This window comes from Bacillus sp. FSL L8-0167, from assembly GCF_038630295.1.
Taxonomy (GTDB): domain Bacteria; phylum Bacillota; class Bacilli; order Bacillales; family Bacillaceae; genus Bacillus; species Bacillus safensis.
On sequence record NZ_CP152027.1, the window covers coordinates 1 to 57671 of the forward strand.

A 57671-nucleotide genomic window follows, 5' to 3' on the forward strand; every position below is an offset into this window, starting at 1 on the left:
ATGGAAAATATTTTGGATCTGTGGAATAAAGCACTTCAAAAAATAGAGACAAAATTGAGCAAACCCAGTTTTGAGACATGGATGAAATCGACAAAAGCCCATTCTCTTCAGGGAGATACGCTTACAATTACGGCACCTAATGAATTTGCTAGAGATTGGCTTGAGTCAAGATATCTTCACTTAATTGCTGATACCATCTATGAACTAACAGGTGAAGAGCTCAGCATTAAATTTATTATTCCTCAAAATCAGGACGAAGAGGAAGCCATGCCAAAGTCTCCTATCAAAAAAATGTCTAAAGAAGAGCCCGTTGACATTCCACAAAATATGCTGAATCCAAAATATACATTTGATACTTTTGTTATTGGTTCAGGCAACCGTTTTGCTCATGCCGCTTCACTTGCAGTCGCGGAAGCACCAGCAAAAGCATATAACCCGCTTTTTATTTATGGGGGCGTTGGTTTAGGAAAGACTCACTTGATGCATGCGATTGGTCATTACGTGATCGACCATAATCCATCGGCCAAAGTGGTCTATCTATCATCTGAAAAATTTACTAATGAATTTATCAACTCAATTCGAGATAACAAAGCTGTCGACTTCCGTAACCGCTATCGGAATGTAGATGTGCTTTTGATAGATGATATTCAATTTCTAGCAGGAAAAGAACAAACACAAGAAGAGTTTTTCCATACATTCAACACACTTCACGAAGAAAGTAAGCAAATCGTCATTTCTAGTGACCGGCCTCCGAAGGAAATTCCGACACTTGAAGACAGATTACGCTCTCGATTTGAATGGGGCTTAATTACAGACATTACTCCGCCAGATCTAGAAACGCGCATCGCAATTCTGCGCAAAAAAGCAAAGGCAGAAGGTTTGGACATTCCAAATGAAGTCATGCTGTACATTGCCAATCAAATCGACAGCAACATTCGTGAGCTGGAGGGTGCTTTGATTCGTGTTGTTGCTTATTCATCTTTAATTAATAAAGACATTAATGCAGATCTAGCAGCTGAGGCGCTAAAGGACATCATTCCTTCATCAAAGCCTAAGGTCATTACAATTAAAGATATTCAAAGAATTGTAGGGCAGCAATTTAATATTCGATTAGAGGATTTCAAAGCAAAGAAACGTACGAAGTCAGTTGCTTATCCAAGACAAATTGCCATGTACCTCTCTAGAGAAATGACCGATTCCTCTCTGCCTAAAATCGGAGAAGAATTTGGCGGTCGTGATCATACGACTGTCATTCATGCTCATGAGAAGATTTCGAAATTAATTGTTGAAGATGAACAGCTTCAGCAGCATGTCAAAGAGATCAAAGAACAATTAAAATAACCAAGCTGATATAATGAGTACGGGAAAATGTGAATAACTAGAGCATAGTCATACACAGTCTGTCCACATGTGGATAGGCTGTCTTTCCTTTCTTTTTCATGACTTATCCACATATTCACAAGCCCTACTATTACTTCTACGATTTTTATTAATAAAATATATATACATGTCATTAAGAAAATTTAGGAGGACCACTATGAAATTCACGATTCAAAAAGATCGTCTTGTCCAAAGTGTCCAAGATGTATTAAAGGCTGTATCCTCTAGAACAACGATTCCTATTTTGACAGGGATTAAAATTGTTGCGTCTGATGAAGGGGTTTCTCTAACAGGAAGCGATTCTGATATCTCAATTGAATCTTTCATTCCTCAAAGAGATGGAGATTTAGAGGTTATCACCATTGATCGTCCGGGAAGTATTGTGCTTCAAGCCCGCTTCTTTAGTGAAATTGTAAAGAAACTGCCTATGTCTACTGTCGAAATTGAAGTAGAACAAAATCACCTGACGATCATCCGCTCTGGTTCAGCGGAATTTAACCTAAACGGCTTAGATGCTGAAGAATATCCGCATCTTCCACAAATTGAAGAGCATCATGCATTTCAAATTCCGACAGATCTGCTTAAAAACTTAATTCGTCAAACTGTTTTTGCAGTGTCCACCTCAGAAACACGACCTATCTTGACAGGTGTAAACTGGAAGGTGGAAAAAGGTGAATTAATATGCACGGCGACGGATAGCCACCGTCTTGCTTTAAGAAAAGCGAAGCTAGATATTAACGAGGAAAGTTCGTATAATGTCGTGATTCCAGGGAAGAGTTTAACAGAGCTAAGTAAAATTCTTGATGATGGACAAGATCTTGTGAGCATCGTCATTACAGAAACCCAAGTTCTTTTTAAAGCACAAAATGTGCTGTTCTTCTCAAGGTTGCTGGATGGAAATTATCCAGATACAGCTCGTCTGATCCCGCAAGAAAGTAAAACGGATGTCGTGGTCAACACGAAAGAGTTCCTTCAAGCCATTGATCGTGCATCACTTTTGGCAAGAGAAGGACGTAATAATGTCGTGAAACTGTCAGCTGATCCTGAACAAAGCCTTGAAATCTCTTCTAATTCACCTGAGATCGGTAAAGTGGTGGAGACGGTTCAAGCAGATGACATTAAAGGGGAAGATCTTAAAATCTCCTTCAGTCCAAAATATATGCTGGATGCGTTAAAAGTATTAGAGGGAACAGATATTCATGTAAGCTTCACTGGTGCAATGAGACCGTTCCTGCTGCGTACGCCGAATGATGATTCTATCTTGCAATTGATTCTTCCGGTAAGAACGTATTAATTCAAACTAAAATGGCTGCTGTGTGAGTGCACAGCAGCTTTTCTTCTCGTTTTCCATGCTTTCTTTCATCCCAGTTGGCTTTCCCCCTTTCCTTCTTGTCTTGTTTTTTAGTACAATTAGATATTAGTGATATTGAAAGAGGTCGATACAATGCCTAATCTTATAACCATTGAAACAGAAATGATTACATTAGGGCAGTTTTTGAAATTAGCCGAAGTCATCCAATCTGGCGGAATGGCGAAATGGTTTTTAAGTGAACATGAGGTGTTCATTAATCAAGAGCCAGATAATAGACGGGGACGCAAACTATACCCAGGAGATGTTGTCGAGATTGAAGGTTACGGCACATTTCAAGTTGTGAATTAGAAACGGGTGACAATACATGTACATTCAAAGTCTGGCGTTAACTTCATACCGAAACTATGAACACACCGAGCTTCAATTCGACAATAAGGTGAATGTCATGATCGGTGAGAATGCCCAAGGTAAAACGAACTTGATGGAAGCGATCTATGTATTGTCGATGGCAAAGTCTCATCGTACGTCAAATGATAAAGAACTTATCCGATGGGACCAAGACTATGCTAAAATAGAAGGTAGAGTCATTAAAAAAAATGGTCCACTCCCAATGCAGCTCGTGATCTCAAAAAAAGGGAAAAAGGGCAAGGTCAATCACATTGAACAACAGAAGCTCAGTCATTATGTTGGTGCATTAAACACCATCATGTTTGCGCCAGAGGACTTAAGTCTTGTGAAGGGCAGCCCGCAAATCCGCAGAAGATTCCTCGACATGGAGATTGGACAAGTTTCTGCTGTCTACTTACATGATTTATCGCTCTATCAAAAAATCCTTTCTCAGCGGAATCATTACTTGAAACAATTGCAGACAAGAAAGCAATCGGATCAAGCGATGCTGGAGATTTTAACAGAGCAGTTGATTGATGCGGCAGCGAAAGTGGTCAAAAGACGACTGACTTTTACGAAACAGCTCGAAAAATGGGCGCAGCCGCTGCATTTTGGGATTTCTAGAGAGCTAGAAACACTCACGCTCCAATACCAGACGGCAATAGAGGTATCAGAAGCGTCAGACTTGTCGAAAATAAAGAATAGCTATGAAGAATCGTTTCAGAAACTAAGAGAGAGAGAAATAGACCGAGGGGTGACACTGTGGGGACCTCACAGAGATGACCTGCTTTTCTTTGTGAATGGCCGGGATGTTCAGACATATGGCTCTCAAGGGCAGCAAAGAACAACAGCTCTTTCACTAAAGCTGGCAGAAATTGATCTGATACATGAAGAAATCGGAGAATATCCTATTCTTCTACTTGATGATGTGTTATCTGAACTTGATGATTACAGACAGTCTCATTTGCTCCATACCATTCAGGGGCGAGTACAGACCTTCGTCACCACAACAAGTGTTGAAGGCATCGATCACGCCACCCTGAAAGAAGCGGAAATTTTCAGAGTAGCCAGTGGAAAAGTAATTGACTGATAAATGAGGTGTGAGTCTTGTATATTCATTTAGGTGATGATTGTGTTGTTTCTACACGAGAGATTGTCGCAATTGTTGATTACAAAATGAGGTCGTCTTCTGTTGTAGAAGAATTTCTACAAAAACAGGAGAAACATATCATTTCGTTATCACAAGGGACACCCAAATCCATTGTCGTCACAACTGAGTCTGTTTATTACTCTCCTCTTTCCTCAAGCACGCTCAAAAAACGTGCTTCGTTTGTGATTGAAATTGAAGTCTAAAAGCTCAATTCATATAAATATATCGTTTAAGAAAAGTGTAGGTGAATGTACGTGGCAATGGAACAGCAACATAATAGTTATGATGAAAATCAGATACAGGTGCTTGAAGGACTAGAAGCTGTTAGAAAACGTCCAGGAATGTACATTGGGTCAACCAATGCAAAAGGACTTCACCATCTTGTATGGGAAATTGTCGACAACAGTATTGATGAGGCATTAGCTGGTTATTGTACAGACATTACAGTGCAAATTGAAAAGGATAACAGCATTACAGTAAAAGATAATGGCCGCGGGATTCCTGTTGGAATTCATGAGAAAATGGGGCGTCCTGCCGTAGAGGTCATTATGACTGTTCTTCACGCTGGCGGTAAATTTGACGGCAGCGGTTATAAAGTATCTGGCGGTCTGCATGGTGTAGGGGCATCTGTTGTAAATGCATTATCTACTACCTTAGACGTGACCGTATACCGTGACGGAAAAATTCATTATCAGCAGTTCAAACGCGGTGTTCCAGTGGGAGATTTAGAGGTTATTGGTGAAACAGATGTAACCGGGACAACAACCCACTTTGTGCCAGATCCAGAAATTTTCACGGAAACCATTGAATTTGATTACGATACACTTGCTAACCGTGTTCGTGAGTTAGCTTTCTTAACAAAAGGTGTAAATATCATCATAGAAGACTTGCGTGAAGGCAAAGAGCGGAGAAATGAATACTGCTACGAAGGCGGTATTAAGAGCTATGTAGAACATTTAAACCGCTCAAAAGAAGTCGTTCATGAAGAACCTGTGTACATCGAAGGTGAGAAAGACGGAATCACAGTTGAAGTAGCATTACAATATAACGATTCCTATACAAGCAATATCTATTCCTTCGCCAACAATATCAACACGTATGAAGGCGGAACACACGAAGCTGGTTTTAAAACCGGTCTAACGCGTGTCATCAATGACTATGCTCGTAAAAATGGCGTATTCAAAGATGGGGATGCGAATTTAAGTGGTGAAGATGTGCGAGAAGGCTTAACAGCCATTATCTCCATCAAACATCCAGACCCTCAATTCGAAGGGCAAACGAAGACAAAGCTTGGGAACTCAGAAGCGAGAACCATCACAGACTCCCTTTTCTCAGAAGCACTTGAGAAATTCTTGCTTGAAAATCCTGATTCTGCGAAAAAAATTGTGGAAAAAGGACTGATGGCAGCTCGTGCAAGAATGGCTGCCAAAAAGGCTCGTGAGCTGACAAGACGTAAAAGTGCGCTGGAAGTCTCCAGCTTACCTGGGAAACTGGCGGACTGTTCTTCTAAAGATCCTTCCATCTCTGAGCTCTATATTGTAGAGGGAGATTCTGCGGGCGGATCTGCTAAGCAAGGCCGTGATCGTCACTTCCAAGCGATCTTACCGTTAAGAGGGAAGATCCTAAACGTAGAAAAAGCTCGTTTAGATAAAATTTTATCGAACAACGAGGTTCGTGCAATGATTACAGCGTTAGGAACTGGAATTGGAGAAGACTTCACTTTAGAGAAAGCACGCTATCACAAAGTTGTGATCATGACAGATGCCGATGTAGATGGAGCGCATATCCGAACGCTTCTCTTAACATTCTTTTATCGTTACATGCGTCAAATCATTGAAAACGGTTATGTGTATATTGCGCAGCCGCCTTTATATAAAGTGCAGCAAGGAAAACGTGTGGAGTACGTGTATAACGATAAACAGCTGGATGAGCTGTTAAAATCACTACCTCAAACACCAAAGCCTGGACTTCAGCGTTATAAAGGTCTTGGAGAGATGAATGCTACTCAGCTTTGGGAAACAACAATGGACCCTGATGCGAGAACACTTCTTCAAGTCACACTTGAGGATGCGATCGATGCTGATGAGACATTTGAAATGCTGATGGGAGATAAAGTAGAGCCGAGACGGAACTTTATCGAAGAAAATGCACAATACGTGAAAAACCTTGATATTTAGATGAATCCCTCCTGAGAACAACCTTATTTCTTGTTTGGAATAAGGTTGTTTTTCAAGAAACAGGGGTGTGAAACGAATGTCCTGGTTTTCCGTGTTTTCGTTGATTTTCTAGTAAATTAATGTGTATAAAGCCGAGATTATTGATATAATGAAGAATAGTCTTGTGAAGATAAATACATATTTTACTCCCACATAATTTATTTCATGTGATACGTAAAGGGAGGTTCTTATAGTGAGTGAACAACATACACCAAATGTACGCGAAGTGAATATTAGTCAAGAAATGCGTACGTCCTTTTTAGATTATGCAATGAGTGTTATTGTTTCGCGTGCATTACCAGATGTGCGAGATGGATTGAAGCCCGTGCATCGAAGAATTTTGTATGCGATGAATGACCTAGGTATGACAAGTGATAAACCATTTAAGAAATCTGCACGTATCGTTGGAGAAGTTATCGGTAAGTACCACCCTCACGGTGACAGCGCTGTATACGAAGCGATGGTTCGTATGGCGCAAGACTTCAACTATCGAAATATGCTGGTTGAAGGACACGGAAACTTTGGTTCTGTCGATGGAGACAGTGCAGCAGCAATGCGTTATACTGAGGCGCGTCTATCTAAAATTTCAATGGAAATCCTTCGTGATATCACCAAGGATACGATTGATTATCAAGATAACTACGATGGCAGTGAAAGAGAACCAATCGTCATGCCTGCTCGTTTCCCGAACTTATTAGTCAACGGGGCAACAGGTATCGCTGTAGGGATGGCAACCAACATTCCGCCTCACCAGCTAGGTGAAGTGATTGATGGTGTACTGGCAATTAGTCAAAGTCCAGAAATGACAACACAGGAACTAATGGAGATCATTCCAGGACCAGACTTCCCAACTGCGGGACAAATCATTGGCCGAAGCGGAATCCGTAAGGCATATGAAACAGGCCGGGGCTCTATTACATTACGTGCTAAGTCTATCATCGAAGAAACATCCAGCGGTAAGCAGCGGATTGTCATCAATGAAATTCCATATCAGGTCAACAAAGCCCGTTTGATCGAAAAAATCGCTGATCTTGTGCGCGATAAAAAGATCGATGGCATTACAGATCTGCGTGACGAGTCTGATCGTAATGGAATGCGGATTGTGATTGAACTGCGAAGAGATGCGAACGCCCACGTTCTATTAAACAATCTTTATAAACAAACGACACTCCAAACATCATTTGGAATCAACTTATTGGCACTTGTCGATGGACAGCCTAAAGTCTTGTCCCTCAAACAATGTCTTGAATATTATCTAGAGCATCAAAAAGTGATTATTCGCAGAAGAACAGCATATGAACTTCGTAAAGCTGAAGCAAGAGCTCATATTCTAGAAGGTTTAAGAATCGCTCTTGACCACTTAGATGAAGTCATTGCATTAATTAGAAGCTCTCAAACTGCTGAAATCGCGAGAAATGGCTTAATGGAGAACTATAGCTTGTCCGAAAAACAAGCACAGGCCATTCTTGATATGCGTCTTCAGCGCTTAACTGGTTTGGAAAGAGAAAAGATAGAAGAAGAATACAAAGGGCTTGTTGATTTGATTGCTGAGTTGAAAGCCATTTTAGCAGACAATGAAAAAGTTCTTGAAATCATTAGAGAAGAATTAACAGAAATCAAAGAACGTTTCAATGATACGCGCCGTACTGAAATTGTGACAGCAGGTATTGAAACAATTGAAGACGAAGATTTGATTCCTGTTGAGAACATCGTGATTACGCTGACTCATAATGGTTATATCAAGCGTCTGCCTGCATCAACATACCGCAGTCAAAAAAGAGGCGGTAAAGGTGTTCAGGGAATGGGAACCAATGAGGATGATTTCGTAGAACAGCTGATTTCAACATCTACCCATGATACGATCCTCTTCTTCTCTAATAAAGGGAAGGTCTATCGTGCGAAGGGATATGAGATTCCTGAATTCGGACGGACAGCGAAAGGGATTCCGATTATTAACCTGCTTGAAGTAGAAAAGGGAGAGTGGATTAATGCCATTATTCCAGTAAGCGAATTTGATGAAGATTCGTATCTCTTCTTTACAACAAGACATGGTGTATCAAAACGAACTTCATTGTCTCAGTTTGCCAACATTCGAAACAATGGACTTATCGCATTAAGTCTTCGTGACGAAGATGAACTGATGGCTGTCCGTTTAACCAATGGAGAAAAACAAATCATCATTGGAACGAAAAAAGGTATGCTGATTCGTTTCGACGAGACAGATGTTCGTGAAATGGGGCGTACGGCAGCTGGCGTGAAAGGAATTACGCTTTCTGAAGATGACATCGTCGTTGGGATGGAAATCCTTGAGCCAGATGCAAACGTATTGATTGTCACCGAAAAAGGATATGGTAAGTTAACACCTGAAAAAGAATACCGTGTTCAAAGTCGGGGCGGTAAAGGTCTTAAAACATGTAAAATCACTGACAACAATGGTCCGCTTGTCGCAGTGAAGGCGACGAATGCTGAAGCTGAAGAGGACTTGATGATTATTACAGGAAGCGGTGTGATCATTCGTATGGCCGTTTCAGACATTTCAACAACAGGTCGAGTCACTCAAGGTGTCCGCCTGATCCGTCTAGGTGATGATGAACATGTCGCTACAGTGGCATTAGTTGAACAATCACAAGAAGATGATGAAGAGAATTCTGAAGAAAACGTAGAAACTATAGAGTCAGATCAAGAGCAATCTGAGTAAAAATAAAGCCGGTTTTTCACCGGCTTTATTTTTTTCTAAAAAAACATGAGTTTTTTTGAAATTTATAATGCTTTTTTCATAGATATGTGTTAATCTTTCAAAGGAGCAAAAAGAGGCTCTATTTTTTATCTCTGTTACAGTGGAAACTTCTTAAAAAAATAAAATGTTTTTCAAGAAAAATGTTGACTGTTGATAGAGATATATGATATATTTAAGTGGTCGCTTTAAGAGAGTGACAAACAAGTTCTTTGAAAACTAAACAAGACAAAACGTACCTGTTAATTCGAGTTTTTATAAAAAAATCCTATGAAACTTCATAGGTAGTCAGTCAAACTGGCGAAAAGCAAAACTTCGGTTTTGTATTTTTTCGGAGAGTTTGATCCTGGCTCAGGACGAACGCTGGCGGCGTGCCTAATACATGCAAGTCGAGCGGACAGAAGGGAGCTTGCTCCCGGATGTTAGCGGCGGACGGGTGAGTAACACGTGGGTAACCTGCCTGTAAGACTGGGATAACTCCGGGAAACCGGAGCTAATACCGGATAGTTCCTTGAACCGCATGGTTCAAGGATGAAAGACGGTTTCGGCTGTCACTTACAGATGGACCCGCGGCGCATTAGCTAGTTGGTGGGGTAATGGCTCACCAAGGCGACGATGCGTAGCCGACCTGAGAGGGTGATCGGCCACACTGGGACTGAGACACGGCCCAGACTCCTACGGGAGGCAGCAGTAGGGAATCTTCCGCAATGGACGAAAGTCTGACGGAGCAACGCCGCGTGAGTGATGAAGGTTTTCGGATCGTAAAGCTCTGTTGTTAGGGAAGAACAAGTGCGAGAGTAACTGCTCGCACCTTGACGGTACCTAACCAGAAAGCCACGGCTAACTACGTGCCAGCAGCCGCGGTAATACGTAGGTGGCAAGCGTTGTCCGGAATTATTGGGCGTAAAGGGCTCGCAGGCGGTTTCTTAAGTCTGATGTGAAAGCCCCCGGCTCAACCGGGGAGGGTCATTGGAAACTGGGAAACTTGAGTGCAGAAGAGGAGAGTGGAATTCCACGTGTAGCGGTGAAATGCGTAGAGATGTGGAGGAACACCAGTGGCGAAGGCGACTCTCTGGTCTGTAACTGACGCTGAGGAGCGAAAGCGTGGGGAGCGAACAGGATTAGATACCCTGGTAGTCCACGCCGTAAACGATGAGTGCTAAGTGTTAGGGGGTTTCCGCCCCTTAGTGCTGCAGCTAACGCATTAAGCACTCCGCCTGGGGAGTACGGTCGCAAGACTGAAACTCAAAGGAATTGACGGGGGCCCGCACAAGCGGTGGAGCATGTGGTTTAATTCGAAGCAACGCGAAGAACCTTACCAGGTCTTGACATCCTCTGACAACCCTAGAGATAGGGCTTTCCCTTCGGGGACAGAGTGACAGGTGGTGCATGGTTGTCGTCAGCTCGTGTCGTGAGATGTTGGGTTAAGTCCCGCAACGAGCGCAACCCTTGATCTTAGTTGCCAGCATTCAGTTGGGCACTCTAAGGTGACTGCCGGTGACAAACCGGAGGAAGGTGGGGATGACGTCAAATCATCATGCCCCTTATGACCTGGGCTACACACGTGCTACAATGGACAGAACAAAGGGCTGCAAGACCGCAAGGTTTAGCCAATCCCATAAATCTGTTCTCAGTTCGGATCGCAGTCTGCAACTCGACTGCGTGAAGCTGGAATCGCTAGTAATCGCGGATCAGCATGCCGCGGTGAATACGTTCCCGGGCCTTGTACACACCGCCCGTCACACCACGAGAGTTTGCAACACCCGAAGTCGGTGAGGTAACCTTTATGGAGCCAGCCGCCGAAGGTGGGGCAGATGATTGGGGTGAAGTCGTAACAAGGTAGCCGTATCGGAAGGTGCGGCTGGATCACCTCCTTTCTAAGGATATATGGAGCAGCGTACGTTTTCGTCTTGTTTAGTTTTGAAGGAACTTGCAAAAGATCCTACAACATCATATCTTCGATATGAAAGATGGGCCTGTAGCTCAGCTGGTTAGAGCGCACGCCTGATAAGCGTGAGGTCGGTGGTTCGAGTCCACTCAGGCCCACCATCTTCTATTAAATCGGGGCCTTAGCTCAGCTGGGAGAGCGCCTGCCTTGCACGCAGGAGGTCAGCGGTTCGATCCCGCTAGGCTCCACCAACGTGTTCTTTGAAAACTAGATAACAATAAGTAATACATTCACATTGAATGCAATGCAAAGTTCATCACACATAGTGATTCTTTCTAAAGTAAGAAATGGTTAAGTTAGAAAGGGCGCACGGTGGATGCCTTGGCACTAGGAGCCGATGAAGGACGGGACGAACACCGATATGCTTCGGGGAGCTGTAAGCAAGCTTTGATCCGGAGATTTCCGAATGGGGAAACCCACTGCTCGTAATGGAGTAGTATCCATACTTGAATACATAGAGTATGAGAAGGCATACCCGGGGAACTGAAACATCTAAGTACCCGGAGGAAGAGAAAGCAAATGCGATTCCCTGAGTAGCGGCGAGCGAAACGGGAACAGCCCAAACCAAGAGGCTTGCCTCTTGGGGTTGTAGGACACTCTATACGGAGTTACAAAGGAATGATATAAGCGAAGAGGTCTGGAAAGGCCCGCCAAAGAAGGTAACAGCCCTGTAACTGAAATGTCGTTCTCTCCAGAGTGGATCCTGAGTACGGCGGAACACGTGAAATTCCGTCGGAATCCGGGAGGACCATCTCCCAAGGCTAAATACTCCCTAGTGACCGATAGTGAACCAGTACCGTGAGGGAAAGGTGAAAAGCACCCCGGAAGGGGAGTGAAATAGATCCTGAAACCGTGTGCCTACAAGTAGTCAGAGCCCGTTAACGGGTGATGGCGTGCCTTTTGTAGAATGAACCGGCGAGTTACGATCCCGTGCAAGGTTAAGCAGAAGATGCGGAGCCGCAGCGAAAGCGAGTCTGAATAGGGCGCATGAGTACGTGGTCGTAGACCCGAAACCAGGTGATCTACCCATGTCCAGGGTGAAGTTCAGGTAACACTGAATGGAGGCCCGAACCCACGCACGTTGAAAAGTGCGGGGATGAGGTGTGGGTAGGGGTGAAATGCCAATCGAACCTGGAGATAGCTGGTTCTCTCCGAAATAGCTTTAGGGCTAGCCTCAAGGTAAGAGTCTCGGAGGTAGAGCACTGATTGGACTAGGGGCCCCTACCGGGTTACCGAATTCAGTCAAACTCCGAATGCCGATGACTTATCCTTGGGAGTCAGACTGCGAGTGATAAGATCCGTAGTCGAAAGGGAAACAGCCCAGACCGCCAGCTAAGGTCCCAAAGTATACGTTAAGTGGAAAAGGATGTGGAGTTGCTTAGACAACCAGGATGTTGGCTTAGAAGCAGCCACCATTTAAAGAGTGCGTAATAGCTCACTGGTCGAGTGACTCTGCGCCGAAAATGTACCGGGGCTAAACGTATCACCGAAGCTGCGGACTGTTCTTACGAACAGTGGTAGGAGAGCGTTCTAAGGGCTGTGAAGCCAGACCGGAAGGACTGGTGGAGCGCTTAGAAGTGAGAATGCCGGTATGAGTAGCGAAAGACGGGTGAGAATCCCGTCCACCGAATGCCTAAGGTTTCCTGAGGAAGGCTCGTCCGCTCAGGGTTAGTCGGGACCTAAGCCGAGGCCGAAAGGCGTAGGCGATGGACAACAGGTTGATATTCCTGTACCACCTCCTCACCATTTGAGCAATGGGGGGACGCAGGAGGATAGGGTAAGCGCGGTATTGGATATCCGCGTCCAAGCAGTTAGGCTGGGAAATAGGCAAATCCGTTTCCCGTAAAGGCTGAGCTGTGATGGCGAGCGAAATTTAGTAGCGAAGTTCCTGATTCCACACTGCCAAGAAAAGCCTCTAGCGAGGTGAGAGGTGCCCGTACCGCAAACCGACACAGGTAGGCGAGGAGAGAATCCTAAGGTGATCGAGAGAACTCTCGTTAAGGAACTCGGCAAAATGACCCCGTAACTTCGGGAGAAGGGGTGCTTCTTAGGGTGTTAAAGCCCCGAGAAGCCGCAGTGAATAGGCCCAGGCGACTGTTTAGCAAAAACACAGGTCTCTGCGAAGCCGTAAGGCGAAGTATAGGGGCTGACGCCTGCCCGGTGCTGGAAGGTTAAGAGGAGCGCTTAGCGTAAGCGAAGGTGCGAATTGAAGCCCCAGTAAACGGCGGCCGTAACTATAACGGTCCTAAGGTAGCGAAATTCCTTGTCGGGTAAGTTCCGACCCGCACGAAAGGCGCAACGATCTGGGCACTGTCTCAACGAGAGACTCGGTGAAATTATAGTACCTGTGAAGATGCAGGTTACCCGCGACAGGACGGAAAGACCCCGTGGAGCTTTACTGCAGCCTGATATTGAATGTTGGTACAGCTTGTACAGGATAGGTAGGAGCCTTGGAAACCGGAGCGCTAGCTTCGGTGGAGGCATCGGTGGGATACTACCCTGGCTGTATTGACCTTCTAACCCGCTGCCCTTATCGGGCAGGGAGACAGTGTCAGGTGGGCAGTTTGACTGGGGCGGTCGCCTCCTAAAATGTAACGGAGGCGCCCAAAGGTTCCCTCAGAATGGTTGGAAATCATTCGCAGAGTGTAAAGGCACAAGGGAGCTTGACTGCGAGACCTACAAGTCGAGCAGGGACGAAAGTCGGGCTTAGTGATCCGGTGGTTCCGCATGGAAGGGCCATCGCTCAACGGATAAAAGCTACCCCGGGGATAACAGGCTTATCTCCCCCAAGAGTCCACATCGACGGGGAGGTTTGGCACCTCGATGTCGGCTCATCGCATCCTGGGGCTGTAGTCGGTCCCAAGGGTTGGGCTGTTCGCCCATTAAAGCGGTACGCGAGCTGGGTTCAGAACGTCGTGAGACAGTTCGGTCCCTATCCGTCGCGGGCGCAGGAAATTTGAGAGGAGCTGTCCTTAGTACGAGAGGACCGGGATGGACGCACCGCTGGTGTACCAGTTGTTCTGCCAAGGGCATCGCTGGGTAGCTATGTGCGGACGGGATAAGTGCTGAAAGCATCTAAGCATGAAGCCCCCCTCAAGATGAGATTTCCCATTCCGCAAGGAAGTAAGATCCCTGAAAGATGATCAGGTTGATAGGTCTGAGGTGGAAGCGTGGTGACACGTGGAGCTGACAGATACTAATAGATCGAGGACTTAACCTATATTCTAATGTGAAGCATGAACATTGTTATCTAGTTTTGAGAGAACATTCTCTCCATCAGGTTTGGTGGCGATAGCGAAGAGGTCACACCCGTTCCCATACCGAACACGGAAGTTAAGCTCTTCAGCGCCGATGGTAGTTGGGGGTTTCCCCCTGTGAGAGTAGGACGCCGCCAAGCTTCTATTAGGATCAGTTCCAGTCGGAACTGGTCTTTTTTGTGTTTTCTTCTAACAGCATCATGATGTATGCTGGGAACTTCTCTTCTGCAATCTCCATGTAGCGTTCAATCATGACGTAATCATCGCTAATGTATTGAGACAGCAGCTCGTACCACCATTCTGTTTCGTAGCGGGCAATCATACTAAGGTTATACATCAATAAGTAATGGCTGATGATTTCAGGAATCCCTAGAAAAGCATCTCGTGTTGAGGGTATAAACCATTGATCCATTTCTAAATCATAATGAAGATGAGTAGCAAGTGCTGGGTTTTCTTCAAGAAATATATCAAACGTCAGTTTTTTAGCCTCTCTCTGTTTGAGTTTCCAGCTTGTATGAAACTCAAAGTATTCAATAAAGCGTTCAGCAGACATGTTATAAAGTAATGGAATATGATCTTGAATCATCATTCCATTAGCCTTTTCTACTTTAACTAAAGTCGAGGGCTGCTTTTGAAACTCAAGAATATGACTCATTTCAGGTATTTTAGACAGGAGATGGATCATCGTAAATCGTTCATCTTCAAGACCATTTAATTGAAATAGATGCTTTAACACATGCATACATAGCCCATTTCTTTGGATTTTCACCTCATCTTCACTAAAACGGTAATGCTGTTTCTTTCTCTTTCTCGATGTTACGCCATGAGCTAAAACAGAGGTTTGAGAAGGATAATGGGGATCCACTGTCAGCAAACATGCTTTAAGCAGCTGTGCCATTCCATAAAACAATAAAATGGGTTTAAGTTCTAGAGGCGCGATCGCTGCCTGTTCATAGAACGTATGGCCATGTTTTAGAAAGTAAATAAATCGTTCACAGTTTTTATAGGCTTGCTGGTTTGCATCTTGAATGTTGCGTTTCTCATATTGTTGAAATAGAAACTTTTGGGAGGTTTCGAGCGAGTAAAAACGTTTTAAATCCTTCCATCCTGAACTTTTCATCTTCTTCCTCAACTCTCTTTATATTTTCTAAAAATTGCAACTGTTTGTTGCTTCCTTGACATGCTGTTTGCTAGTTGATAATCTACATATAATATTTTGCCGAAAAGAGGGGGATTTACTAATGTGGGAAAGTAAATTTTCAAAAGAAGGTTTGACGTTTGACGATGTTTTGCTTGTTCCAGCAAAGTCTGAAGTACTTCCGCGTGATGTCGATTTATCAGTGGAGCTAACAAGCACATTAAAGCTAAACATTCCAATTATCAGTGCGGGAATGGACACAGTGACGGAATCACAAATGGCGATTGCAATGGCACGTCAAGGTGGTCTTGGTATTATTCATAAGAACATGTCCATTGAACAGCAAGCAGAACAGGTGGATAAAGTAAAACGTTCAGAGCGCGGCGTTATTACAAATCCATTCTTCTTAACACCAGAGCATCAAGTATTTGATGCAGAGCATTTGATGGGTAAATACCGTATTTCAGGTGTGCCGATTGTCAACAACGAACAAGACCAAAAGCTTGTTGGTATTATTACGAACCGTGACCTTCGTTTTATTTCGGATTATTCAATGAAGATTAGCGACGTGATGACAAAAGAGGAACTTGTGACAGCTTCTGTTGGTACAACATTAGAAGAAGCTGAAAAAATCCTACAGCAGTACAAGATTGAAAAATTACCTCTTTTAGATGACGAAGGAACGTTAAAAGGTCTTATCACAATCAAAGATATTGAAAAAGTGATTGAATTCCCTAACTCCTCTAAAGATGCACATGGCCGTTTAATTGTTGGTGCCGCTGTTGGTGTCACTGGCGATACAATGACACGTGTGAAAAAATTAGTCGAAGCCAATGTAGATGTCATTGTCATTGATACAGCACACGGTCATTCTCAAGGTGTTCTAAACACTGTATCGAAAATCCGTGAAACGTATCCTTCTCTTAACATCATTGCTGGTAATGTTGCAACAGCTGAAGCAACAAAAGCATTGTTTGAAGCAGGAGCAGATATTGTGAAAGTCGGTATCGGACCAGGATCTATTTGTACAACACGTGTTGTTGCAGGTGTCGGTGTACCACAAATCACAGCGATCTATGACTGTGCAACAGAAGCAAGAAAACATGGTAAAGCTATTATTGCAGATGGTGGAATTAAATATTCAGGTGATATCGTGAAAGCATTAGCATCTGGCGGACATGCTGTTATGCTGGGAAGCCTTCTAGCTGGTACATCTGAAAGCCCAGGAGAAACAGAAATTTTCCAAGGTAGACGTTTCAAAGTTTATCGTGGTATGGGTTCTGTCGCTGCAATGGAAAAAGGAAGTAAAGATCGTTACTTCCAAGAAGATAATAAAAAATTCGTTCCTGAAGGTATCGAAGGCCGTACACCATACAAAGGGCCAGTCGTTGATACAGTGTATCAACTAGTTGGCGGTATTCGTTCTGGTATGGGCTATTGTGGAACGCAAGATTTACGCACTCTTAGAGAAGAAGCACAATTCATTCGTATGACGGGTGCAGGACTTCGTGAGAGTCATCCACATGATGTACAAATTACAAAAGAATCACCAAACTACACAATTTCTTGATAAATTGTGACAATCAAATTACATTTGACAGGGTCTATGACTCTGTCTATTTTTTTTGTCTTTATTGTGATAAAATTTATACTGTTGTGTTGAGATAAGCCCTTGTGGATTACATATATATGAAAAACGTCGAAAAAAGATGAATACGGAGGTATGACGATTGAACAGCAAGATGATGAAACAGCTTATGGTCTCTATCCTTGCATTGGCATTGATTGTTACAGCATTTACACCAATGTCCAAAGCAAAAGCTGCTGAAGATCCATTCAGTGTGAATGCGAAAGCAGCGATCCTTATTGAAGCTTCTACAGGTAAAATTCTTTATAGTAAAAACGCAGATCAAAGACTGCCTATTGCAAGTATGGCAAAAATGATGACAGAGTATCTATTACTAGAGGCAATTGCTGAAGGAAAAGTGAAATGGGATCAAAAGTATACGCCAGATGATTATGTATACGAAATTTCTCAGGACCGCAGCTTATCCAACGTTCCTTTGAGAAAAGATGGTTCGTATACAGTAAAAGAACTTTATCAAGCAACGGCTATTTATTCGGCAAATGCAGCAGCGATTGGTTTAGCAGAAGTGATCGCTGGATCAGAATCGAAGTTTGTTGAAAAAATGAACGCAAAAGCAAAAGAACTTGGTTTAACAAACTACAAATTTGTGAATGCAACTGGTCTGGAAAATAAAGACTTACATGGCCAACAGCCAAAAGGTACAGGTCCTGATGAAGAAAGTGAAGTATCTGCAAAAGATATGGCTTTGCTTGCACAGCATCTCATCAAAGACCATCCAGAAATTCTTGAAACAGCAAGTATTGCGAAAACAAAGTTCAGAGAAGGCACTGACGATGAAATGGACATGCCTAACTGGAACTTCATGCTTAAAGGACTTGTGAAGGAATATAAAGGTGTTGACGGTCTGAAAACGGGATCTACAGATTCAGCCGGTTCTAGCTTCACAGGTACAGCAAAACAAGGTGACATGCGTGTCATCGCAGTTATTTTGAATGCAAAAGGTAATCTTCATACAGCACGTTTCGACGTGGCAAAAAAACTGTTCGACTATGCGTTTAAAAACTTCAAGATGAAAGAAATGTACAAAAAAGGTCAACAAATTAAAGGACATGAAAACATCGAAGTGGATAAAGGCAAAGATAAAGAAGTACCTGTTGTGACGAAAGAAGCATTTTCTGTGCCAGTAAAAAATGGTGACGAAAAGAGCTATAAAGCAAAAGTAAATATCGAGAAAAAGAAACTAGAAGCTCCTATTAAAAAAGGAACGAAGGTTGGCATGCTGACGACTTCTTATTCTGGTGATGAGAAGGACTACGGCTATTTAAATAAAGACCAATCAGGTGTTGAGCTTGTGACGAAAACAAGCGATGAAAAAGCAAACTGGTTCATCCTTGCAATGCGTGGTGTAGGTGGATTCTTCGCTGGCATTTGGGGTGGAATCGTTGACACAGTAAAAGGCTGGTTCTAATAAAAAAACTGCTCTCTATACATGAGAGCAGTTTTTTTATCGTTAAAAGAAGAGCGATTGCTTCTGATTTTGAGGAGTGGACAAGGCTTGCTGAAAAATACCACATAACTTTTCCACGCCCTCGGCCAGTGCTTTTTCATTCACATAAGAAAAGCTGAGGCGGATATAATTCTGTTTCGGCTCTCCAGGATAGCAGACAGAGCCAGGCAAAAAGGTAATTTGCTGCTTACGTGCTTCATGCAACAGTGCTCGTGTATCGACCCAGGAAGGAAAGCTGAGCCATAAATTGAGACCGCCCTGTGGAATTTGCCACGTTACATCTTTCGGTGCATGCTTCGTTAACACATCCATCATCAAATCGCGTCTCACTTTCAAGGCGGTTCTTAGCTTCTTCGTATGATCAATCATTTTCTTCGATGTCAGAAACGGTAATATGGCCTTTTGTGTGAGGAGAGGGCTGCCTAAGTCATTATTGGCCTTTGCAGCTAATAAACGGTTAAATATCGAGCCTGACGCTGTGATAATCCCTATTCTGCATCCTGGAGCCAGTGTTTTACTTAATCCTCGTAAATAAATGACATGTCCATCATGGTCCAAGCTTTTAATAGGTGCTGGCGGCTTCTTTTCAAAATAAAGCTCACGGTAAGGGTCATCTTCTACAATGAGACAATCAATGCTTTGAGCCAGTAGGAGAAGCTGTTTTCTACGCTTCATCGACATACTGGCCCCTGTTGGACTGTGGAAAGTAGGAATCGTATAGATGAGCTTCGGTTTATATTTATCACAAATGCTTTGAAGCTGCTTCATGTTCATTCCTTCATGATCGACAGGGACGGTAATGATTCTTGCTCCTCTGCCCATAAAGACATCAATGGCCCCGGGATAGGTCGGTGCTTCCATGACAACTACATCATCCGGCCCAATAAACGTACGTGCCACCAAATCAAGCCCTTGCTGAGAACCACTTGTTACAAGGATATTTTCAGGTGTAGAGGGCACATCCAACTTTTCTAAAAAGGACTGAATGACTTGTCGCAGCTGAAGATCACCTTGTATTTCTCCATACTTCGACATGATTTGAGGATGTCTGGCTAGTACATGCTGCATTTCTTTTTCTAAATACCGGTTTGGCAAAAGCCCTGGATCGATCATAGAGGAAGAAAGGTTAATGGCTTCTTCGACATAGTGATACTGAGCGAATTGAGACCGTGGTAAATAATCTGGAATCGACAACTGCCAATCGAAAGAGGTAGATGATGGAACCGGGGTCTCTGTCTGCTCTTGCTGCTCATTCACAAAAGTTCCTTTACCTTGCACCGTCGTTAAGTATCCGTCGTCTTTTAATCGGGTGTATGCCTTAGCTGCCGTGACAAGACTCACATTGAGCTGTTTAGCTAAATCACGGACAGTTGGCAGCTTTTCTCCTTGCTGAAGCAAACCCGATTGAATGTGATCGATGATTGAAAAGTAAATTTGATTTGAAAGAGATGTATCAGAATGTCGATGGATATCAATATGCATGAAACCCCTCCATTGAATGCAAAATTGTTATACATAATTTTTAATTGTTATAGTTGCATTATAGCATGTAAATCTCACTTGATAGAGAAAATGACATGTATTTAGCTGAAAACCCTTTATATACAAGGATTTATTCTTTTTTATCGGCTGATTGAATTGTTATACTATTCTCTTTATTGTTATACTTCCTCGCTTGTATGATAAAGATGTTGAATGAATCGAATAGACAAATGGGAGGAAACTATTGTGAGCAATAAGGGAACTGAACGAGTGAAACGTGGAATGGCAGAAATGCAAAAGGGCGGCGTCATTATGGATGTCGTCAATGCGGAGCAGGCAAAAATTGCAGAAGAAGCAGGTGCAGTGGCAGTCATGGCACTAGAACGAGTACCAGCTGATATCCGTGCTGCAGGCGGTGTTGCCCGTATGGCAGACCCAAGAATCGTAGAGGAAGTACAAAATGCAGTAACGATTCCAGTCATGGCAAAAGCACGTATCGGCCACATCGTCGAGGCTCGTGTTCTTGAAGCACTTGGTGTTGATTATATCGATGAGAGTGAAGTGCTGACGCCCGCAGATGAGGAATTCCATTTAAATAAAAATGAATACACAGTACCTTTTGTCTGTGGATGCCGCGATTTAGGTGAGGCAACCCGCCGTATCGCAGAAGGCGCTTCTATGCTTCGCACAAAAGGAGAACCTGGGACAGGCAACATCGTAGAAGCTGTTCGTCATATGAGAAAGGTCAATGCTCAGATTCGTAAAGTATCGGCTATGAGTGAAGATGAACTGATGACAGAAGCCAAGAATCTTGGCGCGCCTTATGAATTATTGCTGCAAATCAAAAGAGACGGCAAGCTGCCAGTTGTGAACTTTGCAGCAGGAGGCGTTGCGACACCAGCAGATGCTGCGTTAATGATGCAGCTTGGCGCAGACGGTGTATTTGTCGGATCTGGTATTTTCAAATCAGACAATCCAGCTAAATTTGCAAAAGCAATTGTTGAAGCAACGACTCATTACACTGATTACCGTCTCATTGCAGAACTTTCAAAAGAGCTTGGAACAGCTATGAAAGGAATTGAAATTTCAAATCTACTGCCAGAAGAACGTATGCAAGAGCGTGGCTGGTAATTAAGGGAGCGCAAACGAACATGCTGACAATTGGTGTACTAGGGCTTCAAGGAGCGGTGAGAGAGCATATTCAATCGATTGAAGCCTGCGGCGCAGAAGGAAAGATCATCAAACGTGTAGAAGAGCTAAAATCCGTTGACGGTTTGATTATCCCTGGTGGAGAAAGTACGACGATGAGAAGACTCATGGATACGTACCAATTCATTGACCCGATCAAAGCGTTCGCTGCTCAAGGGAAACCGATTTTCGGGACATGTGCCGGTTTGATTATGCTGGCAAAGCATATCGAAGATCGAGAAGATGCTCATCTTGGACTGTTAAATGTATCTGTTGCACGGAATTCTTTTGGCAGACAGGTAGACAGCTTTGAAGCAGATTTAGAAGTAAAAGGACTGGATGCGCCGTTTACAGGGGTATTCATCCGTGCGCCTCATATCATCAGCGCAAATGATGACGTAGAAATCATGGCTGAATATGATGGCAAGATTGTGATGGCGAAAGAAAACAATATCTTAGGCTGCTCCTTTCATCCAGAGCTGACAGACGATCACCGGTTAACACAGCTGTTTGTAGACATGGTGAAGTCCTACAAAACGAAGCTTGCTGTATAAAACGGTTGAAAAGAGATAAAACTTATAGTACATTAAAATCACAATCAAAGATCGAAAAAGCGTTGACGGGAAATAGTAAGAAGCCCCTCTTTCTCAGAGAGCCGATGGTTGGTGAGAATCGGTGAAAGATGCATTCTGAATCCATCCTTGAGCGAAATGCTGAAACTAGAGAAGTAAGCATTTACGGTGATACCGTTACAGAGGAAAGAGGAAAGCATGCCTTTGCATGTTTTCAATCAGGGTGGCAACGCGAGAGCTCTCGTCCCTTTCATGGGATGAGGGCTCTTTTTATTTTTCGATAAAAAAAGGAGTGTTACACATGCTGGATATTAAACAACTGCGCACGGACTTTGATCAAATCAAAGAAAAATTAGCACACCGAGGCGAAGATTTAGCGGATTTTGATAAGTTTGGTGAGCTAGATCAAAAAAGAAGAGAATTAATCGGGAAAACAGAAGAATTAAAGAGCCGAAGAAATGAAGTATCACAGCAAGTGGCCGTTCTAAAAAGAGAAAAGAAAGACGCCGATCACATTATTCAAGAAATGCGTGAGGTAGGAGATGAGATCAAGAAGCTGGATGATGAGCTAAGAACAGTAGAAGAAAGCCTGCAGCACATCCTGTTCTCAATTCCAAATATCCCCCATGACTCTGTACCAGTTGGTGAAACAGAAGACGACAACGTGGAAGTGAGAAAATGGGGCGAACAGCCAGCCTTCTCATTTGAACCAAAACCACATTGGGACGTAGCTGATGAGCTAAAAATCCTTGATTTTGAACGTGCAGGAAAAGTGACAGGAAGCCGTTTCGTTTTTTATAAAGGGCTTGGCGCACGCTTAGAACGCGCATTGTATAACTTTATGCTTGATTTACATGTGGATGAGTTTGGTTTTACTGAAGTGCTTCCACCTTATATGGTCAACAGAGCAAGCATGACAGGAACTGGGCAGCTTCCAAAGTTCGAAGAGGATGCCTTTAAAATACGTGAAGAAGATTACTTCCTCATTCCAACAGCTGAAGTGCCAATTACGAACATGCATCGTGACGAAATTCTCGAAGGTGAACAGCTGCCAATCAACTATGCAGCATTCAGTGCTTGCTTTAGATCAGAAGCAGGATCTGCCGGAAGAGATACACGCGGACTCATCCGTCAGCATCAATTTAACAAGGTAGAGCTTGTTAAATTTGTCAGACCAGAAGATTCTTATGAAGAATTAGAGAAACTAACAAATCAAGCAGAAAAAGTTCTTCAGCTATTGAACCTTCCATACCGTGTCATGAGCATGTGTACGGGAGATTTAGGATTCACAGCTGCGAAGAAATACGATATCGAAGTGTGGATTCCGAGCCAGAATACGTACCGTGAAATTTCTTCTTGCAGTAACTTCGAAGCATTCCAAGCAAGACGTGCAAACATTCGTTTCCGTCCAGAACCTAAAGCGAAGCCAGAACATGTCCACACATTAAATGGATCTGGATTAGCGGTAGGAAGAACCGTAGCGGCTATTTTAGAAAACTATCAACAAGAGGACGGCACAGTAATCATTCCTGAAGTACTGCGTCCTTATATGGGAAATAAAGAAGTGATGAAATAAGATGCCGTCAAGGCATCTTTTTCTTTTTACCAAAAGTCCTACAGTTTTCCTGAATTTAGCCGATAAAAAAATTAAAAGCTTCTAGGAAAGAAGGAATAACCGTGAATAGGCTTGACTATTATGTTGAAATGGCTCATTTACTTAGAAAGGTACTAGATGAAAGTATTCTTTTCGGCATCACAGATACAGAGAAGATACTTTGTTATTACCCGTCTAACACAATAGATTTTGGTATGAAAGTTGGAGACCCATTGAACCCAGAAGACCAAAATGTGGCGACGACATTAAGAGGACAAGAATATGACGGTCATTTACCAGAGCATTTATATGGTTATGAAATTGCTGTAAAAGGTTACCCGATTTTTGATGAAGATAGAAAAGTAATCGGCTCTTTTTTAGTGGCATTTTCACATCATCGCGAAAAGAAATTAAGCGGTTATATGGAGCAAATCAATAAAGTAGCGAAAGAACTCCAAGGTGGAATTGAGCAAATTGCTGCACATTCACAAGAACTGGCTGCCACAAGTTTAGAAATAAGCGAACAGGCAGGAAGAGCGGAAGAGAAATCTGCGAATATTGAAGAAGTCGTCAAAACCATTGGCGGAATTGCTAGACAAACAAATCTGCTTGGTTTAAATGCTGCAATTGAAGCCGCAAGAGCAGGTGAGAACGGAAAAGGGTTTGCTGTCGTTGCTGATGAAGTCCGCAAATTATCAGATGGCTCGAAGGAAGCGGCTGAAACCATTAATACATTTTTAAAAGAAATCCAAGACAGCATTGGCACTTTGTCTGAAAACATCTCACAAATCAGCAGCTCAACAAATGAACAAGCCAAACAAGTGACAGACTTTACGAAGATTATCGAGTCATTAAATGAGTTTAAAGTAGAGATGAATCAGTTTATTGAAGAAATTAGACAGGATACGAAATAGATCAAGAGCAGCCGTCAATGGCTGCTTTTTTATAGGCAAACATCATGCAAAAATCACATATTGAAATTTTTTTACGAAAAGGTGTTGACTTCAAATAAAATGATATGGTATATTAATTCTTGTCGATACGGAGGAATACCCAAGTCCGGCTGAAGGGATCGGTCTTGAAAACCGACAGGGGTGTCAAAGCCCGCGGGGGTTCGAATCCCTCTTCCTCCGCCATATTGATTTTTTACCTTAGTTGAATTGAACGCAAGCATAAAAATTGGAAATTGTCAAACCGCTGCATTTCGCGAATGCAGCGGTTTTTTTTATTTTGTTTTATTGCGATTTTTTTGAATAACAGAAGCTATTTCATGAAGAATGGGATCAAGTGAGCTTTCATCATGAAGTAAGTCGTAATCTTCAATATTAATTTTAATCACTGGGCATAAATCAAATTGTTCGATCCATTCCGTGTATCGAGTGTACATTTCTTCCCAATAAGCCCGGTCAGTTTGAGTTTCCATCTCTCTGCCGCGTTCTTCAATACGATGTAAAATATGATCTAAATCTCCGTGTAGATAGATGAGGACATCAGGGTGAGGGAAGTAAGGTGTCATCACCATCGCCTCAAATAGGCTTGTATACGTTTCATAATCGACCTCAGACATCGTACCTTTGTCCGCATGCATTTTTGCAAAAATGCCAGTGTCCTCATAAATGGAACGATCTTGTACATATCCTCCGCCAGATTCAAAAATCCGCTTTTGCTCCTTAAAACGCTCAGCTAGGAAATAGACCTGTAAGTGGAAGCTCCATCTTTGGAAATCTGAATAAAAAGGCTCTAAATATGGGTTATCATCTACTTTTTCAAGAGAGGTTTGAAACCCTAGCTTGTCCGCTATTGTTTTGGTCATATTTGATTTGCCGACACCAACAGTCCCGGCAATTGTGATGACTGCGTCCTTTGGTATTTTGATATTGTTCATAGCACTTGCTCCTTTATGTTCTGTACAATTTGCTGGTAATCTTGCTGTGAGGAAACGAAGTCTGTATGATCTCCTTCAATTGTAATGATGGGAAGCCCTGGCTCAGTCTGTTTTAAATGTTCAATGGCCAGCTCGTAATCTTCAATGAGTGTTTTTAAATAAGCTGGGTCAATGTCTTCTTCAAAAGAGCGTCCTCTCATCTGTATTCTTTCAAGTAAGGTGGGAAGGCTGGCTTTTATATAGATCATGGCATTTGGTTTAGGAAGATCATCTGTTAGGAGGTGATAGATCTTTCTGTATTTATCCATGTGCTTTTTTGATAATGTTCTTTCTGCAAATATCATATTTTTATAGACGTGATAATCAGTGACAACCGGCTGCTGTTTATTCACATAGTTTTCTTCAATTGATTCTAACTGTTTGAACCGATTGCATAAAAAGAACATCTCAAGCTGAAAGCTCCATTGTTCCATATCTTCATAAAATTTATCTAAGAATGGATTTTCTTCTACAATCTCTTTTACTAAAGGAAATTGAAATTCCTTCGCAAGCATTGTAGCCAAAGTTGTTTTTCCGGCTCCAATTGGGCCTTCCACTGCAATAAAAGGGGCAGGATACATAGGCGTTCTCCTCTATCTATAAAGTTAAAGTTGTCAAACCAATGTATATTGTACCATACCCCTTCTAATTGATAGAGTGAATGGATTACGATGTCGTTCTTTTTTCAATATTAAATTGATCTGATAATAAGAGCCAATTTTGTGGGAAAGATAGACCTAATTTCCAATAAGCAATGCCGTTCAATTTTAGCTCTTTGATGAGATTGAATTTTGCTTGAATCGATCTAGCGTCTTCGAACCAGACCTCATGCTCTTTGTTGTTGGCATCTGTATAACGAAAATGGGGTGCTTGTGCTGTTTCGTCGTATAAGATAGAGACATTGTGCTCTCTAGCAAGTGCAATTGCTTGTTGAGGACTGACGGCTTTGGCGATGGGGCCGCCCTGGACGAAAGGAAGTGTCCAATCATAGCCGTATAAATTCTGCCCCATTACAATTTTATTGGCCGGTATGACAGTTAGTGCATATTCAATGACTTGGCGGACAGGTCCAATTGGAGAGACAGCTTGTGGAGGGCCGCCGCTGTACCCCCATTCATAGGTCATCAGCACAACATGATCGACGATCTTACCGATCGCTTCATAGTCATGGGCTTCATACCATTTGCCCTTTTGCTGACTACTTGTTTTTGGTGCAAGTGCAACAGATATTGTCCATCTTTCTTGATGGAAACGGGCTGTTGCTTCTCTTAAAAATTGAATATAAGCATCTTTATCAACAGGGCGTAAATATTCAAAATCAAAATGGATTTCTTTGAATTGATACTTTTTGGCAACACGAACAATTTCATCTAAAAATGCCGTTTTGACAGATTGGTTAGTTAAAAGAATACGCCCAAGTTCATCACTGAATTTTTCATTCTCTAGATTTGTCACCACCATGGTTAATACAGTTCTGTTCTGAGCGGCAATCTGGGGTAGTTGGTCTAACGGTGGTTCTCGCAGTGTCCCATCTCTTTGTGCTTGAAAACTAAAGATGTCTAAATGGGTTAAGTATGGGGAGGCCTCTCTAGCTGCCTGCTTTAAGTTTTCACTGACTTGATTTCCCCGTGGTTCAATATAAGCATTGGAATTAATGTTCCTTTTCGGTCTTTGTGGAATATAGAGCAAGAAACGAACAGGCAGTATTGCTTCAGGCCGAATTCTGTTCACGCGTGCCAATTCTTCCACTGAGATTTGAAACCGTCTACCAATTTGATATAGTGTGTCATTTTGTTTGACCTCATAAAATTGACCTCTAATTGGAATGACAATTGTTTGTCCAATGACGAGTTGATTTGGTGTTTCGATTTCGTTAGTACGGATGATTTCATTGACTGTCGTTTTAAAACGCATAGCAATGTCGTTTAAAGTATCTCCTCTTTTGACAACATAAATTTGAATAGTCAACGCCCCCCTTTGTTATTGCTAACAATTTATGAGGGTTATGGCTAAATCATGTTTGATTTTCATTCGTGATTTCCTTAGCGGTAGTGATTTTGGCTAGAAGAACGTTCTCCATCATCGTTAAAGCGTAGTCGTTATCTCTGTCGTCGTTTGAAGCGATACAATCTTTAGGTACAATTAGATTGTATTCTCGCATGTATGCGTCATTTGCAGTGAACAAAACGCAAATGTTTCCGGCAATTCCAGTTAGAATAATGTCCTCAACACCTAATTCATTTAAGAGTGTCTCTAGTGCAGTACCGTAGAAGGCAGAATGCTTAGGTTTAATCAAGAAGTAATTATCTTTAGATGGTGTCATTCTCTCTAAAATAGGAGCGCTTCTTTCGTTTTTGCATGTTTCCAGAACAGCTTGGATATCAGCCTTCCAAAGTCCGTAGTGATCGTTGATATAAATGATTGGCCAATTTTCCTTGAAAGCATGTTGTTTAAGAGCTAAAATTTTATTGGTCATTTGCTCTGTTTTTTCTGCAAGCACATGTCCCATTTCAAAATCAAAATCATTAATCATGTCGATAATAAGCAGCGCCTTTTGGTGCTTTGACAAAATAAGACCCCCTTTAAAAGATTGTGATAATATGTTAACCTCAATTTCCTTTTAAAAAACATGAAAAGAGAGCCGTGCTATGACGAAAGATGAACAGTTTATGCAAGAAGCCATTTCTGAAGCCTTAAAAGCAGAACAAATAGGGGAAGTGCCGATTGGTGCGATCATTGTTGTTGATGATCAAATTGTGAGCCGGGCTCATAATTTAAGGGAAAGTGAGCAGCGTTCGATTGCACATGCAGAATTACTTGCTATTGATGAAGCATGTAAAGCGACAGGGAGCTGGCGTTTAGAAGATGCTGTGCTTTACGTTACGCTTGAGCCATGCCCAATGTGTGCGGGTGCTATTGTTCTCTCTAGAGTGAAAAAGGTCGTTTTTGGTGCATACGATCCAAAAGGTGGATGCGCAGGTACTTTAATGAATTTACTGGATGATGAACGGTTCAATCATCAGTCTGAGGTCATCGGTGGTGTACTTGAAAATGAGTGTGGTGAGCTGTTAAGTCAGTTCTTCCGAAATCTCCGTCAGCGAAAGAAACAAGCCAAAAGTAAATGAATGGATACCGTTTGCAATTTGAGCTATAAGAAGGTATACTTATGTCTGCGTCACTAACAATTTAATATTCATTTTGCCGTGCTAAGCGGGGAGGTAGCGGTGCCCTGTACTCGCAATCCGCTCTAGCGAGGCCGAATCCCTTCTCGAGGTTCGTTTACTTCAAGGTCTGCCTTAAATAAGTGGTGTTGACGTCTGGGTCCTGCGCAATGGGAATTCATGAACCATGTCAGGTCCGGAAGGAAGCAGCATTAAGTGAAACCTCTCATGTGCCGCAGGGTTGCCTGGGCCGAGCTAACTGTTTAAGTAACGCTTGGGGTAGCGAATCGACAGAAGGTGCACGGTAAATCAATATTAAATGTAACTCATCTAGTTTAACTAGGTGAGTTTTTTGTTGCTGTTCAAAGAATAGCTGAATTGCTTTGGTTATACAAATAGATAAAAAGTCTTTTTGGTTCCATTTGTTTGTTTCACTAATCGCAATAAGAACCGGTGTTCTGTTTGGGGTTTCGGGTCTTTTTACAAAGCTAGAAAATACGTTTTTAATGCATGGAAAGTAGAAAATCTATAGTTGAAATCATCTTTTTGGCATATTAGAAAATAAAGGTGTGCTTTTGAATTGATCGGTGCATCATGTATAATGAAAAAGATGATAAATGGAGGAGGGCGTATTTGTGAGTTATCAAGCTTTATATCGAGTGTTCAGACCTCAAGTTTTTGAGGATGTTGTTGGACAAGAACACATCACAAAAACGTTGCAAAATGCCCTTTTGCAGAAAAAGTTTTCTCATGCTTACTTATTTTCAGGTCCTAGAGGAACAGGTAAAACAAGTGCTGCCAAAATCTTTGCTAAGGCAGTGAACTGTGAAAAGTCACCTGTTAGTGAGCCGTGTAATGCATGTGATGCCTGTAAAGGGATTACAAACGGTTCAATTTCAGATGTGATTGAAATAGATGCTGCCTCGAATAACGGGGTAGATGAAATCCGTGATATACGTGATAAAGTGAAATTTGCTCCTTCGGCGGTTACGTATAAGGTTTATATTATAGATGAAGTACATATGCTCTCTATCGGTGCATTTAATGCCCTCCTTAAAACGCTGGAAGAACCGCCTGCTCATTGTATCTTTATTTTGGCTACCACAGAGCCCCATAAGATTCCTCTTACCATCATATCTCGTTGTCAGCGATTTGATTTCAAACGAATCACGACTAAAGATATTGTTGGAAGAATGGAGAAAATTGTAGATGCAGAAGGCCTTAACGTACAGGAGGGTTCGCTCGAGATTATTGCTAGTGCAGCTGATGGCGGTATGCGTGATGCACTAAGTCTCTTGGATCAAGCGATTTCATTTAGTGGTGAACAATTGACAATTGATGATGCGCTGCTCATTACAGGTGCTGTATCTCAGCATTTCATTAGTCAGCTTGCTGAAGCAATTTTTGATCAAAATATTGCGACAGCGTTAGATACATTAAATGAGTTGCTCCAGCAGGGGAAAGATGCTGCTAAATTAATAGAGGATATGATTTTTTACTTTAGAGATATGCTGCTTTATAAAACGGCACCAGATCTCGAGGGGGTCCTTGAAAAGGTAAAGGTCGACGAAAGTTTCGTGGCGCTGTCAGATCGTGTGACACCTCAATTTCTGTATGAAACCATTGAAGTCCTGAATAAAAGCCACCAAGAAATGAAATGGACAAATCATCCAAGGATTTTCTTTGAGGTAGCTGTTGTAAAGCTGTGTCAGTCAACAGCAGGATTGACACAAGGTCATGCTGACGCTGATTTAACGGCGCTAACAGATAAAATAAACAGGCTGGAACAGGAACTATCAAGGCTAAGAGCCGAAGGTGTACCAATGTCTCCATCTCATAGTCCTCAAGAAAAAAAGGAAGCGCCTCGACCACAAACAAGTAACAAAAATGGCTATCGTGCTCCTGTCGGCCGAATTCATGAGATTCTAAAAGAAGCGAAACGGCCTGAGTTAGAAAAAATTAAAGGCAAATGGGGAGAGCTCCTTGCCCAGTTGAAACAGCAGAATAAGGTGTCTCACGCTGCGTTATTAACGGACAGTGAGCCAGTTGCGGCTGCTTCGCATGCCTTTGTTTTAAAATTCAAATTTGAAATACATTGTAAAATGGTTGCTGAAGATAAAAGTGGTGTTCGGACCAATCTTGAACAACTGCTAGAGTCTATGTTAGGAAAAAGAGTGGAATTAGTTGGCGTTCCTGACGCTCAATGGGGTAAAATAAGAGAAGAATTTTTAAGAGATCATCAGCCGGATGAACAAGCAGATGGTCAGGAAACTTCTTCTGAAGAGGATCCATTGATTGCGGAAGCAAAGAAATTAGTAGGAACCGATTTAATTGAAATTAAAGATTAATAAAAATGAAAGAGAGTGGTGTTCATATGCGCGGTGGAATGGGAAATATGCAAAAAATGATGAAACAAATGCAAAAAATGCAAAAGGATATGGCGAAGGCTCAAGAAGAGCTTGCAGAAAAAGTCCTTGAAGGTACAGCTGGTGGCGGTATGGTCACTGTAAAAGTAAATGGACAAAAAGAAGTCGTTGATGTAGCAATTAATGAAGAAGTTGTTGATCCAGAAGATATCGATATGCTTCAAGATCTTGTACTTGCTGCGACAAACGATGCATTGAAAAAAGTCGATGAGCTAACGAATGAAACGATGGGTCAATTCACAAAAGGAATGAACATGCCAGGTTTATTCTAGGAGGAATAACTGAAGATGCAATATCCTGAACCAATATCAAAGCTGATTGACAGCTTTATGAAATTGCCAGGAATCGGACCGAAAACTGCGGTCCGTCTGGCTTTTTTTGTTCTTAGTATGCAAGAAGATGTCGTACTAGATTTTGCGAAGGCGCTTGTAAATGCAAAGCGTAATTTAACTTATTGTTCGGTATGCGGTCATATCACAGACCAAGATCCTTGCTATATTTGTGAAGATACAAGAAGAGATCAATCTGTTATCTGTGTAGTGCAGGATCCAAAAGATGTAATCGCAATGGAAAAAATGAAAGAATACAACGGCTTATATCATGTGCTTCATGGTGCCATTTCGCCAATGGATGGAATTGGCCCAGAGGATATTAAAATTCCTGACCTATTAAAAAGATTGCAAGACGATCAAGTGACAGAGGTGATCCTTGCAACCAATCCAAACATTGAAGGAGAAGCAACAGCCATGTATATCTCCAGATTGTTAAAACCATCAGGAATTAAACTCTCTCGCATTGCTCACGGACTTCCAGTAGGCGGGGATTTAGAGTATGCGGATGAAGTTACACTGTCTAAGGCTCTAGAAGGCAGACGTGAGATGTAGGAAGGAGAAGTACGGTACATGGGTTTTCTTCGCAGAAAATCAATTCGAAAAGAATTCGATGAGAAATTAATTCAACAGCTTTTTAAGCAAAAGGAAGAATGGAACAGACAAAAAAAGCTTGTCGCAAATAGCGTTGAGCCTTCACCGGACATTCTATTCGAATTAAAGCTTGCTCAAGCGAAGTACTTTTTCTATCTGAGAGAAGCGAAAAAGAGGAATTTACGTTTAAACAACTGGAAATAGCAGGTCTATTATACATAGTCCTCTCATATGCTTGTACTATTCATATGAAGAGGAGATGAGAGGATTATGGAACCTGTTATTGTGATCGGGTCAATTTTGCTAGCTGTGCTATTGTTGTTTATGTCAGGTGTGCAGGCGAATCCATTCAAATGGTTAGGGCTTATCGGAGTGAAGTTTGTAGTAGGCGCTCTTTTTTTATTTTGCCTCAACCTATTTGGCGAGAGTCTAGGATTACATGTCTCTATTAACCCTGTAACGAGTGGAATTAGTGGTTTATTGGGTATTCCGGGCGTAGCAGCTTTAATCGTCATTGAAAAGTTTATTATTTAATGAAAAATATTGTTGACTTTGATTGGATAGGGTGGTAAATTAATATACGTCGCTGATGACGAAGAAACGAAAAAACATAATAACAAAAAAGTTGTTGACACTAACAACTTGGATGTGATAAGATGTTCTAGTCGCTTCTGAAGCGGTAAACAAGTTCTTTGAAAACTAAACAAGACAAAACGTACCTGTTAATTCGAGTTTTTATAAAAAAATCCTATGAAACTTCATAGGTAGTCAGTCAAACTGGCGAAAAGCAAAACTTCGGTTTTGTATTTTTTCGGAGAGTTTGATCCTGGCTCAGGACGAACGCTGGCGGCGTGCCTAATACATGCAAGTCGAGCGGACAGAAGGGAGCTTGCTCCCGGATGTTAGCGGCGGACGGGTGAGTAACACGTGGGTAACCTGCCTGTAAGACTGGGATAACTCCGGGAAACCGGAGCTAATACCGGATAGTTCCTTGAACCGCATGGTTCAAGGATGAAAGACGGTTTCGGCTGTCACTTACAGATGGACCCGCGGCGCATTAGCTAGTTGGTGGGGTAATGGCTCACCAAGGCGACGATGCGTAGCCGACCTGAGAGGGTGATCGGCCACACTGGGACTGAGACACGGCCCAGACTCCTACGGGAGGCAGCAGTAGGGAATCTTCCGCAATGGACGAAAGTCTGACGGAGCAACGCCGCGTGAGTGATGAAGGTTTTCGGATCGTAAAGCTCTGTTGTTAGGGAAGAACAAGTGCGAGAGTAACTGCTCGCACCTTGACGGTACCTAACCAGAAAGCCACGGCTAACTACGTGCCAGCAGCCGCGGTAATACGTAGGTGGCAAGCGTTGTCCGGAATTATTGGGCGTAAAGGGCTCGCAGGCGGTTTCTTAAGTCTGATGTGAAAGCCCCCGGCTCAACCGGGGAGGGTCATTGGAAACTGGGAAACTTGAGTGCAGAAGAGGAGAGTGGAATTCCACGTGTAGCGGTGAAATGCGTAGAGATGTGGAGGAACACCAGTGGCGAAGGCGACTCTCTGGTCTGTAACTGACGCTGAGGAGCGAAAGCGTGGGGAGCGAACAGGATTAGATACCCTGGTAGTCCACGCCGTAAACGATGAGTGCTAAGTGTTAGGGGGTTTCCGCCCCTTAGTGCTGCAGCTAACGCATTAAGCACTCCGCCTGGGGAGTACGGTCGCAAGACTGAAACTCAAAGGAATTGACGGGGGCCCGCACAAGCGGTGGAGCATGTGGTTTAATTCGAAGCAACGCGAAGAACCTTACCAGGTCTTGACATCCTCTGACAACCCTAGAGATAGGGCTTTCCCTTCGGGGACAGAGTGACAGGTGGTGCATGGTTGTCGTCAGCTCGTGTCGTGAGATGTTGGGTTAAGTCCCGCAACGAGCGCAACCCTTGATCTTAGTTGCCAGCATTCAGTTGGGCACTCTAAGGTGACTGCCGGTGACAAACCGGAGGAAGGTGGGGATGACGTCAAATCATCATGCCCCTTATGACCTGGGCTACACACGTGCTACAATGGACAGAACAAAGGGCTGCAAGACCGCAAGGTTTAGCCAATCCCATAAATCTGTTCTCAGTTCGGATCGCAGTCTGCAACTCGACTGCGTGAAGCTGGAATCGCTAGTAATCGCGGATCAGCATGCCGCGGTGAATACGTTCCCGGGCCTTGTACACACCGCCCGTCACACCACGAGAGTTTGCAACACCCGAAGTCGGTGAGGTAACCTTTATGGAGCCAGCCGCCGAAGGTGGGGCAGATGATTGGGGTGAAGTCGTAACAAGGTAGCCGTATCGGAAGGTGCGGCTGGATCACCTCCTTTCTAAGGATATATGGAGCAGCGTACGTTTTCGTCTTGTTTAGTTTTGAAGGAACTTGCAAAAGATCCTACAACATCATATCTTCGATATGAAAGATGGGCCTGTAGCTCAGCTGGTTAGAGCGCACGCCTGATAAGCGTGAGGTCGGTGGTTCGAGTCCACTCAGGCCCACCATCTTCTATTAAATCGGGGCCTTAGCTCAGCTGGGAGAGCGCCTGCCTTGCACGCAGGAGGTCAGCGGTTCGATCCCGCTAGGCTCCACCAACGTGTTCTTTGAAAACTAGATAACAATAAGTAATACATTCACATTGAATGCAATGCAAAGTTCATCACACATAGTGATTCTTTCTAAAGTAAGAAATGGTTAAGTTAGAAAGGGCGCACGGTGGATGCCTTGGCACTAGGAGCCGATGAAGGACGGGACGAACACCGATATGCTTCGGGGAGCTGTAAGCAAGCTTTGATCCGGAGATTTCCGAATGGGGAAACCCACTGCTCGTAATGGAGTAGTATCCATACTTGAATACATAGAGTATGAGAAGGCATACCCGGGGAACTGAAACATCTAAGTACCCGGAGGAAGAGAAAGCAAATGCGATTCCCTGAGTAGCGGCGAGCGAAACGGGAACAGCCCAAACCAAGAGGCTTGCCTCTTGGGGTTGTAGGACACTCTATACGGAGTTACAAAGGAATGATATAAGCGAAGAGGTCTGGAAAGGCCCGCCAAAGAAGGTAACAGCCCTGTAACTGAAATGTCGTTCTCTCCAGAGTGGATCCTGAGTACGGCGGAACACGTGAAATTCCGTCGGAATCCGGGAGGACCATCTCCCAAGGCTAAATACTCCCTAGTGACCGATAGTGAACCAGTACCGTGAGGGAAAGGTGAAAAGCACCCCGGAAGGGGAGTGAAATAGATCCTGAAACCGTGTGCCTACAAGTAGTCAGAGCCCGTTAACGGGTGATGGCGTGCCTTTTGTAGAATGAACCGGCGAGTTACGATCCCGTGCAAGGTTAAGCAGAAGATGCGGAGCCGCAGCGAAAGCGAGTCTGAATAGGGCGCATGAGTACGTGGTCGTAGACCCGAAACCAGGTGATCTACCCATGTCCAGGGTGAAGTTCAGGTAACACTGAATGGAGGCCCGAACCCACGCACGTTGAAAAGTGCGGGGATGAGGTGTGGGTAGGGGTGAAATGCCAATCGAACCTGGAGATAGCTGGTTCTCTCCGAAATAGCTTTAGGGCTAGCCTCAAGGTAAGAGTCTCGGAGGTAGAGCACTGATTGGACTAGGGGCCCCTACCGGGTTACCGAATTCAGTCAAACTCCGAATGCCGATGACTTATCCTTGGGAGTCAGACTGCGAGTGATAAGATCCGTAGTCGAAAGGGAAACAGCCCAGACCGCCAGCTAAGGTCCCAAAGTATACGTTAAGTGGAAAAGGATGTGGAGTTGCTTAGACAACCAGGATGTTGGCTTAGAAGCAGCCACCATTTAAAGAGTGCGTAATAGCTCACTGGTCGAGTGACTCTGCGCCGAAAATGTACCGGGGCTAAACGTATCACCGAAGCTGCGGACTGTTCTTACGAACAGTGGTAGGAGAGCGTTCTAAGGGCTGTGAAGCCAGACCGGAAGGACTGGTGGAGCGCTTAGAAGTGAGAATGCCGGTATGAGTAGCGAAAGACGGGTGAGAATCCCGTCCACCGAATGCCTAAGGTTTCCTGAGGAAGGCTCGTCCGCTCAGGGTTAGTCGGGACCTAAGCCGAGGCCGAAAGGCGTAGGCGATGGACAACAGGTTGATATTCCTGTACCACCTCCTCACCATTTGAGCAATGGGGGGACGCAGGAGGATAGGGTAAGCGCGGTATTGGATATCCGCGTCCAAGCAGTTAGGCTGGGAAATAGGCAAATCCGTTTCCCGTAAAGGCTGAGCTGTGATGGCGAGCGAAATTTAGTAGCGAAGTTCCTGATTCCACACTGCCAAGAAAAGCCTCTAGCGAGGTGAGAGGTGCCCGTACCGCAAACCGACACAGGTAGGCGAGGAGAGAATCCTAAGGTGATCGAGAGAACTCTCGTTAAGGAACTCGGCAAAATGACCCCGTAACTTCGGGAGAAGGGGTGCTTCTTAGGGTGTTAAAGCCCCGAGAAGCCGCAGTGAATAGGCCCAGGCGACTGTTTAGCAAAAACACAGGTCTCTGCGAAGCCGTAAGGCGAAGTATAGGGGCTGACGCCTGCCCGGTGCTGGAAGGTTAAGAGGAGCGCTTAGCGTAAGCGAAGGTGCGAATTGAAGCCCCAGTAAACGGCGGCCGTAACTATAACGGTCCTAAGGTAGCGAAATTCCTTGTCGGGTAAGTTCCGACCCGCACGAAAGGCGCAACGATCTGGGCACTGTCTCAACGAGAGACTCGGTGAAATTATAGTACCTGTGAAGATGCAGGTTACCCGCGACAGGACGGAAAGACCCCGTGGAGCTTTACTGCAGCCTGATATTGAATGTTGGTACAGCTTGTACAGGATAGGTAGGAGCCTTGGAAACCGGAGCGCTAGCTTCGGTGGAGGCATCGGTGGGATACTACCCTGGCTGTATTGACCTTCTAACCCGCTGCCCTTATCGGGCAGGGAGACAGTGTCAGGTGGGCAGTTTGACTGGGGCGGTCGCCTCCTAAAATGTAACGGAGGCGCCCAAAGGTTCCCTCAGAATGGTTGGAAATCATTCGCAGAGTGTAAAGGCACAAGGGAGCTTGACTGCGAGACCTACAAGTCGAGCAGGGACGAAAGTCGGGCTTAGTGATCCGGTGGTTCCGCATGGAAGGGCCATCGCTCAACGGATAAAAGCTACCCCGGGGATAACAGGCTTATCTCCCCCAAGAGTCCACATCGACGGGGAGGTTTGGCACCTCGATGTCGGCTCATCGCATCCTGGGGCTGTAGTCGGTCCCAAGGGTTGGGCTGTTCGCCCATTAAAGCGGTACGCGAGCTGGGTTCAGAACGTCGTGAGACAGTTCGGTCCCTATCCGTCGCGGGCGCAGGAAATTTGAGAGGAGCTGTCCTTAGTACGAGAGGACCGGGATGGACGCACCGCTGGTGTACCAGTTGTTCTGCCAAGGGCATCGCTGGGTAGCTATGTGCGGACGGGATAAGTGCTGAAAGCATCTAAGCATGAAGCCCCCCTCAAGATGAGATTTCCCATTCCGCAAGGAAGTAAGATCCCTGAAAGATGATCAGGTTGATAGGTCTGAGGTGGAAGCGTGGTGACACGTGGAGCTGACAGATACTAATAGATCGAGGACTTAACCTATATTCTAATGTGAAGCATGAACATTGTTATCTAGTTTTGAGAGAACATTCTCTCCATCAGGTTTGGTGGCGATAGCGAAGAGGTCACACCCGTTCCCATACCGAACACGGAAGTTAAGCTCTTCAGCGCCGATGGTAGTTGGGGGTTTCCCCCTGTGAGAGTAGGACGCCGCCAAGCTTCTATTAGGATCAGTTCCAGTCGGAACTGGTCTTTTTTGTTTTTTAAGAAAAGGAACAAACACTCGATCTGACATGGATACATATACTAAACTACCATCTAAAACATTCTTAATTTTGTATACAATTGAAAGCGCTAGGGCATACTGAAGCTATAAGTGGAGGTGTCACAATGAGCAAAAAAGAGCGAGAAGCGATTTGTTTGATTTGTGAAGAGAAAAAAACAAAGGGAATTTATTTATATCATCAGTTTTTGTGCCGAGAATGTGAGAGAAAGTTAATTTCTACATCGACCTCGGATCCTAGCTATGCCGATTATGTTAGAAAGCTAAAAAATCTTCATACACCGCCTTTGTATTCATAGACCATTAGATGGTCTTTTTTTATGATCTATGGAGGATTGGGCCTGTTTTTTGGAACTTAGTTTGGACATCATCCGTAATTAATAATAAGATAAACAGAGAGCCTGATTATTCATAGGAGTCGATGAACATGAAATCAATCTTTTATACATTTATATGGGCCATCCTCTCTACTTTTTTTTCGCTTGTGATTTTAACCGTCAGTATTGGGGTTTTCCATCATCATGTTGGACTATCGATACTGTATGCGATGATGGGGTGGGGCGTAATGTTTGCAGGGAGCAGATGGGTTGCTTTCAAGTTGTTTTTAAAGAAACACGGACTGTCTCGTAGTGATTATGTATATATCAAACAGCATTTAAAAGAAGCAGGACAAAAGCTCGTACGTTTAAAGAAGGCTTTATTTGCTGTGAAGAACGTACAGACGATCAAACATAATTATGAAATTCTCCGACTTGCACGACGAATCTATATGATTACAAAAAAAGAGCCGACCCGATTTTATGATGCACAGCGTTTTTATTTCGAAACCTTGGATTCTGTCGTTGAACTAACTGAAAAATATGCATTATTGTATAACCAGCCTGAACGCAGTCATGAGCTGGAAATGACACTGAGCCAAACTCGGGTGACGCTGACAGAACTGCAAAAGCAATTGACGAATGATTTGCAGCAAGTATTAGGAAGAGACATAGAAGCCCTTCATATTGAGCTTGAAGTGGCAGATAAAATGATAAAGAAATAATGAAAGGAGTCAAACGTAATGAAACCAGAAGATCACATCCCAACATCATCTGCTGCCACTACAGATCTTCAGTTTCAAGTGTTTGATACCTTATCTGATGAGGAGAAACAAGAAGCCTTGCAGCGTGCCGAGCAAATCCCTGACAATCCGCAAAAGCTGCTTTTCTATGGTACACGTGTTCAGGAACGATTATTGGAACAATCACAACAAATGATGAAATATGTTGAGAAAAAAGATATCGATCAAATAGGAGACGTGCTTGAGGCCTTTTTGCACCAGCTCCATGTAGTAGAACCGGAGGACTTACTGCCAAAGAAGCAGGGCTTTTTTTCGAAGTTATTTCGGCGGGAGAAGCGTTCTACTCAGGAAATCATATCGCGTTTTCAACATGCAAAATCACAGATCGAGAGATTATCAGCAAGGCTTCGTAACGCAAAAGGCGGATTAATTTCCGATCACATGTTATTAGAGCGTTTATTTGAAGAAAATCAAACCTTTTTCCAAGAGATGACGCTGCAGGTTGCAGCAGTTGAAGCGAAAATAACAACTATAGAGAAGCAGATCATATCAGAAACGGAGCAGACTGGTAATCGGACTATAGAGGAGCAATTGATGAGTCAGGAAGTCAATGCAGAAGAATATATGGAGAGGTTGAAAGAACGGAAATATGATTTGCTGCTAAGCCGGCAAATTGCGTTGCAATGTAATGCCCAAATTCGAATGATCCAGCATACGAATCATACATTGGCCAATCACATTCAATCAACTGTTTCTGCATCTATTCCTCTATGGATCAACCAAATGTCGATTGCGTTAACGCATATTCAGCAGCGTGCCAATTCAGCTCTTGAGAATCGAATCAAAAAAACATATGAACAGGTATCAAAGCAGCAGGGGGAGCTTCTTGAAGAGGCAGCTTTTGCACCTATAGATACGTTGAAAAAGGTTCAACGCCAATTAGCTGAAACCTTACAGGAAACGTTACAGGTGAAAGAGCATGGAAGTCAAGAGCGAGCCCAATTGAAAAACAGAATGTATGAGGCAGAACAGCAGCTGACGAATCACCAGCCAATTAAGGAATGAGAATCCATCTTTCGGTTCCCTTGTATGAACGTTATAATAGACATAAGATATCGTTAAAGTGAAAAGGGTCGATTTGTTTGAAAACACCTTTATATACAGCATTAGCACAACATGCGGAAAAGAAACCTTATTCTTTCCACGTTCCAGGACATCACAATGGAGATGTCTTTTTTGATGAGGCACGGACTTATTATGACTCAATTCTTCAGCTGGATGTAACAGAGCTTGAAGGGTTAGATGATCTCCATCATCCAACTGGTGTGATTCAAGAGGCTGAACATTTATTGGCAAAGCTATATGGATCAGATCAAAGCTTTTTCCTTGTGAATGGGACAACTGTCGGAAATTTAGCGATGGTGATGGCAGCCTGTCGTGCGGGAGATGAGATTTTCGTCCAGCGAAATTGTCATAAGTCTGTTTACCATGCGATTGAGCTTGCAGGAGCCACGCCTATTATGGTAGAAGCTGAGGTAGATACACACCTGCATGTACCAACACATGTGACGGATGAAACAGTCAAAAAAGCCATATCCAAACACCCTAATTGCCGGGCGATCGTTTTGACTTATCCGAACTACTACGGACATGCAGCTGATTTATCAAAGCTGATTGACATGTGCCACGAAGCAGGCATGATCGTTTTGGTTGATGAGGCACATGGTGCACATTTTGTATTAGGCGGCGCTTTTCCCCCATCTGCTCTTTCCTATGGAGCTGACGTGGTGGTACAATCAGCACATAAAACCCTTCCGGCCATGACGATGGGATCCTACCTTCATCTTCAGGGGGGGCGAATGGATGCAAAACGTTTGAAAACATTCCTCACGATGCTTCAAAGCAGTTCTCCATCCTATCCAATTATGGCCTCATTAGATGTGGCAAGAGCTTATGTCGAGGAGATCAAGAAAAAAGGGATCTCGGATGGAATGATGAAAGGACTGGCAGAGCTGAAAAATGAGTTCAACCGTATACCCCAGCTTGAAGTGGTAGAGTCTGAATTGCTTTCTAACGATCCATTAAAATGTGTGATTCGATCAACAAAAGGGCTGACTGGTTATGAACTAAAACGAGTACTTGAATCAGTGGAGGTTCACCCAGAGCTTGCCGACGAACATCAGGTTTTACTTATCTTTGGTTTAGAACAGAAGAAGGATATTCCTTTTAAACAGATAGAGCAGGCCCTTAATCAAAGCGATTCATTGCTCAAAGGAAAAGATCATTTCCAAAGAGAGGCGCCGGCTAATGACAACGATGAGCATAGACAGGATATAGAAGCCGTCCCATTTGAACATGCAGCAGGACGGGTTAGTGCAGAATCGGTTATTCCATATCCACCGGGTATACCTTTGATCGTTAAAGGAGAGCGTATTGAAATCGATCAGATTGCGGCTTTAAGCCGTTTGCTTGGACATCAGGTTCATGTTCAAGCCAGTCAGGTGATTCATCAGAGAAAATTATATGTTTATATAGAAGAGGAGACACTATGAGCGGTATGTTTATTACGTTTGAAGGGCCAGAGGGTGCTGGAAAAACGACAGTGATTCGAAAAGTGTATGAAGAAATGGAACGCCAAGGATATGCAGTGATGGCGACACGTGAGCCTGGCGGCATTGACATTGCAGAGCAGATACGTGAAGTCATTTTAAATGAAAAAAACACCAAAATGGATGCGAAAACAGAAGCTTTGCTGTATGCAGCCGCAAGAAGGCAGCATTTGGCTGAGAAGGTAGAACCGGCATTACAGCGCGGGCAGACGGTTTTATGTGATCGTTTTGTTGATAGCTCCCTTGCTTATCAAGGCTATGCGAGAGGGCTTGGGATTGAAGAAGTAAAGTCAATTAACGACTTTGCTATCAATGGCACGATGCCGCAAATGACCATTTATTTTTCTATTACACCTGAGGAAGGGCTAAAGCGAATTGATGCCAACCAGGGAAGAGAAAAGAATCGATTAGACATGGAGACGCTGAATTTCCACCAGCTTGTCAGAGAAGGCTATGAACTGCTTATTGCACAATCGCCAGAACGATTCCGTGTAGTGGATGCGTCTCAGCCGATGCAGGCTGTCTATGAAGAAGTCCTTCAATTGATTCAGGACACATTAAAGCAAAATCAAATATGACCTAATTCCCAATCGTTGTTATAATATAGAGGAAGACATCGGCATGTCATCTGTGCCTAAAATAAAGGAGGCCAATCAAATGAAATTAATTGTTGCCGTTGTACAGGACCAAGATAGCAGCAAGTTGTTGAAAATATTGACTGAACATCATTTCGGCGTGACAAAATTAGCTTCAACTGGTGGGTTTTTAAAGTCTGGGAATACGACTTTTATTATTGGTTGTGATGATGTCCGGGTGGATAAAGCATTACAGCTTATAAAAGAAAATTGCCGTAAACGTGATCAAATGATCGCGCCTGTCTCCCCAATGGGCGGAAATGCAGATTCATACGTACCATACCCTGTTGAGGTTGAAGTTGGCGGAGCTACTGTTTTTATTCTGCCAGTTGAACAATTTCATCAATTTTAAGGATGGGTTGCTGTGAAAATTAATCAAGATATGCGGCTGCGTTTAGAAAAGCGTGAACTTCAAGCGATGAAAGGAAGCCAGACATCTGCCTCCTTTAAAGCTTCGATGGAGACGCAAAGCGGCAAACTGCGCTTAGAACAGCTGACGGTCATGCTGAGTGATATCGAAGTGTTCGGAAAAAAGCTCGCAAAGTCACGAAACCTAAAGGATTTGGCTAGGTTTAAAGGACTGGTGAAGCGCTTTGTGAAAGAGACAGTCGATAATGGATTAAATATAGAAACTTCAAGGAGCTTTGACATTTATGGAAATACACGTACACTTGCTTTAGTCAAAGCCTTAGATGAAAAGCTGATTGAATTAACCGAGGAAATGATGGATCAAGAAAAACCATCTATTGATTTGCTTGAACGTATTGGAGAAATAAAAGGTTTATTGATTAACCTTTACACATAGAGAGTGATAACATGGCAATTAGCTGGGATGACATGAATGATTTGCAGCCGCGCGTCATGCGGCTGATTTTTAATAGTATTGATAAAGACCGACTTGCGCACGCCTACTTATTTGAAGGAAAAAAAGGAACCGGAAAACTGGATGCAGCGATGCTTTTGGCTAAAAGCTTTTTTTGCTTGGAATCAGGAGTGAAACCATGTGAATCCTGTCAAAACTGCAAAAGGATTGCATCAGGAAACCATCCCGATTTACATCTTGTGCAGCCTGATGGCCAATCAATTAAGAAGGCGCAAGTGCAGGCACTGCAAGAGGAATTTACAAAAGCCGGTGTAGAATCTCACCGGAAAATGTATATTATTCTTCATGCGGACAAAATGACGGTCAATGCCGCGAACAGTTTATTGAAGTTCCTAGAGGAGCCTAATCGGGAAACGATGGCGGTTTTAATCACTGAGCAATCGCATAAAATGCTGGATACGATTATTTCAAGATGTCAGATGCTCAGCTTTCAGCCGCTGCAGCCACAATCCTTGGAGCAGCAGCTTTTACAAGAAGGCGTATCTCAGCATCTCGCAAGGCTTTTGTCGAATTTAACCAATAATTTAGCAGAAGCACTCGAATTAAGTCGAAATGATCAGTTTGCAGAGTCTAGAGCGAAAGTGATAAAATTGTATGAAGTCTTACACCAGCGAAAAGAACATGCATTTTTTTATATACAGGATCAATGGATGCCTTTTTTCAAAGAGAAAGACCTTCAAGAAACAGGTCTGGATATGCTTTTATTTATATATCGTGATGTATTGTCGATTCAAATAGGAAATGAAGATAAAGTCATTTATCAAGACTTATTCCAGACAATGAAGCAGCATGCGCTGCATTCCACACAGCAGATGGTGACCAGCCAGATCCTTGCTGTATTAGAAGCGAAAAAGAGACTTCAATCCAACGTTAATGCCCAAGGGCTTATGGAGCAATTGGTGTTGATGTTGCAGGAGGGATAAGCTTGTACAACGTAATTGGTGTTCGCTTTAAAAAAGCGGGCAAAATCTATTATTTCGATCCTAATGGATTTCATATAGAAAATGATAGTTGTGTCATTGTAGAAACGGTCAGAGGGGTTGAGTACGGACAAGTGGTCATCGCCAACAAAAAAGTAGATGAACACGATGTGGTTCTCCCTCTGCGTAAAGTCATTCGTGTAGCAGACGAACGAGACCGGCTCATCGTTGAGGAAAACAAAGAAGCAGCGATGACAGCCTTTGATACATGTCTTCAGAAGGTAAGTGAACATGGGCTGGAAATGAAATTGGTCGATGTTGAATTTACATTTGACCGAAACAAGGTCATCTTCTACTTCACAGCAGATGGCAGAGTTGATTTCCGTGAGCTAGTGAAGGATCTTGCATCAATTTTCAAAACGAGAATTGAACTTCGCCAGATTGGCGTAAGAGACGAGGCAAAAATGCTTGGCGGCATTGGTCCTTGCGGGCGAATGCTTTGCTGTTCGACATTCTTAGGAGACTTTGAACCAGTGTCGATTAAGATGGCAAAGGATCAAAACCTGTCGTTAAATCCGACAAAAATTTCCGGACTATGCGGCCGTTTGATGTGCTGCTTGAAATATGAGAATGATGAGTATGAAACAGCGAAGGAACAATTACCGGATATCGGCGAAACGATTCAAACGTCTAATGGCTCTGCCAAGGTAGTAGGGCTCAATATTTTAGAACGAATTTTGCAAGTTGAATTAACCGGGCAAGAAAAAGTGATAGAATATACATGGGAAGAATTATTACAAGAAGGCGTTGTATCTGCACAAACAACTGAGTAACGAGGTGTGCCACCTTGGATAAAAAGGAACTATTTGATACGGTGATTAATTTAGAAGAACAAATCGGTTCTCTTTATCGCCAGTTAGGTGATTTGAAAAATCATATCGGTGAAGTGATTGAAGAAAATCATCAGCTGCAGATGGAGAATCAGCACTTGCGTGAACGTCTGGATCAGTCCGATCGAGACAAATCGTCTGAGGCAGAGAATGATTCTGCCCAGAAGCCAAGTCATTCTGATATAGGAGAAGGTCATGATAACCTGGCCCGGTTATATCAGGAGGGCTTCCATATTTGTAATGTACATTATGGAAGCATTCGTAAAGAGGGAGACTGTTTGTTCTGTCTGTCATTTTTAAATAAAAAATGAGAAAAGGCTTCCGCTGAATCGGGAGCCTTTTTCACAGGAAAAGAAAGGATACATCATGGTTTCGTTAAGAGAAGATGAACGTTTAGATTACCTGCTCGCCGAAGATATGAAGATTATACAAAGTAAAACTGTGTTTGCCTTTTCATTGGACGCAGTGTTATTAGCTAAATTTGCGTATGTACCGATCCAAAAAGGGGAGATCATTGATCTTTGTACCGGAAACGGTATCGTGCCATTGCTGCTTTCGACTCGTTCTAAGGCCTCGATTACGGGTGTTGAAATTCAAGAACGGCTGTTTGATATGGCAAAAAGAAGTGTGGAGTATAATCAACTTGCGCACCAGATTGAATTGATTCATGGTGATTTGAATGATATGCCGGAACGCTACGGCAACCATAAAGTTGATGTGATTACATGTAACCCGCCATATTTTAAAACACCTTCTAAGGATGAAATCAATGAAAATGAATATTTGGCGATTGCACGGCATGAAATTCATTGTACATTAGAAGATGTCATTCGTGTTTCTTCCACGCTGCTAAAGCAAGGGGGAAAACTGGCGATGGTTCATCGACCAGGACGGCTGCTTGAGATAGTGGAATTAATGAAGAAATACCGAATTGAGCCAAAACGAATTCAATTTGTTTATCCCAAACAAGGGAAAGAAGCCAATACCATCTTGGTAGAGGGCATAAAAGATGGAAAACCAGATCTGAAAATTCTCCCGCCTCTTTTTGTTTATGGGGAAGATCAGGAGTATACAGATGAAATCAGGACGATACTGTATGGAGAAGCATAATCATTACTTCTATGTATTAAAATGTGCAGATGGCAGCCTGTATGCGGGTTATACAAATGATTTACAAAAGAGATTGATGACCCACAATAGTGGAAAGGGAGCAAAGTATACAAGAGCGAGACGGCCGGTTGAGCTTTTTTATCATGAATGTTTTGCAACCAAAAGAGAAGCCATGCAGCAAGAATATCGTTTCAAAACGTGGACGCGGAAAAAGAAAGACATTTATATAGAAGAAATGCGAATAGAAAAGGAGGCGGCACATGAAAAAGACACAGAAAAGCTTTGATGGTCAATCTGGTATGGGGATTCTTTATCTTGTCCCAACCCCGATCGGAAATCTAGAAGATATGACGTTCCGAGCGATACAAACATTAAAAGATGTAGACTATATTGCCGCAGAAGATACACGGCAAACGAAAAAGCTTTGTCATGTATACGAAATTGATACACCCTTAACCAGCTATCATGAGCATAACAAAGACAGCAGCGGCCACAAGTTAATCGAATGGCTAAAAGAAGGGAAAAATATCGCACTCGTGAGTGATGCCGGTTTACCGACGATTTCAGATCCAGGGGCCGAAGTGGTTCGAGATTTTACTAGCATTGGGGGCTATGTCATTCCGTTACCTGGCGCTAATGCTGCACTAACGGCACTCATTGCATCAGGAATCGCGCCTCAGCCATTTTTCTTTTACGGTTTTCTCGACCGTCAAAAAAAAGAAAAGAAAAAGCAGCTTGAAGCCTTGAAGAAACGTCAAGAAACGATCATTTTCTATGAAGCACCCCATCGATTAAAAGAAACGCTGACTTTGATGAAGGAAGTGTGGGGGAATCGGAACATCGCAATTACGAGAGAACTGACGAAAAAATTCGAAGAGTTTATTCGTGGAGATTTAGAGTCTGTGCTGACATGGGCTGCGGAGAATCAAATCCGAGGTGAATTCTGTCTTGTGGTACAAGGAAATGATCAAGCTGAAGAAGAGCTGAATGAAAAAGCTTGGTGGACGTCCTTATCTGAAAAAGAACATGTGATCCATTACATAGAGGAAGGATTAACGTCGAAGGAAGCCATTAAACGTACAGCTGTCGAACGTGGTGTGCCAAAGCGCACGATATACGATGCCTATCATATTGAACAATAAAGAAAGGTTCTTGCAAACGGTGCAAGAACCTTTTTTATATGAACCTTATTTTTGTGATTGAAGTTGGTTTTGAATTTCGTTAATGATTTGCTCTGCACCTTCACGGCTAAGAACTAATTTACCATTAGCAAGCTTAAGGTTATCGTCTGATACTTCACCTGTTACTTGGCAAGTCATGTTTGGTTTATATTTTTTTAGGATAATTTTTTCATCATCAACATAAATTTCCAAAGCGTCTTTTTCAGCGATTCCTAACGTACGGCGAAGTTCGATTGGAATCACCACGCGTCCTAATTCGTCAACTTTACGTACAATACCTGTAGATTTCATCTTCATTCTCCTCCCAAAAAGAACTTATTCTTAATATAATATTATCTTCGTCATTATTCGACAAATTCCTTACATTCCTAGCATAACAAGGTTTCCATAAATCGTCAATCATTTTGTTTACTATTGTTTGTAAAATATGACTCTTAAAGTCAAAAGACCTTGAAACTACTGGTGTATAAGGATTTTGTAGGCTTTTTCTATGAAAATATAAGAAATGACGAGATCAGATTAACAAGACTTTTGCCCTAATTTAGCTAATTGTAAATCTGGAAATAGATTTCATACGACAATATTCGACAAAATGTCGACGGGTTTGTCGTTTTTTTCGAAAAACTCATCTTTTTCGATCATTTCATCTTGTTCTATGTATATATGCTTGATCTTAAAGGCTAAGATGGTATCATAGAGAAAGCACAAGTGCAAAATTGAATGAATTGATCTGACACATTTTCATGTAATGATGATAACCGCTCTCGTCCATTGGGCGGGAGTTTTTGACATTTACACACACGCAGGAGGTTCCGACATGCCAGAAAAGAAAAAAACGTTTTATCTGACAACACCTATTTACTATCCGAGCGGAAAATTACATATTGGACATGCTTATACGACAGTAGCAGGAGATGCTATGGCTCGTTATAAACGTCTTCAAGGCTATGATGTGATGTATTTAACGGGTACAGATGAGCACGGACAAAAAATTCAGCAAAAAGCTGAAGAACAAAATATCACACCGATCGAGTATTTAGATCCAGTCGTAGAAGACATTCAATCATTATGGAAGAAACTCGACATTTCTAATGATGACTTCATCCGTACAACGGAAAAAAGACATACGAAAATCATTGAGCAAGTCTTTCAAAAATTGCTTGATCAAGGAGATATTTATTTAGATCAATATGAGGGCTGGTACAGTATTCCTGATGAGACATTCTATACAGAAACACAGCTTGTTGATGTTGAGCGTAATGAGAAAGGGGAAGTCATTGGCGGGAAAAGCCCTGACAGCGGCCACCCTGTTGAATTAATTAAAGAAGAATCATATTTCTTCCGCATGAGTAAGTATGCGGACCGTTTGCTCGATTATTACGAAAAAAATCCATCGTTTATTCAGCCTGAATCAAGAAAGAATGAAATGATTAATAACTTCATTAAACCAGGTTTAGAGGATTTAGCAGTATCAAGAACAACCTTTGATTGGGGAATTAAAGTTCCTAACAATCCAAAACACGTCATTTATGTATGGATTGATGCGTTGTTCAACTATTTAACTGCGATTGGCTATGGAACAGATCAAGATGAAAAATATAAAAAATATTGGCCTGCCAACGTACATCTCGTAGGAAAAGAAATTGTACGCTTCCATACGATTTATTGGCCGATTATGCTGATGGCATTAGATCTGCCTCTGCCGAAACAAATTTTCGCACACGGCTGGCTGCTCATGAAAGATGGCAAAATGTCTAAATCAAAAGGGAATGTGGTAGATCCGGTCACATTAATTGATCGCTATGGCCTCGATGCCCTTCGTTATTATCTGCTTCGCGAAGTACCATTTGGTGCGGATGGTGTGTTTACACCAGAAGGATTCGTGGAACGTGTAAACTATGACCTTGCCAATGATTTAGGAAACTTGCTTAATCGTACAGTTGCGATGGTGCAAAAATATTTTGACGGCACTTTAAGCAGCTATAAGGGACCTGTTAATGAGTTTGATGAAGAGCTGAAAGCAGTCGCTGAACAAACAGTCAAAGCCTATGAAGAGGCGATGGAAAACCTTGAATTCTCTGTGGCTCTTTCAAATGTTTGGACATTAATCAGCAGAACCAATAAATATATTGATCAAACAGCTCCATGGGTGCTGGCAAAGGATGAAACAAAACGAAAAGAACTGCATTCTGTTATGTATCATTTAGCAGAATCACTTCGAATCACTGCAGTACTCTTAACGCCGTTCCTAACGAAAACACCTGAGAAAATCTTCTTCCAGCTTGGAATTGAAGAAGAGAAGCTCAAAAGCTGGGATAGTATCCTATCATTTGGTGCGATTCAACAAGCGACGGTACAAAAAGGAGAGCCTTTGTTCCCGCGTTTAGAGGTTGAAGAAGAAGTATCCTACATTAAAGAAAAAATGCAGGGAAGTGCACCTAAGGTAGAAGAAGAGAAAGTGGAAATCGAAGAAACGGAATTACCTGAGCTGGGAGCAGAAATTGCATTTGATGATTTCTCAAAAGTTGATCTTCGAGTTGCACAGGTATTGGAAGCAGCTCCAGTTAAAAAAGCGGATCGTCTCTTAAAGCTTCAGCTTGATTTTGGATTTGAAAAAAGACAAATAGTCTCTGGGATTGCCAAGCACTATCAACCAGAGGAATTAGTAGGGAAGAAGCTTGTTTGCGTAGCGAATCTTACACCAGTTAAACTCCGAGGGGAAATTTCCCAGGGAATGATTTTAACAGGAGAAACTGGCGGGAAATTGCAGGTTCTTGAAGTAGATCAATCTCTAGCAAATGGAACAAAAATTTTATAAATCAACAAAGGTGTTCCACGTGTAACATTTCGTCGAACACCTTTTGTTTTTAGGAGAATTGTCGAAAGGAGCAATCAACCATGTTATTTGATACACATGCCCACTTAAATGCAGAACAATACAATGAAGACTTAGAGCAGGTGATCGAAAGAGCGAAAAGCGAAAAAGTTGAGAAAATCGTGGTGGTAGGGTTTGACCGCCCAACCATTACGAGGGCGATGGAGTTAATTGAAGAGTATGATTTCATATATGCAGCTATCGGCTGGCATCCAGTCGATGCTATTGATATGACAGATGAGGATTTGGCTTGGATCAAAGATTTATCTCAACACGAAAAAGTGGTTGCAATTGGAGAAATGGGTCTGGATTACTATTGGGACAAGTCGCCAAAAGATGTGCAAAAGGAAGTCTTTAGACGCCAAATTGCTCTTGCGAAGGAAGTGAAGCTTCCAATCGTTATTCATAATCGTGACGCAACGGAAGATGTCGTGGCGATTTTAAAGGAAGAGGGAGCAGCTGAGGTTGGAGGTATTATGCACTGCTTTACTGGCAGTCTGGAAACTGCAAAAGCGTGTATGGAAATGAACTTTTATATTTCATTCGGTGGACCCGTGACATTTAAAAATGCCAAAAAGCCAAAGGAAGTTGTAAAGGAGATACCAAGTGACAAGCTTTTGATTGAAACAGACTGCCCATACTTAACGCCAGTGCCATTTAGAGGAAAACGTAATGAGCCAAGTTATGTCAAATATATCGCAGAACAGATTGCGGAGCTGAGAGAAATCAGCTTTGAAGAGCTTGCTGAATTGACAACAAAAAATGCAAAAAAAGTTTTCCGTATAAACTGACAGTATATGATGTCAATCCTTGTTTAAGCTTGTCCAATTGTGAAACATAACGAAAAAGTTCTACACGTTTGCGCCTCCTCATAGGATAAGTTGTCGATAAGTCTTTCTTCCCTTCCTTCCATAAATCTCCCATAATAGGTTTACAATCGAGCATTTTTGTACAGTGGGTGGAAGGGTTGACAGGTTTTGAGATACTCTATATAATCTCTCCGAGGAGAAGGAGGCGTTTTTCATCGTACAAAAAATGAAAAATCTGTTTTCTGTGAAGCTAGGAAAAGGCAAGGTTTTATTACTAGTTGTTTGCTTGCTTTTAGCTGGAACTGGAACGGCTTACGGAGCGCATGAGCTCACTAAGCAGTCTATTACCATTTCAATCAATGGTAAAGAGAAGACAATTCGTACACATGAAGAGACAGTAGCACAGCTGCTTTCAGACCTTGGAATAAGGACCAAGGCGGAGGATCATATCTCTCCAAGTCTAAATACAAAGATTCAAGACAATATGAACATTGTGTATGATGCGGCTATACCGGTTCATCTGACCCTAGATGGGAAAGAGAAAACGATATGGACTACAGATCAGACGGTTGGAGCATTATTGAAGAATGAGAAGATAGATATAGGGAAGCACGATCAAGTAACTCCAGGAAAGAATGACAAGTTAAAAAAGGATATGAATCTTGTGGTTCAGCAGGCCTTCCAGGTCAGCTTAAATGATGGAGGAAAAGATAAAAAAGTGTGGACCACTTCGACTACGGTCGCTGACTTTTTAAAGCAACAAGAGCTGAAGCTCAAGAAGCACGATAAGATCAAGCCTGCGTTACATAGTAACCTTTCTAAAAAGAGCGCAGATATAAAGATCACTCGGGTGGAAAAAGTCACCGATGTAGTGGAAGAGAAAATTGCTTTTGATACCAAACATAAAAAGGATCATTCTCTTGAAAAAGGGAAAGAGAAGGTACTTAAAAAAGGTGAAGAAGGTAAATTGAAGAAGCACTATGCCATTGTGAAAGAAAACGGCAAAGTGGTGTCTAAAGAATTGATTAAAGAAGTGACCGAAAAAGATAGTAAGGACCGATTAGTGGCTATTGGTACACAAGTGGCCAAAAAGGAACCTACAGCGTCCCCTGCGGTTTCACGAAGCAATGAATCGTCAGGAAAAGAATTTTATGTGGCATCAACAGCCTATACAGCGAGCTGTGCTGGATGTACGGGCAGAACGTCTACAGGCTTTAATTTAAAAGCAAATCCAGGTGCAAAGGTTATAGCAGTTGATCCGAGTGTCATTCCGCTGGGCTCAAAAGTGTATGTGGAAGGCTATGGATATGCCGTTGCATCAGACACTGGATCTGCTATAAAAGGGAATAAAATTGATGTGTTCGTCCCAAGTAAGTCGGCAGCTTATCAATGGGGAAATAAACGAGTAAAAATTAGAGTACTCAAATAAACACATCAAATCATTTATATGAACAGAGGGCTTTGCGCACCCTCTGTTTTTTTGGTTATAATAGAAGCACTGTTTTCTAATTAATTAGACGCAAAAGCAGCATGAAAGGTTTCGTTTTTTAACCAAAAAATGTAGATTGTTTTTGCAAGCGGAGGAATACATGAAAATCAAAGAAATCATTGTGGTGGAGGGTCGTGATGACACTGCCAGAGTGAAGATGGCAGTGGATGCAGATACGATTGAAACAAACGGATCTGCCATTGGCGATACAGTCATTCAACAAGTGCGTCTTGCTCAGGAGACGAGAGGGGTCATTATTTTAACAGATCCTGATTTTCCTGGTGAGAAGATCCGTAAAACCATCGCAGAGGCAGTTCCTGGCTGTAAGCACGCTTTTTTGCCAAAACATCTTGCGAAGGCGAAGCGGGATAAAGGAATTGGTGTCGAGCATGCTTCCTTGGACAGTATTCGGGAATGTCTTGCCCATGTCCATGAAGAAATGGAAGTAACGGAAAGTGACATTACTTTAGATGACTTATTTGACGCAGGCCTTATCGGAGGCGAATCATCGAAACGCCGCCGCGAACGACTAGGAGTGCTTTTAAATATAGGATATACCAATGCGAAGCAGCTGCAAAAGCGCCTTCACATGTTCCAAATAACCAAACATGATTTTATTGCGGCCTTAAAGACCGTCATGCAGGAGGAAGCCGATGAATAAAGATATTGCGACACCCGTCAGAACGAAGGAAATACTGAAGAAGTACGGTTTCTCTTTTAAAAAGAGCTTAGGGCAGAACTTCTTAATTGATACAAATATTTTAGATCGCATTGTCGATCACGCGGAGGTTACAGATGAGACCGGCGTCATTGAAATTGGACCTGGTATCGGCGCATTGACAGAGCAGCTCGCTAAACGTGCAAAGAAAGTCACCGCTTTTGAAATCGATCAGCGTTTATTGCCTATTTTAAACGATACGCTTTCTCCATATGATAATGTCACGATCATTCATCAAGATGTATTAAAAGCCGATGTGAGAAAGGTCATCGAGGAGAATTTTGCTGACTGTAAAGAAGTGATGGTCGTAGCCAACCTTCCATATTACGTGACAACACCGATTATTATGAAATTGCTTGAAGAAAACCTTCCATTGAAAGGGATTGTGGTCATGCTGCAAAAAGAAGTAGCAGATCGTATGGCAGCTGCCCCTTCATCAAAGGAATATAATTCACTGTCTATCGCAGTTCAATTTTATACGGAAGCAAAAACGGTGATGGTTGTGCCTAAAACGGTTTTTGTTCCTCAGCCCAATGTTGATTCGGCTGTGATTAAGCTGACTGTTCGTGAAACGCCTGCTGTCTCAGTAGAAAATGATGCGTTTTTCTTTCAATTGATCCGAGCAAGCTTTGGCCAGCGCCGGAAAACATTGATGAATAATTTGATGAACAATCTCCCTGATGGAAAAAAACATAAAGCCATCATCGAAGAAGCACTTCAAACAGCAGATATTGATGGAAAGCGCCGCGGAGAATCATTATCCATTGAGGAATTTGCCCGTTTGTCGAATGTTTTACAAAAAGCCCTATCGTAAGGGCTTTTTTCTTTTGTTTTTCACCACTTCAACTGTTCGGGCATAGGCTAGAAAGAACAGCATATATGAAAGACGATACCAACAGGATATGAGCCTGATTGTGGAGTGAACAGCATGCAATTTCAAATAGGAGATATGGTGACGAGGGCATCCTATCAAATGGATATTATGTTTCGAATCATTCGAATTGATGAGACAGATCAGCACGAAGCCACTGCCATATTGCATGGGAATGAAGTGAGGCTGATTGCTGATGCTAAGATGTCGGATCTCGTCTTGATTCAAAAAGAGGAGCAGCTGACAAGGGAAAAGGACGACGAACGGAAAATTAACGAATCGCTCGACTTACTAAGACAGGATTATCAGCTGCTGCGTGAAAAACAAGAGTATTATACTTCTGGACAATATCAGCATCAGGAGCAGTATTTTCACATGCCTGGAAAGGTCCTTCATTTAGATGGAGATGCTTCATACTTAAAGAAATGCTTAGATGTATATGAACGAATTGGTGTACCTGTGTACGGAGTGCATTGTCATGAGAAGAAAATGCCAAGCGTGATCGATTCGTTACTTGATCAATATCGGCCTGATATTTTGGTCATTACAGGGCATGATGCGTATTCCAAGCAAAAGGGCGGCGTAAATGATATCGGTGCCTATCGCCATTCTCGTCATTTCGTTGAGACGGTTCAAAAAGCAAGAAAGAAAATTCCTCATTTAGATCAGCTTGTGATCTTTGCAGGCGCCTGTCAATCTCATTTCGAATCATTGATCCAAGCAGGCGCCAATTTTGCAAGCTCACCTTCACGTGTGAACATCCATGCGCTCGATCCCGTCTATATCGTTGCGAAGATCAGCTTCACTCCATTTGTAGATCGAATCAATGTGTGGGATGTGCTTCGTAATACATTAACAAGAGAAAAAGGTCTCGGAGGCATCGAGACGAAGGGTGTTTTAAGGGTAGGTATGCCATATAAAAAAGACCATGAATCGACATAACCCGACTGATTTCAGTCTGGTTTTTTTTATGTGTAAAAAGAAATTTCAAACGGATACATAATTCACCGGAATTTGAGAAAAATAGGGAGGAGAAAAGGTAGAAGTTTGTCAAAATTATTTTGTTGACAATGGCTCGTGTTGGTTGATATAATTTAATTTTTATTTGACAAAAATGGGCCGTTGTTGTATAATTATCTCAGTGAGGTGGATGCAATGGCGAAGACTTTGTCCGACATCAAAAGATCGCTTGATGGTAACTTAGGTAAACGTTTGACGTTAAAGGCTAACGGAGGCCGCCGTAAAACAATTGAGCGTTCGGGCATTTTAGCTGAAACGTACCCTTCTGTATTTGTGATTCAATTAGATCAAGATGAGAATTCGTTTGAAAGAGTTTCTTACAGTTATGCAGATATACTGACTGAGACGGTCGAATTAACGTTCGATGATACCGCTAGCTCAGTCGCCTATTAATGGGCAGTGAACTTCTTGTTTACTGCTTTTTGTTTTGCCTTTTTTTCTGAATGGGAGTCTGTCCATTTTTTGAAAGGGGTAAAAGAAAGGATTCGATACAAAATAAGAAAGCCACAAAAGCAGTGGCACTGATTCGAATTCTCGACTAAAGGGGCTGTTTCGTTTGGGTAGACGCCGAGGCATTATGTCAGATGAGTTCAAATACGAGCTGGCGAAGGATCTTGGATTTTATGATACCGTCAAAAATGGAGGCTGGGGAGAAATTCGTGCGCGTGACGCAGGTAATATGGTCAAACGTGCCATCGAATTAGCTCAGCAGCACATGGCTCAGGATGAGAATCAACGATAGAAAAATGGTCAGGGATACCTCAGGTGTCTCTGGCTTTTTTTGCTGAAAAAGTCAGTGTGCTGGGCGTAAAAGCCAATATTCATCAGATCCATCAAATGTGATACAATATTGATACTTATGTTTAGATGGAGAAGTAGGTGAAATGTTTGCGTATTTTAGAAAAAGCACCGGCAAAAATTAATCTCTCACTTGATGTCCATGGAAAAAGACCGGATGGATATCACGAAGTAGAGATGGTGATGACAACAATAGACCTTGCAGATCGACTTGAGCTGACGGAGCTGGACAAAGACGAAATCCGTGTATCATCTCATAATCGATTTGTGCCAGATGATCAGCGTAACTTGGCTTATCAGGCGGCTAAATTACTCAAAACAAGGTTCGGTATTCAAAAAGGAGTATCGATTGTCATCACAAAAGCAATACCTGTTGCAGCCGGCTTAGCTGGAGGCAGCAGTGATGCTGCAGCAGCGCTTCGCGGTTTAAACCGTTTGTGGAAGTTGAATCTCACGTTAGATGAACTAGCTGAGCTTGGAGCGGAGATCGGCTCAGATGTGTCTTTTTGTGTACACGGAGGCACAGCACTAGCGACAGGACGTGGAGAGAAACTGAAGCATATCGCCACACCGCCGCATTGCTGGGTGATTTTAGCGAAGCCGGTGATTGGGGTATCTACAGCTGAAGTTTATAGACAATATGACGCAAGCAAAGTAGAACACCCAAATGTACAGCGTATGATTGAAGCCATTGAAGCGAAAGATTATAAAGAGATGTGCGGCTCACTCGGTAACGTTCTGGAGTCTGTGACATTAAAGATGTATCCGGAAGTAGATATGATCAAAAGACAGATGAAGCGTTTCGGTGCTGATGCTGTATTAATGAGTGGAAGCGGCCCAACGGTATTTGGCTTGATTCAATATGAATCGAAGGTACAAAGAATATATAACGGACTGAGAGGATTTTGTGATCAAGTATACGCTGTCCGCATGATCGGCGAACAAAATGCCCTTGATTAAATCCGTATATTAAGTTATATTATTCATAAATTATTCGGGTTCTGGGGGTAAGTTCATGAAGTTTCGTCGAAGCGGCAGATTGGTGGACTTAACAAATTATTTGTTAGCCCACCCGCACGTACTAGTACCTTTAACTTTTTTTGCAGAACGTTATCAATCTGCAAAGTCCTCCATTAGTGAAGACTTAACGATTATCAAACAGACCTTCGAACAGCAGGGAATAGGCACATTGCTTACTGTACCTGGCGCTGCTGGCGGAGTGAAATATATTCCTAAAATTCACCTAAAAGAAGCAGATGACGTAGTAAACGATATCGGAGAGGCATTATCAACTCCTGAACGTGTACTTCCTGGCGGTTATTTATATTTAACCGATGTTTTAGGTAATCCATCGATTCTTGCGAAAATCGGTAAGCTGTTTGCGACCATCTTTGCGGACCGTGCGATTGATGTCGTCATGACCGTTGCGACAAAGGGTATTCCAATTGCCTATTCTGTTGCGGGTTATTTAAATGTGCCTGTTGTGATCGTTAGAAAAGATAATAAGGTAACCGAAGGATCAACAGTCAGTATTAATTATGCATCAGGTTCGTCTAACCGAATTCAAACCATGTCCCTTGCAAAGCGCAGCTTAGATAAAGGCTCCAATGTGCTGATCATTGATGACTTTATGAAAGCGGGCGGAACCATTAACGGCATGATGAATTTGCTTGAGGAATTTAATGCAAATGTTGCAGGGATCGGTGTTCTTTTAGAAGATGAGGGCGTAGATGAACGTCTTGTCGATGAATATGTCTCGTTGTTAAAGCTTTCTACCATTGATATGAAGCAAAAAATCATTGAGATCAATGAAGGCAATTTCCACGAGTTTTTTCATTCGAAAGCGTAAGCTTTGATTAAACATGTATTTGAATGGGAGAGATTGATATGACAAAAGTTGTTCAAACCAAACATGCACCAGCAGCCATTGGACCTTACTCTCAAGGAATTATTGTCAATAACATGTTTTACAGCTCAGGGCAGATTCCATTAACCCCAGCTGGAGATTTTGTCAATGGAGATATTAA

50 protein-coding genes, 5 tRNA genes, 6 rRNA genes, 1 other RNA gene and 1 other annotated feature (1 of these 63 running past the window's edge) are annotated in these 57671 nt (G+C 42.7%); of the genes, 55 read left to right on the forward strand and 7 right to left on the reverse strand.

What is annotated here, in order from left to right:
* The 12 genes from dnaA (at window position 1) to rrf (MHB66_RS00060) (ending at window position 14524) form a co-directional block, all read left to right on the forward strand.
* Entirely contained in the window at window positions 1–1341 is a 1341-nt protein-coding gene (gene dnaA, locus MHB66_RS00005; RefSeq protein ID WP_024424073.1) for a chromosomal replication initiator protein DnaA, read from the forward strand.
* A gap of 196 nt (window positions 1342–1537) precedes the next feature.
* Complete coding sequence (dnaN, locus tag MHB66_RS00010) at window positions 1538–2674, forward strand: DNA polymerase III subunit beta (protein ID WP_024424074.1); 1137 nt, start codon at window positions 1538–1540, stop codon at window positions 2672–2674.
* A 150-nt stretch (window positions 2675–2824) separates the two neighbouring features.
* Window positions 2825–3040, forward strand: a complete 216-nt coding sequence (yaaA, locus tag MHB66_RS00015; protein ID WP_008360916.1) for a S4 domain-containing protein YaaA — start codon at window positions 2825–2827, stop codon at window positions 3038–3040.
* 16 nt (window positions 3041–3056) lie between these two features.
* A complete protein-coding gene (gene recF, locus MHB66_RS00020) occupies window positions 3057–4169 on the forward strand; it encodes a DNA replication/repair protein RecF (RefSeq protein ID WP_041105878.1) in 1113 nt (370 codons plus the stop codon).
* 17 nt (window positions 4170–4186) lie between these two features.
* The gene (locus MHB66_RS00025; protein ID WP_034283648.1) at window positions 4187–4432 is read left to right on the forward strand and encodes an extracellular matrix/biofilm biosynthesis regulator RemA family protein; all 246 of its coding nucleotides are present in this window, start codon (window positions 4187–4189) and stop codon (window positions 4430–4432) included.
* 57 nt (window positions 4433–4489) lie between these two features.
* The gene (gene gyrB, locus MHB66_RS00030; RefSeq protein ID WP_041118480.1) at window positions 4490–6406 is read left to right on the forward strand and encodes a DNA topoisomerase (ATP-hydrolyzing) subunit B; all 1917 of its coding nucleotides are present in this window, start codon (window positions 4490–4492) and stop codon (window positions 6404–6406) included.
* Between the two features lie 232 nt (window positions 6407–6638).
* On the forward strand, window positions 6639–9143 hold the full coding sequence (gene gyrA / locus MHB66_RS00035; RefSeq protein ID WP_034283649.1) for a DNA gyrase subunit A: 2505 nt from the start codon (window positions 6639–6641) through the stop codon (window positions 9141–9143).
* A 364-nt stretch (window positions 9144–9507) separates the two neighbouring features.
* Window positions 9508–11056 (forward strand): 16S ribosomal RNA (locus MHB66_RS00040).
* A gap of 95 nt (window positions 11057–11151) precedes the next feature.
* Window positions 11152–11228 (forward strand) — tRNA-Ile (locus tag MHB66_RS00045).
* Between the two features lie 14 nt (window positions 11229–11242).
* Window positions 11243–11318: transfer RNA gene (locus MHB66_RS00050), tRNA-Ala, on the forward strand.
* A gap of 98 nt (window positions 11319–11416) precedes the next feature.
* Window positions 11417–14347 (forward strand): 23S ribosomal RNA (locus MHB66_RS00055).
* Window positions 14348–14408: 61 nt separating this feature from the next.
* Window positions 14409–14524: ribosomal RNA gene (gene rrf, locus MHB66_RS00060) — 5S ribosomal RNA — on the forward strand.
* The 16S, 23S and 5S rRNA genes sit together here with 2 tRNA genes alongside, the layout of an rRNA operon.
* 11 nt (window positions 14525–14535) lie before the next feature.
* Here rrf (MHB66_RS00060) and MHB66_RS00065 read toward each other — a convergent pair.
* Window positions 14536–15504: a YaaC family protein gene (locus MHB66_RS00065; RefSeq protein WP_041115184.1), complete on the reverse strand. Its 969-nt coding sequence runs from the start codon at window positions 15502–15504 to the stop codon at window positions 14536–14538.
* A gap of 121 nt (window positions 15505–15625) precedes the next feature.
* On the opposite strand from MHB66_RS00065, the gene guaB reads away from it, so the two are divergent.
* A complete protein-coding gene (gene guaB / locus MHB66_RS00070) occupies window positions 15626–17092 on the forward strand; it encodes an IMP dehydrogenase (RefSeq protein WP_024426749.1) in 1467 nt (488 codons plus the stop codon).
* 160 nt (window positions 17093–17252) lie between these two features.
* Window positions 17253–18578 (forward strand): D-alanyl-D-alanine carboxypeptidase family protein, encoded by a 1326-nt coding sequence (locus MHB66_RS00075; RefSeq protein WP_041115182.1) that lies wholly within the window; start codon window positions 17253–17255, stop codon window positions 18576–18578.
* Between the two features lie 42 nt (window positions 18579–18620).
* Here MHB66_RS00075 and MHB66_RS00080 read toward each other — a convergent pair whose 3' ends face one another.
* The gene (locus MHB66_RS00080) at window positions 18621–20099 is read right to left on the reverse strand and encodes a PLP-dependent aminotransferase family protein (RefSeq protein ID WP_041115180.1); all 1479 of its coding nucleotides are present in this window, start codon (window positions 20097–20099) and stop codon (window positions 18621–18623) included.
* A gap of 246 nt (window positions 20100–20345) precedes the next feature.
* On the opposite strand from MHB66_RS00080, the gene pdxS reads away from it, so the two are divergent.
* From pdxS to MHB66_RS00105, 5 genes are all read left to right on the forward strand, one after another.
* Window positions 20346–21230, forward strand: coding sequence for a pyridoxal 5'-phosphate synthase lyase subunit PdxS (gene pdxS / locus MHB66_RS00085; protein WP_039175840.1), 885 nt, complete (start codon window positions 20346–20348; stop codon window positions 21228–21230).
* Window positions 21231–21250: 20 nt separating this feature from the next.
* Complete coding sequence (gene pdxT / locus MHB66_RS00090) at window positions 21251–21841, forward strand: pyridoxal 5'-phosphate synthase glutaminase subunit PdxT (protein WP_041115178.1); 591 nt, start codon at window positions 21251–21253, stop codon at window positions 21839–21841.
* A 53-nt stretch (window positions 21842–21894) separates the two neighbouring features.
* Window positions 21895–22111: a binding site (T-box leader), on the forward strand.
* A gap of 49 nt (window positions 22112–22160) precedes the next feature.
* Entirely contained in the window at window positions 22161–23435 is a 1275-nt protein-coding gene (gene serS / locus MHB66_RS00095) for a serine--tRNA ligase (protein WP_024426746.1), read from the forward strand.
* Between the two features lie 101 nt (window positions 23436–23536).
* Window positions 23537–24367, forward strand: a complete 831-nt coding sequence (locus MHB66_RS00100) for a methyl-accepting chemotaxis protein (protein WP_024425758.1) — start codon at window positions 23537–23539, stop codon at window positions 24365–24367.
* 129 nt (window positions 24368–24496) lie between these two features.
* Window positions 24497–24589, forward strand: a tRNA-Ser gene (locus MHB66_RS00105).
* Window positions 24590–24678: 89 nt separating this feature from the next.
* Here MHB66_RS00105 and MHB66_RS00110 read toward each other — a convergent pair.
* The 4 genes from MHB66_RS00110 to MHB66_RS00125 form a co-directional block, all read right to left on the reverse strand.
* The gene (locus MHB66_RS00110) at window positions 24679–25338 is read right to left on the reverse strand and encodes a deoxynucleoside kinase (protein WP_342490568.1); all 660 of its coding nucleotides are present in this window, start codon (window positions 25336–25338) and stop codon (window positions 24679–24681) included.
* A complete protein-coding gene (locus MHB66_RS00115) occupies window positions 25335–25958 on the reverse strand; it encodes a deoxynucleoside kinase (RefSeq protein WP_024425759.1) in 624 nt (207 codons plus the stop codon). Before MHB66_RS00115 ends, MHB66_RS00110 begins: the two co-directional genes overlap by 4 nt.
* 85 nt (window positions 25959–26043) lie before the next feature.
* Window positions 26044–27345: a glycoside hydrolase family 18 protein gene (locus MHB66_RS00120; protein WP_046314483.1), complete on the reverse strand. Its 1302-nt coding sequence runs from the start codon at window positions 27343–27345 to the stop codon at window positions 26044–26046.
* Between the two features lie 46 nt (window positions 27346–27391).
* Window positions 27392–27946, reverse strand: a complete 555-nt coding sequence (locus MHB66_RS00125) for an isochorismatase family cysteine hydrolase (RefSeq protein WP_080943507.1) — start codon at window positions 27944–27946, stop codon at window positions 27392–27394.
* Window positions 27947–28025: 79 nt separating this feature from the next.
* On the opposite strand from MHB66_RS00125, the gene tadA reads away from it, so the two are divergent.
* The 25 genes from tadA (at window position 28026) to rsmI (ending at window position 47025) form a co-directional block, all read left to right on the forward strand.
* The gene (gene tadA / locus MHB66_RS00130; protein ID WP_034284264.1) at window positions 28026–28502 is read left to right on the forward strand and encodes a tRNA adenosine(34) deaminase TadA; all 477 of its coding nucleotides are present in this window, start codon (window positions 28026–28028) and stop codon (window positions 28500–28502) included.
* Window positions 28503–28578: 76 nt separating this feature from the next.
* Window positions 28579–28843: signal recognition particle sRNA large type (gene ffs / locus MHB66_RS00135), an RNA gene on the forward strand.
* Between the two features lie 330 nt (window positions 28844–29173).
* On the forward strand, window positions 29174–30886 hold the full coding sequence (gene dnaX, locus MHB66_RS00140) for a DNA polymerase III subunit gamma/tau (RefSeq protein ID WP_046314485.1): 1713 nt from the start codon (window positions 29174–29176) through the stop codon (window positions 30884–30886).
* A 26-nt stretch (window positions 30887–30912) separates the two neighbouring features.
* Window positions 30913–31236: a YbaB/EbfC family nucleoid-associated protein gene (locus MHB66_RS00145; protein WP_008342011.1), complete on the forward strand. Its 324-nt coding sequence runs from the start codon at window positions 30913–30915 to the stop codon at window positions 31234–31236.
* Between the two features lie 15 nt (window positions 31237–31251).
* A complete protein-coding gene (gene recR / locus MHB66_RS00150; protein ID WP_003218094.1) occupies window positions 31252–31848 on the forward strand; it encodes a recombination protein RecR in 597 nt (198 codons plus the stop codon).
* Window positions 31849–31866: 18 nt separating this feature from the next.
* The gene (locus MHB66_RS00155) at window positions 31867–32091 is read left to right on the forward strand and encodes a YaaL family protein (protein WP_024425764.1); all 225 of its coding nucleotides are present in this window, start codon (window positions 31867–31869) and stop codon (window positions 32089–32091) included.
* Between the two features lie 66 nt (window positions 32092–32157).
* Window positions 32158–32421, forward strand: a complete 264-nt coding sequence (locus MHB66_RS00160; RefSeq protein ID WP_046314488.1) for a pro-sigmaK processing inhibitor BofA family protein — start codon at window positions 32158–32160, stop codon at window positions 32419–32421.
* A 274-nt stretch (window positions 32422–32695) separates the two neighbouring features.
* A 16S ribosomal RNA gene (locus tag MHB66_RS00165) occupies window positions 32696–34244 on the forward strand.
* 95 nt (window positions 34245–34339) lie between these two features.
* Window positions 34340–34416: transfer RNA gene (locus MHB66_RS00170), tRNA-Ile, on the forward strand.
* A 14-nt stretch (window positions 34417–34430) separates the two neighbouring features.
* Window positions 34431–34506: transfer RNA gene (locus tag MHB66_RS00175), tRNA-Ala, on the forward strand.
* A 98-nt stretch (window positions 34507–34604) separates the two neighbouring features.
* Window positions 34605–37535, forward strand: a 23S ribosomal RNA gene (locus MHB66_RS00180).
* A 61-nt stretch (window positions 37536–37596) separates the two neighbouring features.
* Window positions 37597–37712: ribosomal RNA gene (gene rrf / locus MHB66_RS00185) — 5S ribosomal RNA — on the forward strand.
* Window positions 37713–37883: 171 nt separating this feature from the next.
* On the forward strand, window positions 37884–38075 hold the full coding sequence (locus MHB66_RS00190) for a sigma factor G inhibitor Gin (protein ID WP_024425620.1): 192 nt from the start codon (window positions 37884–37886) through the stop codon (window positions 38073–38075).
* A gap of 128 nt (window positions 38076–38203) precedes the next feature.
* Entirely contained in the window at window positions 38204–38818 is a 615-nt protein-coding gene (locus tag MHB66_RS00195; RefSeq protein ID WP_046314425.1) for a 5-bromo-4-chloroindolyl phosphate hydrolysis family protein, read from the forward strand.
* Window positions 38819–38836: 18 nt separating this feature from the next.
* Window positions 38837–39901, forward strand: a complete 1065-nt coding sequence (locus tag MHB66_RS00200; RefSeq protein ID WP_328215590.1) for a toxic anion resistance protein — start codon at window positions 38837–38839, stop codon at window positions 39899–39901.
* A gap of 77 nt (window positions 39902–39978) precedes the next feature.
* A complete protein-coding gene (locus MHB66_RS00205; RefSeq protein WP_046314430.1) occupies window positions 39979–41388 on the forward strand; it encodes an aminotransferase class I/II-fold pyridoxal phosphate-dependent enzyme in 1410 nt (469 codons plus the stop codon).
* On the forward strand, window positions 41385–42023 hold the full coding sequence (gene tmk / locus MHB66_RS00210; RefSeq protein WP_024427207.1) for a dTMP kinase: 639 nt from the start codon (window positions 41385–41387) through the stop codon (window positions 42021–42023). Before MHB66_RS00205 ends, tmk begins: the two co-directional genes overlap by 4 nt.
* A 79-nt stretch (window positions 42024–42102) precedes the next feature.
* The gene (locus MHB66_RS00215) at window positions 42103–42432 is read left to right on the forward strand and encodes a cyclic-di-AMP receptor (RefSeq protein ID WP_024425625.1); all 330 of its coding nucleotides are present in this window, start codon (window positions 42103–42105) and stop codon (window positions 42430–42432) included.
* 12 nt (window positions 42433–42444) lie between these two features.
* Window positions 42445–42885 carry a YaaR family protein gene (locus MHB66_RS00220; protein WP_024425626.1) on the forward strand — a complete coding sequence of 147 codons (441 nt, stop codon included), beginning with the start codon at window positions 42445–42447 and terminating at the stop codon, window positions 42883–42885.
* Window positions 42886–42896: 11 nt separating this feature from the next.
* The gene (gene holB / locus MHB66_RS00225) at window positions 42897–43886 is read left to right on the forward strand and encodes a DNA polymerase III subunit delta' (RefSeq protein ID WP_024425627.1); all 990 of its coding nucleotides are present in this window, start codon (window positions 42897–42899) and stop codon (window positions 43884–43886) included.
* 2 nt (window positions 43887–43888) lie between these two features.
* On the forward strand, window positions 43889–44716 hold the full coding sequence (locus MHB66_RS00230; RefSeq protein WP_024425628.1) for a stage 0 sporulation family protein: 828 nt from the start codon (window positions 43889–43891) through the stop codon (window positions 44714–44716).
* Window positions 44717–44730: 14 nt separating this feature from the next.
* Window positions 44731–45084, forward strand: coding sequence for a DNA replication initiation control protein YabA (yabA, locus tag MHB66_RS00235; RefSeq protein WP_024425629.1), 354 nt, complete (start codon window positions 44731–44733; stop codon window positions 45082–45084).
* Between the two features lie 55 nt (window positions 45085–45139).
* Window positions 45140–45883 (forward strand): tRNA1(Val) (adenine(37)-N6)-methyltransferase, encoded by a 744-nt coding sequence (locus tag MHB66_RS00240; RefSeq protein ID WP_024427205.1) that lies wholly within the window; start codon window positions 45140–45142, stop codon window positions 45881–45883.
* Window positions 45870–46169: a GIY-YIG nuclease family protein gene (locus tag MHB66_RS00245; protein WP_034284140.1), complete on the forward strand. Its 300-nt coding sequence runs from the start codon at window positions 45870–45872 to the stop codon at window positions 46167–46169. Before MHB66_RS00240 ends, MHB66_RS00245 begins: the two co-directional genes overlap by 14 nt.
* On the forward strand, window positions 46144–47025 hold the full coding sequence (rsmI, locus tag MHB66_RS00250; protein WP_046314435.1) for a 16S rRNA (cytidine(1402)-2'-O)-methyltransferase: 882 nt from the start codon (window positions 46144–46146) through the stop codon (window positions 47023–47025). Before MHB66_RS00245 ends, rsmI begins: the two co-directional genes overlap by 26 nt.
* A 45-nt stretch (window positions 47026–47070) precedes the next feature.
* Here the strand turns inward: rsmI and MHB66_RS00255 are convergent, their stop codons facing one another.
* Complete coding sequence (locus MHB66_RS00255) at window positions 47071–47361, reverse strand: AbrB/MazE/SpoVT family DNA-binding domain-containing protein (protein WP_087975202.1); 291 nt, start codon at window positions 47359–47361, stop codon at window positions 47071–47073.
* A 520-nt stretch (window positions 47362–47881) separates the two neighbouring features.
* On the opposite strand from MHB66_RS00255, the gene metG reads away from it, so the two are divergent.
* From metG to ridA, 11 genes are all read left to right on the forward strand, one after another.
* Window positions 47882–49882 carry a methionine--tRNA ligase gene (gene metG, locus MHB66_RS00260; protein WP_046314439.1) on the forward strand — a complete coding sequence of 667 codons (2001 nt, stop codon included), beginning with the start codon at window positions 47882–47884 and terminating at the stop codon, window positions 49880–49882.
* A gap of 80 nt (window positions 49883–49962) precedes the next feature.
* Window positions 49963–50730 (forward strand): TatD family hydrolase, encoded by a 768-nt coding sequence (locus MHB66_RS00265; RefSeq protein WP_046314442.1) that lies wholly within the window; start codon window positions 49963–49965, stop codon window positions 50728–50730.
* A gap of 244 nt (window positions 50731–50974) precedes the next feature.
* Window positions 50975–52177, forward strand: coding sequence for a G5 and 3D domain-containing protein (locus MHB66_RS00270; protein ID WP_041105711.1), 1203 nt, complete (start codon window positions 50975–50977; stop codon window positions 52175–52177).
* A 160-nt stretch (window positions 52178–52337) separates the two neighbouring features.
* Window positions 52338–52898 (forward strand): ribonuclease M5, encoded by a 561-nt coding sequence (gene rnmV, locus MHB66_RS00275; protein ID WP_046314448.1) that lies wholly within the window; start codon window positions 52338–52340, stop codon window positions 52896–52898.
* Window positions 52891–53769 carry a 16S rRNA (adenine(1518)-N(6)/adenine(1519)-N(6))-dimethyltransferase RsmA gene (gene rsmA / locus MHB66_RS00280; RefSeq protein ID WP_034284149.1) on the forward strand — a complete coding sequence of 293 codons (879 nt, stop codon included), beginning with the start codon at window positions 52891–52893 and terminating at the stop codon, window positions 53767–53769. Before rnmV ends, rsmA begins: the two co-directional genes overlap by 8 nt.
* Window positions 53770–53883: 114 nt before the next feature.
* Window positions 53884–54768, forward strand: a complete 885-nt coding sequence (gene yabG / locus MHB66_RS00285; RefSeq protein WP_024427198.1) for a sporulation peptidase YabG — start codon at window positions 53884–53886, stop codon at window positions 54766–54768.
* A 213-nt stretch (window positions 54769–54981) separates the two neighbouring features.
* Window positions 54982–55239, forward strand: a complete 258-nt coding sequence (locus tag MHB66_RS00290) for a Veg family protein (RefSeq protein ID WP_003217979.1) — start codon at window positions 54982–54984, stop codon at window positions 55237–55239.
* Window positions 55240–55402: 163 nt separating this feature from the next.
* Window positions 55403–55588 (forward strand): small, acid-soluble spore protein, alpha/beta type, encoded by a 186-nt coding sequence (locus tag MHB66_RS00295; protein ID WP_012008653.1) that lies wholly within the window; start codon window positions 55403–55405, stop codon window positions 55586–55588.
* Between the two features lie 146 nt (window positions 55589–55734).
* Window positions 55735–56604: a 4-(cytidine 5'-diphospho)-2-C-methyl-D-erythritol kinase gene (gene ispE, locus MHB66_RS00300; RefSeq protein ID WP_019743558.1), complete on the forward strand. Its 870-nt coding sequence runs from the start codon at window positions 55735–55737 to the stop codon at window positions 56602–56604.
* 55 nt (window positions 56605–56659) lie between these two features.
* A complete protein-coding gene (gene purR / locus MHB66_RS00305) occupies window positions 56660–57493 on the forward strand; it encodes a pur operon repressor (protein ID WP_024425638.1) in 834 nt (277 codons plus the stop codon).
* Between the two features lie 38 nt (window positions 57494–57531).
* Window positions 57532–57671, forward strand: partial view of a 2-iminobutanoate/2-iminopropanoate deaminase gene (gene ridA / locus MHB66_RS00310; RefSeq protein ID WP_024425639.1) — the beginning only. Its footprint extends 238 nt past the window's final position; the window shows 140 of its 378 coding nt (coding positions 1–140); the start codon lies at window positions 57532–57534; its stop codon lies beyond the right edge, outside the window.

Bases quoted from the DNA above. Each gene is read 5' to 3' on its own strand.
- dnaA (WP_024424073.1), top strand. From the start codon at position 1: ATGGAAAATATTTTGGATCTGTGGAATAAAGCACTTCAAAAAATAGAG.
- dnaN (WP_024424074.1), top strand. From the start codon at position 1,538: ATGAAATTCACGATTCAAAAAGATCGTCTTGTCCAAAGTGTCCAAGAT.
- yaaA (WP_008360916.1), top strand. From the start codon at position 2,825: ATGCCTAATCTTATAACCATTGAAACAGAAATGATTACATTAGGGCAG.
- recF (WP_041105878.1), top strand. From the start codon at position 3,057: ATGTACATTCAAAGTCTGGCGTTAACTTCATACCGAAACTATGAACAC.
- gyrB (WP_041118480.1), top strand. From the start codon at position 4,490: ATGGAACAGCAACATAATAGTTATGATGAAAATCAGATACAGGTGCTT.
- MHB66_RS00065 (WP_041115184.1), bottom strand. From the start codon at position 15,504: ATGAAAAGTTCAGGATGGAAGGATTTAAAACGTTTTTACTCGCTCGAA.
- guaB (WP_024426749.1), top strand. From the start codon at position 15,626: ATGTGGGAAAGTAAATTTTCAAAAGAAGGTTTGACGTTTGACGATGTT.
- MHB66_RS00080 (WP_041115180.1), bottom strand. From the start codon at position 20,099: ATGCATATTGATATCCATCGACATTCTGATACATCTCTTTCAAATCAA.
- pdxT (WP_041115178.1), top strand. From the start codon at position 21,251: ATGCTGACAATTGGTGTACTAGGGCTTCAAGGAGCGGTGAGAGAGCAT.
- serS (WP_024426746.1), top strand. From the start codon at position 22,161: ATGCTGGATATTAAACAACTGCGCACGGACTTTGATCAAATCAAAGAA.
- MHB66_RS00110 (WP_342490568.1), bottom strand. From the start codon at position 25,338: ATGAACAATATCAAAATACCAAAGGACGCAGTCATCACAATTGCCGGG.
- MHB66_RS00115 (WP_024425759.1), bottom strand. From the start codon at position 25,958: ATGTATCCTGCCCCTTTTATTGCAGTGGAAGGCCCAATTGGAGCCGGA.
- tadA (WP_034284264.1), top strand. From the start codon at position 28,026: ATGACGAAAGATGAACAGTTTATGCAAGAAGCCATTTCTGAAGCCTTA.
- MHB66_RS00145 (WP_008342011.1), top strand. From the start codon at position 30,913: ATGCGCGGTGGAATGGGAAATATGCAAAAAATGATGAAACAAATGCAA.
- recR (WP_003218094.1), top strand. From the start codon at position 31,252: ATGCAATATCCTGAACCAATATCAAAGCTGATTGACAGCTTTATGAAA.
- MHB66_RS00155 (WP_024425764.1), top strand. From the start codon at position 31,867: ATGGGTTTTCTTCGCAGAAAATCAATTCGAAAAGAATTCGATGAGAAA.
- MHB66_RS00160 (WP_046314488.1), top strand. From the start codon at position 32,158: ATGGAACCTGTTATTGTGATCGGGTCAATTTTGCTAGCTGTGCTATTG.
- MHB66_RS00190 (WP_024425620.1), top strand. From the start codon at position 37,884: ATGAGCAAAAAAGAGCGAGAAGCGATTTGTTTGATTTGTGAAGAGAAA.
- MHB66_RS00195 (WP_046314425.1), top strand. From the start codon at position 38,204: ATGAAATCAATCTTTTATACATTTATATGGGCCATCCTCTCTACTTTT.
- MHB66_RS00200 (WP_328215590.1), top strand. From the start codon at position 38,837: ATGAAACCAGAAGATCACATCCCAACATCATCTGCTGCCACTACAGAT.
- tmk (WP_024427207.1), top strand. From the start codon at position 41,385: ATGAGCGGTATGTTTATTACGTTTGAAGGGCCAGAGGGTGCTGGAAAA.
- MHB66_RS00215 (WP_024425625.1), top strand. From the start codon at position 42,103: ATGAAATTAATTGTTGCCGTTGTACAGGACCAAGATAGCAGCAAGTTG.
- holB (WP_024425627.1), top strand. From the start codon at position 42,897: ATGGCAATTAGCTGGGATGACATGAATGATTTGCAGCCGCGCGTCATG.
- MHB66_RS00240 (WP_024427205.1), top strand. From the start codon at position 45,140: ATGGTTTCGTTAAGAGAAGATGAACGTTTAGATTACCTGCTCGCCGAA.
- MHB66_RS00245 (WP_034284140.1), top strand. From the start codon at position 45,870: ATGGAGAAGCATAATCATTACTTCTATGTATTAAAATGTGCAGATGGC.
- rsmI (WP_046314435.1), top strand. From the start codon at position 46,144: ATGAAAAAGACACAGAAAAGCTTTGATGGTCAATCTGGTATGGGGATT.
- MHB66_RS00255 (WP_087975202.1), bottom strand. From the start codon at position 47,361: ATGAAGATGAAATCTACAGGTATTGTACGTAAAGTTGACGAATTAGGA.
- metG (WP_046314439.1), top strand. From the start codon at position 47,882: ATGCCAGAAAAGAAAAAAACGTTTTATCTGACAACACCTATTTACTAT.
- MHB66_RS00265 (WP_046314442.1), top strand. From the start codon at position 49,963: ATGTTATTTGATACACATGCCCACTTAAATGCAGAACAATACAATGAA.
- MHB66_RS00270 (WP_041105711.1), top strand. From the start codon at position 50,975: ATGAAAAATCTGTTTTCTGTGAAGCTAGGAAAAGGCAAGGTTTTATTA.
- rnmV (WP_046314448.1), top strand. From the start codon at position 52,338: ATGAAAATCAAAGAAATCATTGTGGTGGAGGGTCGTGATGACACTGCC.
- rsmA (WP_034284149.1), top strand. From the start codon at position 52,891: ATGAATAAAGATATTGCGACACCCGTCAGAACGAAGGAAATACTGAAG.
- yabG (WP_024427198.1), top strand. From the start codon at position 53,884: ATGCAATTTCAAATAGGAGATATGGTGACGAGGGCATCCTATCAAATG.
- MHB66_RS00290 (WP_003217979.1), top strand. From the start codon at position 54,982: ATGGCGAAGACTTTGTCCGACATCAAAAGATCGCTTGATGGTAACTTA.
- purR (WP_024425638.1), top strand. From the start codon at position 56,660: ATGAAGTTTCGTCGAAGCGGCAGATTGGTGGACTTAACAAATTATTTG.